The following is a 44,406-nucleotide window of genomic DNA, read 5'->3' on the forward strand; positions in this document are numbered from 1 at the left end:
TGACTCCCAACTTCCCTTGCAGTCACGGTCTCTACGCTACGAGGGGAAGGCCACCTCGGACATGAACAGTTCGTATGTCCCGCGTGCGAGGGCGACGAGCAAGGACGCCTGCGACGGGCCTCTCCGCCCTTTGTCCTCATCGGCCGGCATACCTGCGCCCCCTGACGGCACGTCTATGGGCGGCACGTCGATGCCGGAGCCTTCCCCGCCGGAGTGCTGCTCGACGACCGGCAAAGGTCCAAGTCGCCCTGCCGCAACGTCAGTCCCAGGCCAGGCAGGGGCGGTTTCATTCATGGTCAAGGTGCACCCTCCTGGCCATCCGGATCGCTGTGCGGGAGATCGACTTGCTTGCCGTCGATCAGATGGCGCCGCCAGCCGGGGCGGCCGGGTATCGCCATGGGCGGCCACCCGGGCGTTGCGACGATCTCGCGGGCCGGTACGTGCTGCGCCCTGCGGGCGGCCAGTTCCGCGACCGTGGGCTGTCGGGCAAGTGCGGGTGCGATCTTGCGGGCTTGCTCGTCGGCGTCGGCCGTGACGACCGCGAACCAGCGGCCTGGGTCCTCGCCGAGAAGCTGATCGAGCCATGCCTCGTTAGCCCGGTGGCGACGCCAGAGTTCGGCGGCTTCGATGATGGCGGCCGGACGGCGCGGGTCTTCGACGTGGAGTCGCAGCCATGCGAGGCTGCCGTACTCGGGGTTATCGGTGACCCCCAGGGCTGTGTACTGCTGCTCTGCCCACAGAGCTGTAACGTCGCCTGGGCTGACGGCTGTTGGGGTGCCACAAAGGATCCGTTCGGCGTCTGCCGTGGCGTTCACCCTTCCCTCGGCCCCTTCCCGGGGCCGTGCGATGCTACCCATCGGACGTTCGCTTTCCGGGCGGCGTCGGGGCAGCCACCCCGGCGCCGCTCTGCGCTAATGGGAACTGGCGGCGGGTGGGACGTTCTCTTCGGACGACGGCGGAGCGGCCATCTCTGGACCGTCAGTGCCGAGTGAAGTGATCCCGAGGACACGCAGCAGGTCAGAGGTCACAACGCGGTACGAGCGCCCCGCGCGGACCACCTTGCAGGGAAAGTTCCCCGAGCGAGCCAACTGGTAGGCCGTGCTGCGCCCGATACCGAAGGCACGTCCGGCGGTCTCGACGTCGATGGTGGGTGACAGGCCCCCGAGGTCAGGAGTAGCCATCTCCCGCACAACTGGCGGCAGGTTCTGTGTCATTTTTGCGCAACCCCTAGCGATGGGAGTTCGGAATGTGCGCCACGGATCCGAACGGTACGAGACGTATTGATATTGCGCAAGCCGCGCCGTAAATTGCTTCAATATGGAGCAGCACGACGACTGGGCGACAAGCATGGGGCGCACGATCGCCAACGAGCTACGGCGACACCGACGCTCACGGGGCATGAGCGCTCAACAACTCTCCGACCAGTGCTCGAGGTTGGGGATGCCTATCCCCCGCAACGTCATCTCGAACATCGAGAACGCCAGAAAGCTGAACGTCTCCGTACCCGAGGTCATCGCCCTCGCCGCCGCGTTGGATGTACCTCCGGCAGCCCTGATCTTCCCCGCCGGTTACGTCGATCAGGTCGATTACCTGCCCTGGCAGAGCAGCGACCCGCTACAGGCCATCGACTGGCTGGCCGGAGAGAAAATGCAGCCGCACCAGGAAGAGGAAAAACCCCGAACTCCTCAACCGCCGCCCGCCCCCATCTGGGCAATCAGCCGAGTCCGTGAACACCGTGACCTGATCGACCGCATCTGGTCCCTGCACGGGACCATCGTGGCCGACCTCATCACCAGGGAACCGAACCCGGAGATCGAAGCCGTCCGCGAGATGATCAGCCGACTGGAGCGGCAACTCCACCAGCTGCGCGCCGAGATGACCAGCCAAGGTCTCCGGCTTCCCTGGCTGCCCGCCTACGTCCAGCCGCTCAAGGCAGCCGAGCCCGACGACGAGGGGCACACCTCACCCTAGATCCCGCCATCCGATGATCCCTTGAGGGGAGCGCGTATGAAAGGTTCGACATTCCGGCGCTGCGCCTGCCGCAGCCCGGAGACCGGCAAGCAATACGGCCAGTCCTGCCCCAAACTCACCAACAAGCGGCACGGGCTGTGGAACATCCGGCAGGAGCTACCGACCCGCGAGGACGGCACGCGACGCGTCTTCCGGCGCAGCGGCTACGACTCCAAGACCACAGCGCAGGCCGACCTCGACAAGGTTCGCGCGCTGCTCGGCATCCCGGGCAAGGATGACGCCGAGGGGCGCGTCCGCATGGGCGATCTCCTCGAGGAGGTGGCATCCAAGAAGGAACCGATCCCCGATTTCGACGAGACGAAGCGCAAGCTGCACACGGGGCAGTCGCTCACCAGCAAGCTCACCGTCGGTGAGTGGCTGGACAGTTGGCTCGCCAATAAGCACGGCCGGCCGACCGCGATCGCCCGGAACGAGACCGACATCCGGGTGCACTTGAAGCCGCACATCGGTGCCGTGCCGCTCAACCGGCTGCGCGTTGACCACCTGGTAGCCATGTTCAACTCCATCATCGAGACCAACCTCGAGATCGAGGAGGGCAACGCGCAGCGGCATGCCGTGGTAGCCGAGTTGGCGCAGATCCCCCGGAAGGGGAGCGAGAACCGATCCCGCCGCAAGGCGCTGAAGGAGGCTCTCGCGCAGATACCCCCGTTCCGGCGAACAGCCGGGGCCTCGACTCGCCAGAGGATCCGCGCCACGCTCCGGGCCGCTCTCAACGACGCCATCGCTCAACAGCTGATCACCTTCAACCCGGCCGCACACGTCAAGCTCGACCCGGGCAAGCGACCCAAGGCTCTCGTCTGGACGGCCAAGCGGGTCGAGCAGTGGCGCCGGACCGGCGAGAAGCCTTCCCCGGTCATGGTGTGGACCCCCGAGCAGACCGGTGAGTTCCTCGACTTCGTAGCCGAGGACCGTCTCTACGCCATGTGGCACCTCATTGCCTTCCGGGGCCTGCGGCGCGGAGAAGCGTGCGGGCAGGGGTGGGGCGACGCCGACCTCGAGAACGCCTTCCTGGCCATCTCCAAGCAGCTCGTACAGAAGGGTTGGGAGGTCTACGAGGACGCCCCCAAGACCGACAGCGGTACGCGCACCGTCGCCCTCGACGCCGACACGGTCAAGGTCCTCAAGGCGCACCGCAGGCGGCAGAACGCGGAGCGGCTCGAGTGGGGAAAGGTATGGGTGGACACCGGCCGCGTCTTCACACGGGAGAACGGCGAGTGGCTGCACCCGGGCGTCGTCTCGGATCGGTTCGAGAAGCTCGTCGCCGCGTCCGGGCTCCCTCCGATCCGGCTGCACGACCTGCGACACGGCGCCGCCACCATCGCACTGGCCGCCGGAACCGACATGAAGGTCGTGCAGGAGATGCTCGGTCACTCCTCCATCACGATCACCTCGGACACATACACCAGCGTCCTGCCCCAAGTGGCGAAGGATGCCGCCGAAGCCGCCGCGCGGCTCGTTCCACGTGGCCGTCGAGAGGCGGTTCACGGCACCGCCGGGCTCACTTCGGGCGCACCCTCGGGCCAACGGTCCGTCGCCATCCCGGCGCAGCCGACCCCGATCACAAAGAAAGCCCAGGCCAGTGCGTAACTGACCCGGGCTTCTCCGGAGCCGCCTGTCGGACTCGAACCGACGACCTACGCTTTACAAGAGCGTTGCTCTACCAACTGAGCTAAGGCGGCGCGCTGAAGCAGTCTAACCGGACTCCGCCGCCGCCCCAGCCGTGATTTTCGTGACCCGCACCCTGCTGACAACCGCCCGCGCCACGGGTACCGTCACCGACAACCCGTCCGCATTGGACTGGACCACTCCCTCTACTCGGATCGTCCGGCACGTTCCTGCCGGTGAAGGGACCGCATCAGCATGGCCACGGTCACATATGACAAGGCGACCCGGATCTACCCGGGGTCCGGGAAACCCGCCGTCGACCAGCTCGACATCGCCATCGAGGACGGTGAGTTCCTCGTCCTGGTCGGGCCCTCCGGCTGCGGGAAGTCCACCTCGCTGCGGATGCTCGCGGGGCTCGAGGACGTCAACGGCGGCTCGATCCGCATCGGCGACCGCGATGTCACACATCTGCCGCCGAAGGACCGGGACATCGCCATGGTGTTCCAGAACTACGCGCTGTACCCGCACATGACCGTCGCCGACAACATGGGCTTCGCCCTGAAGATCGCGGGCGTGCCCAAGGCGGAGATCCGGCAGAAGGTCGAGGACGCGGCGCGGATCCTCGACCTCACCGAGTACCTGGGGCGCAAGCCCAAGGCGCTGTCCGGCGGTCAGCGGCAGCGCGTGGCGATGGGACGGGCGATCGTCCGCGAGCCGCAGGTGTTCCTGATGGACGAGCCGCTGTCGAACCTGGACGCGAAGCTGCGGGTACAGACCCGCACCCAGATCGCCGGGCTGCAGCGGCGGCTCGGGATCACCACGGTGTATGTCACCCATGACCAGGTCGAGGCCATGACCATGGGCGACCGGGTGGCGGTGCTCAAGGACGGCCTGCTGCAGCAGGTGGACTCGCCGCGCAATATGTACGACCGGCCGGCCAACCTCTTTGTCGCGGGCTTCATCGGCTCGCCGGCGATGAACCTGGTCGAGGTGCCGATCGCCGACGGCGGCGTGAAGTTCGGCGACAGCGTGGTGCCCGTCTCACGCGAGGCGCTGACGGCCGCCGCGGACCGGGGCGACCGCACGGTCACGGTCGGCGTGCGGCCGGAGCACTTCGACGTGGTCGAGAAGAACGCCGACGCGGGCCTGGCGGTGACGGTGAACGTGGTCGAGGAGCTCGGCGCCGACGGCTATGTCTATGGCTCGGCGGAGGTCGGCGGCGAACAGAAGGACCTGGTCGTCCGGGTCAATGGGCGGCGCGTACCGGAGAAGGGGTCGACCCTGCAGGTCGTGCCCCGCCCGGGCGAGCTGCATGTCTTCTCCACCTCGTCCGGCGAGCGGCTGAGCGACTGAGCGGCGGGCGGTGCCGCGGCCATCGGACGTCCGCGGCACCGCCCGGTCAATCCGATGTATCGATAAATACTTTGACACATCGCCCTTTTCGGTTCCCGTGCGTCAACTTCGCAGCCACATACGGGCGGTACGGGTAGCTCGACCGAGTGACTAAATGTCGCCACCTCATTACCCCTCGCTACCATCTCCCGCATGAACCAGGCCGCCCGCCGCATCGGCAGAACCCTCGCCCTAGTCCTCCCAGTCGTTCTCGTCCTCTCCGGGACGCTCGCGGTCACCCGCGTGCCCTGGGCGGCGCCGAACGCCGAGTCCCAGGTGCTCACCGCCTCGTCCGAGACCGCCTCCACCGCCAGGGCCGCGCGGGCACCGCACGAGGTGCTGCGCGACCGGCTGCTGACCGAGCTCCAGGAGAAGAACCCAGGCGTCGCCCTCACCCACCTCCAGGCGGCGACCAACGGCCGTCCGTCGCTCGCCCGCTACTGCGCGGACATCGCCCGAGTGCTGGGGCAGGCGGCGGTCGCCAAGTACCACTCCGTGCGCAAGGCCCAGGCGTACTCCCGGCCCGTCTGCGACACCTCCTTCGCCTCGGGCGTCGCCCAAGGGCACTGACCGCCAGGGACCGCCGGTCGTTCCGCACGCTGCGGCACGGCATATCGTGCGGACATGACCGGCACCCACCCCAGCCCCGCACAAGCCGTGATCCTGGCCGGCGGCCAGGGATCACGGCTGCGGCCGTACACCGACGACCGCCCCAAGCCGATGGTCGAGATTCCCGGCACCGGAGTCCCGATCATCGGCCACCAGCTCGCCTGGCTCGCCGCCGAGGGCGTCACCGACGCCGTGGTCTCGTGCGGCCATCTGGCCGAAGTTCTCCAGGCCTGGCTCGTGTCGGCCGACCTGCCGCTCCGGGTGACGACCGTGGTCGAGAAGGAACCCCTCGGCCGCGGTGGCGGCCTCAAGCACGCGGCGGCCTCCCTCCCCCACCCCGACCGGCCCTGGTACGCCACCAACGGCGACATCTGGACGCGCTTCTCACTGCGCGAGATGGCCGCCTTCCACCAGGAGCGCGATGCGACGGCCACCCTGGCACTGGCCCGGCCCCGCATCCCCTGGGGCGCCGTGGAAACGGACGAGTTCGGGCATGTCCTCGACTTCATCGAGTCGCCGCCGTCCCCGTATCTGATCAACGCGGGCGTCTATGTCTTCTCCGCGGACTTCGCCGATCTGCTGCCGGAGCGCGGCGACCACGAGCGGACCACCTTCCCACGGCTGGCCCGTGAGCGCCGGCTGGCCGGTTTCCCACTGCCGCAGGGCGCGTATTGGCGCGCCATCGACACGGCCAAGGATCTGACCGAGGCCGCCCGGGAGTTGGCGGGCTGACGACGGTGGCCTCGTACCCCTCATGGGTACGAGGCCACCGTGCGCGGTGCCGCGGGACGTCAGCCGAGCAGACCGCCAAGCGCGCCGCCGCCCGACGAGCCGCCGGACGAGCCCGATCCGCCGGACGACGAGCCACCGCTCGATCCGCCCGCGGCCGAGGCCCCGGAGGAGCTGTGCGGCGGGGCGGCCGGGGCCGCGGGCTGGTGGTGCGGGGTCTGCGGAGCGGAGTGCGAGCTGCCCGGACCGGCACCCGGGTGGCCACCGGTCGCCGCCGAGCCGGCCGGCGTCCGCGCGGTACCGGCGGCGGCCGGGGCGGTGGCACTGGGCGTGGCCGGCTTCCGGCTGCTCGCGGAGGGCTTGGGCGTCCCCGGGACGGCCGAGCCGTGCACACCGCGCGGGGTGGTGCTGGAACCCGGGCGCTGCGGGAGCGGCGAGCCGGGCAGGCTGTTCGCGGGCGGCGCGGGCGGGGTGGAGGCCGGGGCGACCTGCGCGGAACGCACGGCCCCGCCGAGCACCGAACCGGTGATCAACGAGAGCCCGATGAGGACGGTCGCCATGATGCCGCCGCGGCGCAGCACCCGGCGCCGCAGCTCCCAGAGCTCGGCCCGCGGGCCGAGCCGCCGCCATGCCTCGCCCGCCAGGCGCCCGTCGACGGAGTAGAAGGGCGCACCGGCGATGACCAGGGGGCTCCAGGCGGCGAGGTAGATGATGTCGGGCGCATCGTAGACGGGGACGGTACGCCAGCTGACGGTGACCAGGAGGGCGGCCGAGAGCACCACGCCGATGCCGGCGGCGAGGCGCTGCCAGAGGCCGAAGATGGTGAGGACGCCGACGACGACTTGGAGGAAGGCGACGGTGAGCCCGGAGCCGACGGGGTGGCCGAGGGCGAAGGCGCGCAGCGGCGCGGCGGCGCCCCAGGGGTGCAGCGAGGTCAGCCAGGTGACCATGGAGCCGCGTTTGCCGCCGTCGAAGTAGACGGGGTCGCACAGCTTGCCCATGCCGGCGCAGATGGAGATCAGGCCGAGGAAGATGCGCAGGGGCAGCAGGACCACGCCGAGATTCATCCGGCGGCCGGGGTAATAGGCGTGCCGGACCGCGTCGTTGCCCTGGCGGGGGAATCTGGGGTTGCCGTGGCGGTCGTCGAACTCGCCGTAGTCATACGGTGGTTCGTCGTAGGCGCCGGGCACCGAGCCCACTCTGGGCAGGAGTTGGGTGCCGGAGTCGATGGGGTCGACGGGATCGCGGGGTCCGATGAGGCCGCCGGGGGTGTCGTCGACGCCGATGCGCGGCAGTACCTGGGTGGCGCCCGCGTCGCGCCCGGACGCGGCGGCCCGTGCGGCGCCGGAATCCCGCATGGCTTGCAGGAGTTGGGTGGGAGCCGCGTCGCCGGACTCGGTCCGCCCGCTCCACACCACATGGGTGCGGCGCTTCGCCGGGCCCGTGGTGGTGGGCAGCTGCGCCGTGTCGGCGGCGACTCCGGTGAACTGCCGGGCGGCGCGCGGGGGGCGCGCAAGCTGCACGCGGAAGCTCAGGTGGTTGACGGAGACCTGCGCGGGATCGGACGGGACCTTCACCGTACTCAGCGCGGGCTGGTCGTCGTACCCGGAAGAGCTTCCCCCCGTAGGTGTGCGGGGTGTTCTGGTGTCCACACTCATCTAACCGAGTGACCGGAGATTAGGACACTGCTTTGACCGACTCGGGGTGTCCGAGGCCCGTCAAGGCCCTCAACTGGCGGCGCGGCCATGGAAGATCGTTTCCATGGCCGCGCCCAGGGGACACGCCCCAGGGGTGTGCCGGGTCAGGCCCGGCGGCGGGCCGCCTCGTACAGCACCACACCGGCGGCGACACCGGCGTTCAGCGATTCGGCGCCGCCGGGCATCGGGATGCGCACCCGGACGTCGCAGGTCTCGCCGACCAGCCGGGACAGCCCCTTGCCCTCGCTGCCGACGACGATCACAACCGGGCCCTCGAGTGCGTCCAGCTCGTGCAGCTCGACATCGCCGTCCGCCGCGAGGCCGACGACCATCAGGCCCTCCTTCTGGTACGCCTCCAGCATCCGCGTCATATTGGTGGCGCGGGCGACGGGCGTACGGGCGGCGGTGCCGGCCGAGGTCTTCCAGGCGCTGGCGGTCATGCCGGCCGCGCGCCGCTCGGGGACGACCACGCCATGGCCGCCGAAGGCGGAGACGGAGCGGACGACGGCGCCGAGGTTGCGCGGGTCGGTGATGCCGTCGAGGGCGACGATCAGCGGGTCCTCGCCGTCGTCGAAGGCGGCGGCGGTGAGGTCCTCGGGATGGGCGTAGTCGTACGGGGGCACCGAGAGGACCAGGCCCTGGTGGTTGAGGCCGTTGGTCATCCGGTCGAGCTCGGGGCGGGGCGCCTCCATGAGGTTGAGGCCCTTTTCCGAGGCAAGCTGGAGCGCCTCGCGGACCCGCTCGTCGTTGTCCAGGTACTGCTGGACGTAGAGGGTGTTGGCGGGGACGCCCTCGCGCAGCGCCTCGACCACCGAGTTACGGCCGACGACAAGCTCGTTGGTGCCCTTGGGGCCGCCTCGGCGCGGGGCCGGGCGGCGGGCCGCCTGCTTGGCCTGGGCGTTGGCGACACGGTTCTTCTTGTGCCCCTTGCGCATGTGCGCGGGCGGAGTGGGGCCCTTGCCCTCCAGGCCACGACGCCGCTGGCCGCCGCTGCCGACCGTCGCGCCCTTCTTGTTGGACGTGCGGCGGTTCCTGCGCTGGCTGTTGCCGGCCATGGGTCACCTGTTTCCTACTGCTATCACTGCTGAAAGACTGCTATCACTGCTGACTGCTATCACTGCTAAAAAATGTGCTCACGAAAACGTGTGCTTATGAAAAGTGTCGCTCAGCCGAGCGACCAGCGCGGACCGGACGGGGTGTCCTCGATGGCCAGGCCGGCCTGCTGAAGCTGGTCGCGGATGGCGTCGGCGGTGGCGTAGTCCTTGCGGGAGCGGGCCGCCTGGCGCTGCTCGAGCACCAACCGGACCAGCGAGTCCACCACGCCGTGCAGGTCGTCGCCGCGGCCGGCGCCGCCGGCCCACCGCTCGTCCAGCGGGTCCAGGCCCAGGACGCCGAGCATGGCGCGGACCTCGGCCAGGCGGGCGACCGCGGTCTCCTTGTCATCGGCGGTGAGCGCGGAGTTGCCCTGCCGGACGGTGGTGTGCACCACTGCGAGCGCCTGCGGGACGCCGAAGTCGTCGTCCATGGCCTCGGCGAACGCGGGCGGCACCTCGACCGCGGGCTCCACGGCCTTCCCGTGCTTCTCGGTGACTCGCTGGACGAAGCCCTCGATGCGTGCGAACGCGGACTCGGCCTCGCGCAGCGCCTCCTCGCTGTACTCGATCATGGACCGGTAGTGCGGGGAGCCGAGGTAGTAGCGCAGCACGATGGGGCGCCAGTCCTTGACCATCTCCGAGACGAGCACGGAGTTGCCGAGCGACTTGGACATCTTCTCGCCGCTCATGGTGACCCAGGCGTTGTGCACCCAGTACCGGGCGAAGTCGTCGCCGAAGGCCTTGGCCTGGGCGATCTCGTTCTCATGGTGCGGGAAGATCAGGTCGAGCCCGCCGCCGTGGATGTCAAAGGCGGAGCCGAGGTACTTGTGCGCCATGGCGGAGCACTCCAGGTGCCAGCCGGGGCGGCCGCGGCCCCAGGGGGTCTCCCAGCTGGGCTCCCCCTCCTTGGCAGCCTTCCACATGGCGAAGTCACGCGGGTCACGCTTACCGGTCTCGCCCTCGCCGGAGGGCTGGAGGAGGTTGTCCAGCTCCTGGTTGGAGAGCTCGAGGTAGCCGGGGAACGAGCGCACATCGAAGTAGACATTGCCGTCGGCGGCATAGGCATGACCGCGCTCGATCAGACCGCGCATCATCTCGATCATCTCGGGCACATGCCCGGTGGCCCGCGGCTCGACGGTCGGGCGCAGGCAACCGAGGACGTCGTACCCCGCGTTGAAGGCGCACTCGTTCTCATAGCCGATCGCCCACCAGGGACGACCCTGTTCGAAGCTCTTGTTGATGATCTTGTCGTCGATGTCCGTGACATTGCGGACAAAGGTCACGTCATAGCCGCGGTGGCTGAACCAGCGGCGCATGATGTCGAAGTTGAGCCCCGACCGGATGTGCCCGATGTGCGGTGCGGCCTGCACGGTGGCGCCACACAGGTAGATCGAGACACAGCCCGGCGTGAGCGGGGAGAAGTCACGGATCTGCCGGGCGCTGGTGTCGTACAGGCGAATGGTCACGGAACCAGGGTAGTGGGCCCGCGGCAGTGCCCAGGCCCCGGCGGCACAGCACGGCGGGGCCGTCCGGGCGGAGCCCCCAGAGCCATCACGGTGGCCTTTGCCCGCTATTTAATGTCTTGCGGCAAAAATACAATCAGGCATGGTAGCTTCCCCGGCACGTTTCACGGATCTCGTGACCCGCCGCGGAACCCAGGAGGGGTGTTGCACTCCACTCTGCCGGTACAGCAGGAGCATCCGGACCGGCCGGTGTCACCGCCGCACCGGGCGCGGAGCGACGGGCAGCACCGCAGACTGGGTGCGCTGGACGGACTGCGGCTGTGCGCCGCCCTGATGGTGGTGGCCTACCACTACATCGCCTTTGACAGCGGCGCCTGGCCGCGGCCCGCGTGGTCACTCTTCCCCACCGCCTATCTGCCCGCCTCCTACGGCTGGCTGGGTGTCCAGCTGTTCTTCCTGATCAGCGGCTTCGTCATCTGCATGAGCTGCTGGGGCAAGAGCGTCGGCGAGTTCGCCGCTTCCCGCATCACCCGGCTCTTTCCCGCCTACTGGTTCGCGGTGCTCGCCGTGGCACTGGTCCTGGCGCTCTGGCCACAGGTCAATGCCGCACCGAACGCCCGGGACGTCGCCGTCAACCTGACAATGCTGCAGGATCCCTTGGGGGTGAACCCGGTCGATGGCGTCTACTGGACGCTGTGGATCGAGATGCGTTTCTATCTGCTCTTCGCGCTCGTCGCCTGGCAGGGCCTGACCTACCGGCGGACCGTCGGCTTCTGCGTGGCCTGGGCCTTCGCCGCGGTCATCGCCCGAGCCGCCGACAGCAGCCTGCTCGACCGGATTCTGCTGCCCGACGACTGCTGGTACTTCATCGCCGGAATCGCGCTCTATCTGATGCACCGCTTCCGCCCCAACCTGGCGCTCTGGCTGATCGTCCTCGGCAGCTTCCTGGTCGCCCAGCACGATCTGCTCGGCGCCCAGACCCGGGCGGAGGGTCATATGGGACACCGGGTGCCGCACTGGCCGGCCACCCTGCTGCTGGCACTGTTCTTCCTCGCCGTGCTGGCCGCCGCGCTCGGCTGGACACGGCGCCTCGAGTGGCGTTGGCTGTCCACGGCCGGGGCGCTGACCTATCCGCTCTATCTGCTCCATGAGCGCATCGGCTGGGTGATCATCAAGCACACGGACGGCCGGATGCCGCGCTATGTGCTGCTGCCCGTCCTGATCGCGGGGATGCTGATGGCCGCCTGGCTGGTACACCTATGGGTCGAGCGCCCCTTGGCCCGCCGGGTCGGCAGCGGCCTGCGCCGCGCGGTGGCGGACATCCGGGCCGGATAGCCCGGATACCACCATCCAGGGGAGACGGTGGAGAAAAATGGGGACAGCAGAGAACTGTCACGGTGACACGGGCACCTCCTGTGTCAGCATTCCTGGCGCACCCCCTGCATACGACCATCCGACTAGGCAACGGGAGTGGACGACATGCGTTTGGCCGGCCGAGGTGGACTCGATGGCGGCCGGGCAGCCGTCCCGCACCAAGCACCCAGGCTGTATGTCCTCGACGGGCTCCGCCTGCTGGCGGCCCTCATGGTCGTGGTCTTCCACTACACCGCCCTGTACGGCGGCTGGGGCCAGAACCCCGACGAGATCTTTCCGCACCTGCGGCCGTTCACCCGGTACGGCTGGCTGGGCGTCGAGGTCTTCTTCCTGATCAGCGGCTTCGTCATCTGCATGAGCACCTGGGGCAGGACCCTGGGCGAGTTCGTGACCTCCCGGATCTCCCGGATCTATCCCGCCTACTGGTTCGCGGTCCTGCTGACCGCTGGGGTCATCACCCTGTGGCCACAGGTGCGCAGCGTAAAGAACTGGGACACCGTCCTCACCAATCTGACGATGCTCCAGCAGGGCCTGGGGGTATGGGACGTGGACGGCGTCTACTGGACGCTGTTCATCGAGCTCAAGTTCTACGTCCTCTTCGCGATCGTGGTGGCCACCGGCGTCACCTACCGCAAGTGCGTCCTCTTCTGCGGCCTGTGGACGGTCGCCGCGGTCACCGCGCACGCGGCGGACAGCAAACTGCTCGAGTTCTGGGCCATGCCGCTGTACGCACCGCACTTCATCGCGGGGATCGCCTTCTACCTGATGCACCGGTTCAAGCCCACGGCCCTGCTCTGGGGCATCGTGGCGATGTCCCTGCTGCTCGCCCTGCACCATGTGCCCAAGCGGGTCTCCGACAACACCAACTCCTCGGTCGCCACCTGGCCCGCCTCGCTGATCCTCGTCCTCGCCTATACGCTGCTGGCGCTGATCGCGCTGGGCTACTTCGACCGGCTGCAATGGCGGCGCCTGACGACCGCGGGCGCGCTCACCTACCCGCTCTACCTGATCCACCAGTACATCGGAATGACCATCATCCACGGGCTGCGCGAGCGCGTGCCCGCCCCCCTGCTCGTCCTGGGGCTCATCGTGGTGATGCTGGCCGCCGCCTGGCTCATCCACCGCTGCATCGAGCGCCCGCTGGGCAAGCGGCTGCGCCGGGCGGCCCTCAGGGGCATCGAGGAGATGCGGCGCAACTCGGCACCCCCCACGCCCGGGAAGACCGCTCGGCTCAACCGGCTGACAGCGGTGCTGCAGGAGCCCCGCGACCACCGGCACAATACCGAGCCCTATAAAAAGGCCGAGGCCGACCGGGTGGGCGCGAGCAAGTCGGACGGCCCCTGAGCCGGCTCAGAGGGAGCCGACGACTCTGCTCGGAGTGATGCGGACGACCAGCCGCGGAGCGTCCTCCTTGGCCGCCGGGTTGAAGTCGGCGTAGTCCTTGCCCGTGTACTTCCGTGACAGCTCGTCGATCAGCTCCGCCCCGCCCTCGCTGCCGAGCGTGGCCACGCCACGGATCTCGGCGTAGGTGTAAGGCGCGTTCGGCGGGTTCACCAGAACGGTCACCCGCGGATCGCGGCGCAGGTTCTTCTCCTTGCGCCGTCCGACGGTCGTGGAGATCAGCAGGTCGTCGCCGTCCCGCTTGACCCAGACGACCGACAGCTGCGGGCTGCCGTCCGGCTGGATCGTCGCGATGTTGGCGAAGACGGGGTAGTCGTCGAGGTACTTCTTCAAGTCGTCCGAGAGTTCGGCTGACACCTTCCGGTCCTTCCCTCGCGAAGTATCGGTTCACCGGTCACCGTATGCCAGCGAGCGGGCCCGAGCAGGCCTTACCCGGCAATACCCGTCCGGAAGACCAGGGCGGTGGCGACGGCCGCCAGCCCCTCGGCGCGACCGGTCAGCCCCAGACCGTCACTGGTGGTGCCGGCGACCGAGACCGGGGCGCCGACCGCGGCCGAGAGCGCCCGCTGCGCCTCGGCCCGCCGCTTGCCGATCTTGGGCCGTACGCCGATCACCTGGATCGCCACATTGCCGATCTCAAAGCCCGCCTCCCGGACAATCCGGGCGGCTTCGGCCAGCAGGGTGACACCGGCCGCGCCCGACCACTCGGGCCGGTCCGTACCGAAGTGCGCGCCGAGATCACCGACGCCCGCGGCCGAGAACAGCGCATCGCAGGCGGCATGCGCGGCCACGTCGCCGTCGGAGTGCCCGGCCAGGCCGTGCGTGGCGTCCGCCCAGAGCAGGCCCGCGCACCACAGCTCGCGGCCCTCCTCGAAGGCGTGCACATCGGTGCCGATCCCGACCAGCGGCATCGGGGGCGGGTCAGAAACCATCGTTGGCCCTCCTGCGGGCGAGTACCGCCTCGGCCAGGACCAGGTCCAGCGGCCGGGTCACCTTGAACGCCTCCTCATGGCCGCGGACCACCACGACCTGGACGCCGAGCCGTTCCACCAGCCCGGCGCAGTCCGTGGCGCCCTTGCCCGCCAGGGCGGCGTGCGCAAACCGCTCGTGCGCCGCGACCAGCGTGCTGCGGTCGAAGCCCTGCGGGGTCTGCACGGCCCGCAGCAGCGCCCGCTCGGGGGTGCCGACCACCGGCTCGGGCTCCCCCGCCGCGGCGCCCGTACGGGGCTCGACCTGCTTGACCGTGTCGGCCAGCGGAAGCGCGGGCACCACGGCGCGCGCTCCTTCCCGGACGGCCGCGATGACGGCGTCGACGGTCTCGACGGGCACCAGCGGGCGCGCGGCGTCGTGCACCAGGACGGTGGTGACGTCCTCGGGGACGGCCTGGAGGCCCAGCCGCACGGACTCCTGCCGGGTTTCACCGCCGGTGACGACCACCACCTCGGTGCGGTCACCCGCGAGCGGGAACTCGTCCAGGAGCCGGCGCACCGGTGCCTCACCGTCCGGCGGGGCGACCACGACCACGAGCGAGACCGTGCGCGCGGCCGCCATGGCCCGTACCGCGTGGACGAGCATGGGCGTCCCGCTCAGGGCGCGCAGCGCCTTGGGCGTGCCCGGGCCGAGCCGGACCCCACGGCCGGCCGCCGGGATGACCACCGCGGTGCGCAGGGGCGTGACATCGGCTCGATCAGACATTGCGTTGGCGTTCAGGTTTGCTTCCTCGGCCGAGTTGGGTATTGCCTGGGGGTGCCCCCTGCTCGTAGAGCTCGGGGGGAATGCCGGGCGCTCCGCCTGGACCAGCCCCTTCCGTGACGACTGGTCCCGGCTGCCCGGCCCCGGCACACCGCAATACCGCGTGGAACCCATACTGCGTGGAACGGAGATGCCGCAGCGCCCGCCGGATGATCTCGTCATCATGCGGGCACCGCGGCACTTCTGCGTCCGCAACCGCCGACGTCCGGAAGAGCTCCGGAGAGCTTCGCCCCGGAGGACGTCACGGCATCCGGCACCTGTGCGTCAGGACGCGAGGACCTCGTCGAGCAGGGCTTCGGCCTTGTCTTCATTGGTGTTCTCCGCGAGGGCGAGCTCGCTCACCAGGATCTGCCGCGCCTTCGCGAGCATGCGCTTCTCACCGGCGGAGAGACCGCGCTCACGCTCGCGACGCCACAGATCGCGCACGACCTCGGCGACCTTGATCACATCGCCGGAGGCGAGCTTCTCGAGGTTTGCCTTGTAGCGACGGGACCAGTTCGTCGGCTCTTCCGCGTATGGCGCGCGGAGCACCTCGAAGACCCGGTCGAGCCCGTCCTGGCCGACCACATCGCGAACGCCGACGAACTCCGCATTGTCCGCCGGCACCCGAACCGTCAGGTCACCCTGGGCGACCTTCAGCACCAAGTAGGTCTTGTCCACGCCTTTGATCTGGCGAGTTTCGATGGCCTCGATCAGCGCGGCCCCATGATGGGGATAGACCACGGTGTCGCCAACCTTGAACGTCATGTGACAGGTACCCCTTCCGTGGCTATCCAGTCTAACACGGGAAGTGCCCGTTCTGAATGGCGTTTCCGCAGGTCAGGGCGTATCTCGGGGCTTGACAACAGCGCCTGGAACGTGCTGCGGCAACCTTCCGGAAGCAGGTATTCGCAGGTCGGAGCGGTTGTCCGGGGGAAGTGAAACGCGCACGTTACACGCACCCGAGTGGGGTCGCGAGCGGCCGAACGTCCCGTTTTGCCGGGGTCCGGTCGGCTCACTTCCGGTACTCCGTTCGGGGCGCGGGGAGCGTTCTCCGGGTGGATTCTCGAATTGATCAAGCCGAACTTGATCAATTCTCGGAACGTTTCCGGTTGGCCTGTGCATTCCTTACCGATAATCCGGCCGGACGGCCTCCTTCGGGTTCATGTCCGCTTCATCGGGTTCACCGGGTTTCCGCCACGGGGCGACAGGTGAATTCCGGCCGCACATCGGCCGTATGGACGACGGGAGCCGAGCGGGGCCGGGAGAGGCGGGTCGGGTGCGGTGGCCTGATCGCGGCTCGGTAACCTAAGCGCGCTGACACACCCCTTACTTCGACTTCGTCCAAGGAGATGCCGCCGCCGTGAGCAGCAGCCTTCGACGCGGCACTCTCGCCGCCACCGCCCTCGTGCTCTCGATCGCACCGCTCTCCGCCTGCGCAGCGGGCACCAACGCGCAGACGCTGGAGGTCAAGCCGGACAACGCCGCCACCTCGGTCGGCGACATCAAGCTGCAGAACGTCAACGTGATCACCCAGCCGGAGGCGACCGCCACCGGCCCGGCCGTCATCACCGGCAAGGTGTTCAACAACGGTGACACCGCGCAGGAGCTGAAGTCGGTCAAGCTGATCGGCAAGAACACGACGGTGAAGCTCACGCCCGCCAAGGGCTCCGGCCCCCTCGTGGTGCCGGCCCGCGGCTCGGTGATCCTGGGCGGCAAGGGCAACGCGTCCGCCGTACTGCCGAGCGGCCGGGAGGGGCTGAAGGACGGCGAGCAGCTGCAGCTCGCCTTCACCTTCGGCAGCACGGGCGATGTGCGCATCGGGGCGTTCGTCGTCCCGGCGAAGAGCTACTTCAAGGAGTGGGGTCCCAGCGAGGGCGCCACCGCCACGCAGTCGGGCAAGCCGGGTGCCCCGGGCACCAAGCCGAGCGGCTCGGCCTCCGCCAAGCCGTCCGGTGCGGCGGGGGGCAAGGAGGGCAAGCACGGCAAGGCCTCGCCGGAGCCGGGCGAGTCCGCGCACGCCGGTCACTGACGGACGCGCGGGAGGGCCCGGAAGCGGATGGCTTCCGGGCCCTCCCGCTGTTTCTCCTACGGTTCGAACTTGTAGCCGAGGCCGCGCACCGTGACCAGGTAGCGCGGAGCCCCCGGGTCGGGCTCGATCTTGGCGCGCAACCGCTTGACGTGCACATCGAGCGTCTTGGTGTCGCCGACGTAGTCGGCGCCCCAGACGCGGTCGATGAGCTGCATCCGGGTGAGCACCCGGCCCGCGTTGCGCAGCAGCATCTCCAGCAGGTCGAACTCCTTGAGCGGCAGATCGACCTTGCCGCCGGAGACCGTGACGACATGGCGGTCCACGTCCATCCGGACCGGGCCGGCCTCCAGTGCAGCGGGGGTGACCTCCTCCGGCTCGCCCCGGCGGCGCAGCACGGCGCGGATGCGGGCGACCAGTTCGCGTGAGGAGAAGGGCTTGGTGACATAGTCGTCGGCTCCTATCTCCAGACCCACGACCTTGTCGATCTCGCTGTCCTTGGCGGTGACCATGATGACGGGCACATTGGAGCGTCCGCGCAGCTGCCGGCAGACCTCGGTGCCGGGGAGCCCCGGCAGCATCAGGTCGAGCAGGACCAGGTCGGCGCCGTTGCGTTCGAACTCGTCCAGCCCTTCGGGCCCGGTGGTCGCGATGGCGACCTCAAAGCCCTCCTTGCGGAGCATGTAGGACAATGCGTCGCTGAAGGATTCCTCGTCCTCGACGACGAGCACTCGGGTCACGGGGCGACCTCCGGTCGGGTCTGGGGGTGGCACATGGGGGGTCGGGGGGCGGTGCCCCCGGGTGGTGCGGTCTGGTGGCTGACGAGGGGGATCACGGGAGGGTCTCCCTGGCGGGAAGGCCGTCGTCGGCGAAGGCGGCGTCGCCGTGGCCGTTGACGGCGGAGGAGCGGCGGGCACGGACCGCGCCCGCCTCGGGGAGGCGCAGGGTGAAGGTGGAGCCCTGGCCCTCGGCGCTCCAGACGGTGACCTCGCCGCCGTGCGAGGCGGCCACATGCTTGACGATGGACAGGCCGAGGCCGGTGCCGCCGGTGGCGCGGGAGCGTGCCGGGTCGACGCGGTAGAAGCGCTCGAAGACCCGCTCGCGGTCCTTCTCCGAGATGCCGATGCCCTGGTCGGTGACGGCGATCTCGATCAGATCGCCACCCGGTGCGGCGACCCGGCGGGCGGCGATGCCCACCCGGGTGTGGGCGGGGCTGTAGTTGACGGCGTTCTCGACGAGGTTGCCGAGGGCGGCGGCGAGCTGGCCGCGGTTGCCCCAGACGTGCAGGCCCGCGGTACCGCCCTCCCGTCGCCCGCCGGCACCCTGATCGAGCCCTTCGGGCGCCCAGACATTCGAAGCCATAGAGATCTGTTTGGTGCCGGCCTGGTGCCGGCAGCGGTCGATGGCCTCGGCGACCAGCTCGTCCACCCGCACCGGCTCGGCGTCCTCCAGGGGGTCGTCGTTCTGCACCCGGGAGAGGTCAATGAGCTCCTGGACCAGGTTGGTCAGCCGGGTGGCCTCGATCTGCATCCGCCCGGCGAAGCGGCTGACCGCCTCCGGGTCGTCGGAGGCGTCCATCACGGCCTCGGAGAGCAGCGACAGGGCGCCGACCGGCGTCTTGAGCTCATGGCTGACATTGGCGACGAAGTCACGGCGCACGGCCTCGATGCGACGGGCCTCGGTGAGGTCCTCGACGAGCAGCAGGACGAGCCGGGAGCCCAGCGGGGCGACCCGGGCGGACACCGCCAGTGCCTCGCCGCGGCCGGTGCCGCGCCGCGGGAGGTCCAGCTCGACCTGGCGTATTTCGCCGTCCCGGCGAGTGTCGCGGGCCATCTGGAGCATGGGCTCCACGGCGAGTTTGCCGCCCCGCACCAGCCCCAGGGCATACGCCGCCGAGCTGGCCTTGACCACGGCGTCGCCCTCGTCGAGGACGACGGCGGAGGACCGCAGCACGGACAGCACGGTGTCCACCCCGGGTGGCAGCACCGCGTCGGTGTGCAGTGAGCTGCGGGTCGGGCGGGCCTGGTCGCGCTCGCTCCAGCGGAACGCCAGCATGGCGATCACGCCGGTGCACAGCCCGGCGAGTGCTGCCGCTGCGGCGACGGCCGCGTCCACGTTCATGGCTCCAGGTTATGCGGGCGCACGGACACCTCCACAGCCAAATGGGTGGCGTCTCGAACATACGTTGCCGAGAGTTCACCTTGACGTCGGTGGTGGTTCACTCCGGAGGCCGGTGGCCGTCGCGTTTCGGCCGGAACGTGGAAGCGTGGGCGGGCACCGAGCCCAATGAGCACCCCCGCCCCATCGTCATCAGAACGAGAGAAGGTCAGGCCATGCGGGACGCGTACCACGAGGAACTGGATTCGATCGGCGACGGCCTGGTCGAAATGGCGCGGCTCGTCGGCTCCGCGATCGGGCGGGCCACCACGGCGATCCTCGACGCGGACCTCAAGCTCGCGGAGGCCGTCATCGCGGGGGACGCCAGAGTCGACGACCTGCAGCGCGATCTGGAGGCCCGGGCGATCGCCCTGCTCGCCCGGCAGCAGCCGGTCGCCACCGACCTGCGCATCGTCGTCACCTCACTGCGCATGAGCGCCGACCTGGAGCGCTCCGGCGATCTCGCCCAGCATGTCGCCAAGCTCGCCCGGCTGCGCTTCCCGGAGCCCGCGGTGCCGCGTGATCTGCACTCGACGGTGCTGGAGATGGGCCAGCTGGCACAGCGGCTGATGGCGAAGGCCGGTGAGGTCATCATCACCAAGGACGTCGACCTTGCGCTCCAACTGGAGCAGGACGACGACGCGATGGACCTGCTGCACCGAGCGCTCTTCCAGCATCTGATGGACGACCGCTGGCAGCACGGCATCGAGACGGCCGTCGATGTGACCCTGCTCGGCCGCTACTACGAGCGCTTCGCGGACCACGCGGTGTCCGTCGCCAAGCGCGTGGTCTACCTGGTCACCGGCGAACACGTGGACGAGCGACAGCAGCCGACGGGTCAGCCGGGCGCGGGAGAGGCGCCTTAGGCGCTTCGGCAGCCCCCCACGCGCTTCCATGCGCCCCAGATGCACCCGCACATTCGTCCAGCATGCGCATTGACGGCCGACCCGGGCAGGCGTTGAGTGGGGGCAGGCAGACCACCCAGCGAGGAGGTACCCACATGAGCGGATGCCAGTGCGGCCCCGGTTGCAGCTGCGGTTGCCAGAACGGCGGCCCTTGCCAGTGTGGCGGCGGCTGCGGCTGACGCACTGCCCACGTCACTCACGGGAAGAGCCCCCGACCGGTGTCATCCGGCCGGGGGCTCTTCTCGCGTCCGAAGTGCGGGCGCGTACCGGCTACTTCTTCTTGCCCTGGTTCTTCACGGCCTCGATGGCGGCCTTGGCGGCCTCCGGGTCGAGGTAGGTGCCGCCGGGGACGACCGGGCGGAAGCCGGCGTCGAGCTCATAGGAGAGCGGGATGCCGGTGGGGATGTTCAGGCCCGCGATGTCGGCGTCGGAGATGCCGTCCAGGTGCTTGACCAGGGCGCGCAGCGAGTTGCCGTGCGCGGCGACCAGGACCGTGCGGCCGGCCAGCAGGTCCGGGACGATGCCGTCGTACCAGTAGGGCAGCATGCGGACGACGACGTCCTTGAGGCACTCGGTGCGCGGGCGCAGCTCCGGCGGGATGGAGGCGTAGCGCGGGTCGTCGCTCTGGGAGAACTCGGAGCCGTCCTCGAGGGCGGGCGGCGGGGTGTCGTACGAACGGCGCCAGAGCATGAACTGCTCCTCGCCGTACTGACTCAGGGTCTGGGCCTTGTCCTTGCCCTGCAGGGCGCCGTAGTGGCGCTCGTTCAGCCGCCAGGAGCGGTGCACGGGGATCCAGTGGCGGTCGGCGGCCTCCAGGGCCAGCTGCGCGGTGCGGATGGCGCGCTTCTGGAGGGAGGTGTGGACCACGTCCGGGAGCAGGCCGGCATCCTTGAGCAGTTCTCCGCCGCGGACGGCCTCCTTCTCGCCCTTCTCGTTGAGGTTGACGTCCACCCAGCCGGTGAACAGGTTCTTCGCGTTCCACTCGCTCTCGCCGTGGCGGAGGAGGATCAGCTTGTACGGTGCGTCGGCCATGCCTTTGAGCGTAGACGACGGTGCGGGCGGTGCCGTCCACAGCGCCGCCCTCTCCGGGGCTCCGGACGATTGACGCATTACCGCAATTGAATGGCGTGTGCACGCCACCAGACCGTAAGGTGCCCGGCGAGGCAAAGCCACTTACGTTCGGGGGCATTGGTGAGAGCGCGCGTCAGTCAGGCCGTGAGAACGAGCGTTGCGGGGCTGCCCCGGGAGTTCTGGTGGCTGTGGACCTCCACCCTGATCAACCGTCTGGGCTCGTTCGTCTCGGTGTTCCTGGCGCTGTATCTGACCCATGAGCGCGGCTTCTCGGCCTCCTACGCCGGACTGGTCGTGGCCCTGGTGGGGCTCGGCGGCGTGGTGGCCTCGATCGTGGCCGGGGTGATGGCGGACCGGCTCGGCCGGCGGCCCACCCTGCTGATCGCCCAGCTCTCCACCGCCGGCTCGGTGGCCCTGCTGGGCTTTGTGCACCATCCCGTGGCCATCGCGGCCGTCGCCTTCCTGGTGGGCCTGTCGAGCAACTCCTCACGGCCCGCGGTGCAGGCGATAATGGCGGACATCGTGCGCCCCGAGGACCGGATACGGGCCTACGCCCTCAACTACTGGGCGCTCAACCTGGGGTTCGCCATCGCCGCGACCGGGGCGGGCTTCATCGCCGAGTACAGCTATCTCATCGGCTTCCTCGGCGAGTCCATCATGCTGCTGGTCTGCGCCGTCCTCTGCTTCTTCAAGATCCCCGAATCCCGTCCGGAACAGCCGGCCGGACCGGCCGGGGACGAACCCGCCGTCAGCCTGGGCACCGTGCTGCGGGACCGGCGCTTCATGGGCGTCACCGGACTGGCCTTCCTGATCGCCCTGATACTCACCCAGTCGTCCATCGCCCTCCCGGTGACCATGGGGCGGGAAGGCTTCTCCAGCGGCGACTACGGCATGGTCGAGGCGGTCAACGGCTTCCTGATCGTGATCGTCCAGATCCCGGTGACCCGGCTGATCGAACACCGCGACCCCCAACGGCTGCTGATCGTCTCCGCCCTGCTCGCCGGGTACGGCTTCGGGCTCACCGCGCTCGCCGGCTCGATCCCCTTCTATATGCTGACCGTCTGCGTCTGGACCCTCGGCGAGATCATCAACTCCCCCACCCAGATGGGGCTGGTGGCCCGGCTCTCGCCCGTCCACGGCCGCGGCCGCTACCAGGGCGTCTTCTCCCTCTCCTGGACCCTGGCCACCCTGATCTCGCCGCTCGCCAGCGGCTCGGTGATCGACCACTTCGGGTCCGGCGTCCTATGGGCCGGGTGTGCGGTGCTCGGCACCGTCGCCGCCGCCGGGTACTGGCTGTTGATGCGCAACCTCCCGCCGACGCCCACCGTCACGGCCACGGCGGCCGAGCCCGCCGCCCGGCACGATGCGACGCCGGCCTGAGGCCGCCTCAGTCGGCGTCCTTGGTCAGCCGCTCAAAGGCCTCCAGGTTGCGGGTGGACTCGCCACGGGCGGTGCGCCAGGCGTACTCCTTGCGGATCGCGCTCGCGAACCCCATCTCCAGCAGGGTGTTGAAGCTGCCGTCGGCGTTCTCCAGCACCACGCCCAGGATCCGGTCGATCTCCTCGGCCGTCACGGCGGCCAGCGGCAGCCGCCCCACGAGGTAGATGTCACCGAGCCGGTCGACCGCGTAAGCCACCCCGTACAGCCGGGTGTTGCGCTCCAGCAGCCAGCGGTGCACCGCCTCGTGGTTCTCGTCGGGGCGGCGCACCACAAAGGCGTTGACGGAGAGGGAGTGCCTGCCGACGATCAGCGACACGGTCGTCGACAGCTTGCGGGTGCCCGGCAGCTTCACGACATACGAACCGTCGGCCGGGCTCTCCCACTCCAGGGCGGCCTCGTTGAGCGTCCGCTCGATGATGGTCTTGGCGTCAGACATGTGCCGAGCGTAGGCGACGGCGCCGCTCGCCCATCGCCGCGGAGTAGACCTCGGCCGTGGCGGCGGCCGCCGCCGACCAGCCGAACGACCGGGCGTGCCGGGCCGCCGCCGCGCCCATGGTGTCCGCCAGCGCCGGCTCCGCCACGAAGCGGGCCAGCGCCCCGGCGTAGTCCACGGGATCGTGCCCGGCCACCAGAAAGCCGCTCACCCCGTCCCGTACGGCCACCGGCAGACCGCCGACCGCCGCCGCGACGACCGGGGTGCCGCACGCCTGGGCCTCCACCGCGACCAGCCCGAACGATTCGCTGTGGGACGGCATCACCAGCACGGACGCCGCCCGGTACCAGTCCGCCAGCTGCTCCTGCCCGACCGGCGGGCGGAAGCGGACCACATCCGCGATGCCCAGCCGGGCGGCCAGCTTCTGCAGGCCCTCCGGCTTGGCGAGCCCGCTGCCGCTCGGCCCGCCGACCACCGGCACCACGATCCGCGAGCGCAGCCGCGGGTACCGCTCCAGCAGCACGGCCACCGCGCGCAGCAGCACATCCGGGGCCTTGAGCGGCTGGATACGGCCCGCGAACAGCGGAACGAGCGCATCCGCGGGCAGGCCCAGCCGGGCCCGGGCCGCCGGCCTGCCGTCGGCGGGCCGGAAGCGGTCGAGGTTGACGCCCGGATGCACCACGGCCACCTTGGCGGGGTCCGCGGCATAGTGCCGTACCAGCTCCGCGGCCTCCTCGTCGGTGTTGGCGATCAGCCGGTCCGCCGCCCGGACGATCTGCGTCTCACCGATGACCCGGGCCGCCGGCTCCGGCCGGTCGCCGGCCGCCAGGGCGGCGTTCTTGACCTTGGCCATGGTGTGCATGGCGTGCACCAGCGGCACCCCCCAGCGGTCGGCGGCCAGCCAGCCGACATGGCCGGACAGCCAGTAGTGGGAGTGCACCAGGTCGTAATAGCCGGGCCGACTGCCCGCCCAGGCCTGCATCAGACCGTGGGTGAACGCGCACAGCTGCGCGGGCAGTTCCTCCTTGGACAGCCCCTCGTAGGGCCCGGCGTCGATGTGCCGGACGAGCACCCCCGGCACCAGCTCCACGCTGGGCGGCAAGACGCCGGTGGTGGCCCGGGTGAAGATCTCGACCTCGATGCCGATCGCAGCGAGCCGCTTGGCGAGCTCGACGATATAGACGTTCATGCCGCCCGCATCGCCCATGCCGGGCTGGTGCAGCGGTGATGTATGGACACTGAGCATCGCTATCCGGCGCGGCCTCCTCGGTCCGGCGCGGCGCAGGAGCTGCGGCTTGGCGAAGGGGCCGGGCGTACGTGCGCGGAACCGTGCTGCGTACTGGCTCACCGTTCCAGTCCTCCGTGGCCTGTGTATGTGGGGGCGTAGACCAACTGTCAACCGATAAACACGGGGAAGCGGGCGCCCATTTCCGCGTTACCAAAGAGTGATGGACCCCTCACCGTCCGGGACCGGGACGCAGCCGCATAGGCTCTGGACCATGGCCGCCCGTACCACCCCGCCCCACCGCCCCGTCGGTTCGGCGACCCGGGGCACCACCAACCCCAACCGGCTGCGCCGCATGGACCGCTGGATCGCCGCCGCCCAGGAGCACGCGCTGCGGCGCAGCGCCGACCCCGTCGCGGTCGACCTCGGCTATGGCGCCGCGCCCTGGACGGCCGTGGAACTGCTGGGACGGCTGCGCCGGGTACGGGCCGACGCCGAGGTCGTCGGCGTGGAGATCGACCCCGCGCGGGTCGCGGCCGCCAAGCCCTACGAGCGGGACGGCCTGTCTTTCGCCCACGGGGGCTTCGAGGTGCCGCTGGCCGCCGGGCGGCGGCCGGTGCTGATCCGGGCGGCGAATGTGCTGCGCCAGTACGACGAGGACGAGGTCGCCGCGGTCTGGTCCCGGCTGTGCGCCCGGCTCGCCCCCGACGGGCTGCTGGTCGAGGGCACCTGTGATGAGATCGGCCGCCGCCACGCCTGGGTGGCGCTGGGCCCGGAAGGCCCCCGCACGGTGACCTTCGCGGCCCGGCTCGGCTCCCTGGGCACCCCTTCCGACCTGGCCGAACGGCTGCCCAAGGCGCTGATCCACCGCAATGTGCCGGGCGAGCCGGTGCATGCCTTTCTGCGCGACTTCGACCGGGCCTGGGCGGCCGCCGCGCCCTATGCGGCGCTGGGCGCCCGGCAGCGCTGGGTGCGGGCGGTGTCCGCGCTGGCGGGCGACTGGCCGCTGACCGACGGTCCGCGCCGGTGGCGGCAGGGCGAGGTCACCGTGCGCTGGGAGGCCGTGCGTCCGCGAAGCGCTCCCGGAGCCCGCTGAGCGGGACGGCGAACAGGACCCGTTCGCCGACCGGGTTCCTGGTGGGCCAGCGACCCCGGGCGTTCCTGGCCCACCGGGTCTGCGCCCACACCCGGTCCGGGTCCACCGCCAGGCCACCGGGGTGCCGGGCCCAGGGCGCCCGGGCGGGCCGGGTGCCGTCGGGGACCATCCGCCGGATGACGGGCCTCCCGGCACCGGGCGTGTGCTCGGCACCGGGCGTGTGCTCGGTGCCGGGTGCGTCCTCGGTGCCGGGAGCGTAGAGGACGCCGTCCAGGGAGAACGCGCCGCGCAGGCCGGCCGGGTCGGTCCGCCACACCTCGGTGGGGCGGGCGGAGCCGTCGCCCTTGAGGAGCAGCGGCATGGGCTGCCGCCGGGTTTCGTCCAACTGGTAGCGCATGACGTGGGATTGGGCGTCCGTGCCCGGTGCGGTGGACTCGGTGGCGACCAGGGTGGCCGGGTGGGTGGTGCGGTCCAGAGCCAGGCCGTCGAAGCAGGGGACGCGGTCGGCGTGGGTGGTGCGGGCGCACTTCCCGGGCAGTTGGTAGGAGCCGATCGCGGGCATCAGGTAGCGGTAGCCGTGGACGGCCGAGCCCCGGCCGGTGCGGCCGACGTCCTTGGTGGTGGTGTCATCCGCCCGGTAGATGCGCTGTGTCGAGAACACATACAGGGCGTTGTGGCTCTCGTCGTCCTCGGAGGCGGTGACGATCAGCTTGTCGCCCCACCACGCCATGCCGCCCATCCGAGCGCCGAACCGGGAGAACCCCTCGCCCTTCACGGCCGGGATGACCGGCACCACCCACTGATAGCGGTAGTCGGCGCCGTCCCGGGCGTCGATGAACGCGATGCGCGCCATGTTCCGGTCGCCGTCGGCCTGGTCCTCGCAGACGTCCTCCGGGTCCTCCTGTGCGTTGCAGGCGTAGTCGTGGTGGAACCACCCCGACAGGATGACCTTGCCCGAGGAAGCCAGGCCCTCCGGGGACCAGTTCTGCGCGGTCGCGTCCGCCTTGTCCCAGCAGTGGACGGAGTCCCCGGCCACCCCCGGCGGAAGTGCGGCGATCTCCTCGCGGAGGCAGTCCTTGGCGGTGCGCATGCGCCTGCCGGCGCTCCCGAGCACCTCGTCGACGCCGGCCCTCCGCCCCTTCAGCAGGCCGTCGAGCGTGTCCAGCGAGGAGGCCGCCACGGTGTTGGGCGACAACCCCAGCCGCTTCCGCGTCTCCTGCCCGGCCTGGTGGACCGCCCCCCGCTCCGCGGGGCCGCCCCGGAGCAGCCCCGGCCACAGTCCCAGGGTCACCGCGATCACGGCCAGGCATCCGACGAACAGCGGGACCAGCCTCCGGCGGCGGCCCCTGGCCTCGGCTGCTCCGGCCGGGACCGCGCCACCGGGCGCCCGCGAGATCACCACCCGGCCCTCGAACTGCCCGTACTTCTGCGGGGACTGGCGGACCCCGGTGCTCAGCAGCGCGTCATACACATAGCCGTAGAGTTCGTCCACGGTGACCAGGCCGTCGCCGTCGAGGTCGGCCGCCCCGGTGCGCAGCCCCTCGATCACGGCACCCGTGAAGCGTGAGGGCTGTGGGTCGCTGGAGGCGAGGGAGTCACCCTCCCAGGCGTATTCCCTGCGGTTGGTGGCGGTGAGCACCATCACGCCCCGCCCGCCGCCCAGTTCGCCCTTCACATCGACCAGGTCGTCGCCCTTGGCGCCCGGCAGATAGGCGCCGCTGTAGCAGCAGTCCAGCAGGAGGACGATGCGGCGGGCCCGGCAGTGTGCTATCTGGTCGCGCAGGAACTCGGCGGACACGGTGGTGGACTTGGGGGCCTCCCGCTCGGTGTTGCGGGCGGCTAAGTAGAGCCTGCCGTCGTCGTCCCTGATGCCATGGCAGGAGATGTGCACCAGCAGCAGGTCGTCACGGTGGCGGTGGCCGAAGAAGCGCTCCAGGGCGAGGGACATCTCGGCGGCCGGGGGGTCGAGCAGGGTGTCGACCCGGAAGTTCCCGAGGGCCGGGTCGGCCAGTACGGCCCGCAGCCCGGCCGAGTCCTGGGCGGGCGAGCGCAGTTGGGCGAACTCGGGTCTGTCGTACCGGCCGGTGGCGATGAGCAGCGCTCTTCGGTCACCCGGCATCTTCGGGGTCCTCGGCGGCGGCTCTGACGAAGCCCTCGACCAGCAGGCGCCGGTCCTCGCGGGAGGAGTGGTCCAGCTCTATCCTCCGGTCGCCCATGGTGACGGTGACCTTGCGCAGGGGGCGGTTCTTCAGCCAGGTCTCGATGGTCTGCAGGACGCCGCGCAGCAGGACGGGGGCAAGGACGACGGCCAGGGCGCCGACGGTGACGGCCTCGCCGGACTTGGTGCCTTCGGGGACGGCGCCCGAGGTGACCGACCGGACGTCGTCCACGTCGAGTTCGAGGAGGTGGATGCGGAGATTGGCGCAGAGGTCGTGGAGTTCGTCCGGGTCGGTGTCGGGCGTACCGAGCAGGTTCAACTCAAGGATGGCCACCGGTTGTTTCGCCTCCGTGTGCGACAAACGGACGGCCAGTCTACGGCGTCACCGCCCCCAACGCCGCGTCCACCAGCGGCCGGTCCCGTTCGTGCGTCAGGCACCGGCGGGCGGCCGACGGCGACAGCCACACCAGCCGGTCGACCTCCCGGTTGGGCTCGAACTCGCCGCCCGCGCACTCGGCCGCCCAGTAACGGACCTCCTTGGGGCGCCCGTTCGCCAGGTAGTAGGCGGTGGGCAGGGCGGCGCCCAGCACGCACTCCATGCCGGTCTCCTCACGGACCTCGCGCACCGCACCGACCGATGCGTCCTCGCCGCGCTTGAGCTTGCCCTTGGGATGGGACCAATCACCGTATTTTGGACGGTGGATGAGGGCGATCTCAATATCCCCGCCCCCCGGGGCCCGGCGCCACAGGACACAGCCGGCGGCGCGGACGGTCTGTTCCCTCACCGGGCCACCGCCAGCCGCTGCCAGACCCGCCCGAATGCAAAACGAGCCGCTTCCACCTCATGACGCTGATCCGCGTGCAGCACACCGAGAGCGTACGCCGTCGCCGGGGCGATCCGCGGGGTGCGGGCCGCCGACGCGGCCGAGGCGGCCGCCTCGGCCGCGTCGCGGTGCCGGTCCAGGGCCTGCCCGGCGTTCAACAGGCCTACCGAGAGCGAGGGTTCCGCCTCGATGTGCCGCTGCTCGTCCAGCACCTCCTGGGCGTAGCGGCGCAGCCGGACCAGCCGCCGTGCCTGGTGCCAGGGCGCGTCCTGGCGGGTCTCGGCGGGCGGGGAGTCGGCGGCGGGGGTGGCGGCCAGGCCGTGCACCAGGGCCTCCGCGTTGTACGGCAGCCCGGCCACCGACAGCGGCAGTTGCTCCACGGCCTCCACCAGCAGCCGGTGCGCCTGCTCGACGAGCAGCGGCAGTGCCTCCCGGGCGCGCAGGTCGTAGGCGGCGGAGTCCAGCGGGGGCTCGGAGGAGAGCACCGCGACGGCGTCCGCGACCGCATGGAAGCGGGCGGAGCCCAGCGCCTGCAGCGCGGCGGAGTGCGCCCGGGTCCTGGCCAGGGTCAACTGCCGTTCCAGCAGCGCCCCGGCGCGGGCCGCGCCCACGGTGAGGGTGGCGGCCGCGGGGGTGTCGCCGGGCGGGCCGGACAGCCGGTGCAGCGCGCCCCGCAGCCGGGCCAGCCGGGCCGCACAGGCGTACTCGCGGCCCAGGGTCTCGCCCAGCCACCGCAGTTCGGCGCGGAGTTGGTCGCTCCAGGCCACGTCCGTCATCGGCCGGCAGATCTGCAGCACGCCCGCGATCCGGCGGGCCGAACCGCGCAGCAGCCGCACCGCCTCGGCCGCGCACTCGGCGTCGTTCCCGCTGTCGCCGTGCAGCCGCAGGCTGCACAGGAACTCGGTGGCCTGGGCGTGCAGATAGCGGGCGAGGGCCTCACCCGCGGTTCCGGCATCGGTCGGGGGCAGCGGAAGTCGCCGGGTGGTGACCGGCGAGTCATGGGGTTGCTGAGCCACGCCGGCGCCTCCGGGCGTCTATGAGCATCTCCTGCACGTTCCGCAGCGGCTGTCCGTCGGCATCGGTGGCGTGCCGGGTCCAGCAGCCGTCCGGGCCCAGGTGCCAGGAGGCCGTACGGTCGGACATTCCGAGCTCCAGCAGCCGGCTCAGGGAAGCGCGGTGCGTGGGGTCGGTGACCCGGACCAGCGTCTCGATCCGCCGGTCCAGGTTTCGGTGCATCATATCGGCGCTGCCGAGCCATACTTCGGGCTCTCCACCGTGCCCGAACGCGAACACTCTGGAGTGTTCCAGGAACCTGCCCAGGACGCTGCGCACCCGGATGTTCTCCGAGAGCCCGACCACGCCCGGCCGCAGGGCGCAGATGCCGCGCACCCAGACGTCCACCGGCACCCCGGCCATCGAGGCGCGGTAGAGGGCGTCGACCACGACCTCGTCGACCATCGAGTTGACCTTGATGCGGACATAGCCGGGCCGCCCCTCCCGGTGGTGGGCGATCTCCTTGGTGATCCTGGCGACCAGCCCGTCGCGCAGCGACCGGGGGGCCACCAGCAGCCGCCGGTAGGTCTCCCGGCGGGAGTAGCCGGACAGCCGGTTGAAGAGGTCGGAGAGGTCGGCGCCGACCTGCGGGTCGGCGGTGAGCAGGCCGAGGTCCTCATACAGCCGCGCGGTCTTGGGGTGGTAGTTACCGGTGCCCACATGGGAGTAGCGGCGCAGGGTGTCGCCCTCCTGCCGCACCACCAGCGACAGCTTGCAGTGCGTCTTCAGCCCCACCAGCCCGTAGACCACATGGCAGCCGGCCTCCTCCAGCTTGCGCGCCCACTTGATGTTGGCCTGCTCGTCGAAGCGGGCCTTGATCTCGACCAGGACGAGCACCTGTTTGCCGGACTCGGCCGCGTCTATCAGGGCATCGACTATCGGCGAGTCGCCCGAAGTCCGGTACAGCGTCTGCTTGATGGCGAGCACATCGGGGTCGGCGGCCGCCTGTTCCAGGAACGACTGCACAGAGGTGGAGAAGGAGTCGTACGGGTGGTGCAGCAGCACGTCCCGCTCACGCAGCGCGGCGAAGATGTCGGGGGCGGAGGCGGATTCGACCTCGGCCAGGTCGCGGTGGGTGCCCGCCACGAACTTGGGGTACTTCAGCTCGGGCCGGTCCAGGGCGGCGATGCCGAACAGCGCGGTGAGGTCGAGCGGGCCGGGCAGCGGGTAGACCTCGGCGTCGGAGACCTTCAACTCCCGTACCAGCAGGTCGAGTACATAGGGGTCGATGGTCTCCTCGACCTCCAGCCGCACCGGCGGGCCGAAGCGGCGCCGCATGAGCTCCTTCTCCAGCGCCTGGAGCAGGTTCTCGGCGTCGTCCTCCTCGACCTCGAGGTCCTCGTTGCGGGTCACCCGGAACATATGGTGCGCGAGCACCTCCATGCCGGGGAACAGCTCCTCGAGGTGGGCGGCGATCACGTCCTCCAGCGGGACATACCGCTGCGGGGACGCCTCCAGGAACCGCGACAGCAGCGGCGGGACCTTCACCCGCGCGAAGTGCTCATGCCCGCTGACCGGGTTGCGGACCACCACCGCCAGATTGAGCGAGAGGCCGGAGATATACGGGAAGGGGTGCGCGGGGTCGACGGCCAGCGGGGTGAGCACCGGGAAGATCTGCTGCCGGAAGAGGGTGAACAGCCGTCCCTGTTCCTTCTCGGTCAGCTCGGGCCAGCGGATCAGGTGGATGCCCTGTTCGGCCAGCTCGGGGGCGACGTCCTGCTGGTAGCAGGCGGCGTGCCGGGCCATGAGCTCGCGCGAGCGGGTCCAGATCAGCTCCAGCACCTCGCGCGGCTGCAGCCCGGAGGCCGAGCGGGTCGCCACACCGGTGGCAATGCGCCGCTTGAGTCCGGCGACGCGCACCATGAAGAACTCGTCCAGATTGCCGGCGAAGATCGCCAGGAAGTTGGCCCGCTCCAGCAGCGGGGTGGCCGGGTCCTCGGCCAGTTCCAGCACCCGCTCGTTGAAGGCCAGCCAGCTGCGCTCCCGGTCCAGGAACCGCCCCTCGGGCAGCGGCTCGGTGTCCCGGGCCGCGGCGTCCTCGGGCCGCTCGTACCCGTCCACATAGTCGATCTCGCCGCTGTCACCGACATGGGCCGGCGCCCCCTCGCTGGCATAGGCGTCCAGGTCGACGTCCAGGTCGGGCTCCAGCTCCGGCACGACCGGGGAGAAGGCGACCGGGGGGCGGTGCGCGGCCATGAACCCGACCGTGGGCTGCGGGTGCCCGTACCGGTCGCCGGGCGGCTGGTCGTGGTCCCGGGCGCTCGGGAGATCCGAGGACTCTGCGGACTGGGTCATACCCTCATTGTTCCGCTCCGCGGACGATCCGGTCTCGTCGAAGGGCGGCCCGGGAGCTGCGCGAAGCCTTCGGGCGCGGGGGTGGGGGGCAACGGGCTGCATTCGGCAAGGCTCGCAACCCAGGTTGAATCACGGGTAACGCCCACATGGCGTGTGGGAAACCGGCCCCCGGCCCGTGCCGGCTCGCGGGTACGGGATCAGGGCTGGGTGCGCCGCAGCACCCGGACAGCGGCCACCGCGGCCAGCACGGCCACGGCCACCAGGATTCCGCTCTCCGCCCAGGCCAGCGGCCAGTGGTGGGAGGTGGGCTGGTAGTCGATGTACCAGGTGTGTCCGGGATACTGCCGTTCGCACGCGGCAAAGTGGAGATCGCACTGGGCGCCGGAGAGACGCTCACCCGTGCGGGTGATGATCCCGCGCGTCAGCGACCAGCCCCGGCCGTCCTCGGGCCAGTCGAAGCCCGGCAGCTTGGCGTAGGTCTCCGTCTTGGGGGTCATCAGGTGCGGACGCAGTTGCCCGAGCGCCCAGCGCAGCGCGCCATAGGCCACCAGGGCCACGGTCATGGCCGGTACCGTACGCCTGGCCAGCAGGCCCACCAGCGCTCCGAGCGCGATGCCGAGCAGGGCTCCGGCCACGGGCACCGGCCCGAGCGCGCCGAAGAACGCGTACCAGCGATCGGCGTCCGGCGCGTTGGCCGGCTCGGACGACCAGGCCCAGGTGTAGACGGCGGAGAGCAGCGAGACCCCGGCCAGCACGGCCACGGTCGACAGCGCGAGCTTGGCCGCGAACCAGCGCAGCGGTTTCACCGACTGCGTCCACACCATGGAGAAGGTGCCGCTTTCCAGCTCGCGCGCGACCAGGGGGCCGGCCACGAACGCGGCAACCGCGAACGGCAGGTACTGCACCACCAGACCGATGTAGTGCGTCAGGGACGCGTCACGATGCCACCGATCGTAAGTATCGGAAATCTGCTGGTAAGCCTCGTCGTGCGGCAGGGAGCAGGATGATCGCACGCAGGTGTCACGAAGCTCCGTCCAGCGGCCGCCGTAGTGGGCCATGTCCATCCGAAGCCACACCAGCAACCCGATGAGGACGGCAAGCAGCCCCAGCGCGATCCACCCGGTGGTGCGGTGCTGCCGTATCACCAGCCAGGTGAGCCCGCGCGGGCCGAATCTGCGCGGGACCGTACGAGCCCCGCTGACGGTCGTCATGCCGCCGCCTTTCCTGAGCGCGGCTCGGCATCCGGGGTGAGGAGCGCCGGGACGTCCGGCGCGCGGAGGTGGCCGAGCAGCAGCTCCTCCAGCGAGGGCTGCGCGGCGTCCCACTGCCCGGCCAGCGGACCGTCGGTCCGCAGCAAGGCGGTGACCTGCCGTCCCGTCGTCCGGGTCTCGACGACCGTATGCGCGGCGAACGCCCCCGGCTGCCCGGCGCCCTCGTGCTTCCCCATCACCAGGGTGTGCGCGGAGAGGAGGTCCTCCACCTCGCCCGCGAGCCGCACCTGGCCGCCGGATATCAGCAGCAGGTAGTCGCAGACCCCGTCGAGCTCGGCCACGATGTGCGAGGCCAGCACGATGGTGGTGGAGCGCTCGGCCGCCTCGGCCATCACGGCGGCCATCATCTCGTGCCGCACCAGCGGGTCGAGATCGCTCATCGGCTCGTCCAGCAGCAGCAGTTGGGGCCGCTTGCCGAAGGCGAGGGCGAGCGCGACCCGGGTCCGCTGGCCGCTGGAGAGCTGGCCGACGCGGGCGTCGAACGGCAGGTTGCCCTGCCGGACGAGCCGCTCGGCGGCGGACTGGTCCCAGCCGCCCGGGTTCAGCTCCAGACCCATGCGCAGCGTGTCCGCGACGGTGAAGTGCGAGTACAGGGGCTTGTTCTGGGCCAGGTAGGCGATCTTTGGGCGGACCTGTTCCGAGCCCGGACGGCCGCCCAGCACCTCCAGTGAGCCCGCGTCCGCGCGCCGCAGCCCGGCGACGGTCGACAACAGGGTGGATTTTCCCGCCCCATTGGTCCCGACGAGCGCACACACCCGCCCGGCGGGCACCCGGAACGAGCAGTCGCGCAGCGCCCAGCCGCGCCGGTACCTGACACCCAGGCCGACCGCCTCCAGGGCGGTGTCGCCGGGTGGAAAGGCCAGGTCAGTCATCCGATCTCCTTGTCCACACTCTGTGATCCGGACTCTGTGATCCGGGCCGCACGCCGTCGAAGCTCTCCGCAAGGACGGACGCCACCAGCGCCGACACGTCCTCCCGGTCGAGCCCGGCGTCATGGGCGCGCGCCATCCACTCGGCCAGCTCGGCCCGCAGGGGCGAGTCGGCGGCTGCCCCCGGCCGGGCGAGCGAACGCCGTACGAAGGTCCCCAGCCCGGGGCGTGCCTCGACCAGGCCCTCGCGGTCGAGCTCGCGGTATGCCTTCAGGACGGTGTTGGGGTTGATGGCCGTGGCGGCGACGACCTCCTTGGCCGTCGGCAGCTTGTCGCCCGGGGCGAGCAGGCCCAGCCGCAGGGCCTGCTTCACCTGCTGGACGATCTGCAGGTAGGTGGCGATTCCGCTGCGCCGCTCGATGCGGAATTCGATCACGCCGCCATCACCCTTCCACTACTTGACTAGTGAAAGGGTGCAGGGTGTGCCCATGCGCTGTCAAATGCGCTGTCACATGCATGGACCGGATGGCGTGCACTCAGCTCTCGCTCCGGTACATCAGGTCCGTCTCATGGGTCACAAACCCCAGCCGCTCATAGACCGCGACCGCGGCCGCGTTGTCCGCGTCCACATAGAGCATCGCCGTCGGCAGCCCCTGCTCCGCCAGGTGCCGCAGCCCCACCACCGTCAGCGCCTTCCCCAGCCCCCCGCCCTGGGCACCGGGCCGCACACCCAGCACATACACCTCGCCGAGCCCCTCCTGGGCATGGACCTTCGTCCAGTGGAAGCCGACGATCTCCCCGCCCTGCTCCGCCAGGAAGAACCCCTCGGGGTCGAACCAGCCCGCCGCCTTGCGGTCGTCCAGATCCCGCTGGGTGAGCGACCCCTGCTCGGGGTGGTGGGCAAAGGCGGCAGCGTTCACCGCCAGCCATGCCGCGTCGTCCGCGCCGGGCCGGAAGGTCCGTACCGACACCCCCTCCGGGAACACCGGCTCGGCGAGCCGCAGATTCTCCAGCGGCCGCCGCATCTGCCGCAGTTCACGGAACAGGCTCAGCCCCAGCACCTGCGCCAGATGCCGGGCCGCCGGGTGCCCACCATGCGCCCACACCCGCAGCCGCTTGCCCGACTGGTGCAACAGCGCGTTCCCCAGCGCCCGTCCATGACCGCGCCCCCGGTACGCCGGGCGCACCACCAGCTCCGCCGCCGGGGCCTCTACCGGATCGCTCTCCTCCAGCTGCCCATAGGCCACAAACCGCCCGCCGGCATCGTGCAGCAGCACATGCCGCACCCCCGCCCGGCGCCCCCTCAGCTGCAACCGGCCCTGCTCGGAGACGGCCGACTGGCCGTCCTCCGCGGCTGCCTCGGCCAGCAGCCGCGACACCTCCTCCGCCCGCTCCGGCGTCAGCTCCGCCAGAACCTCGATCCGCCGCTGCCCGCTCGCGTCATTCAGCACGTCATTCATGGGGCGAGCCTACGGCTCACCCGGGCGGAGAACCGGCTGACGCGGGCCACCACCCACCCCCACCCGTCACCCTTCCGTAACCTCAACCCTCCTGCCGCGCTACGCGCGTTGACCTTAGGCTGCGCCCGACCCGCACACCGACGAAGGGGAACCCATGCCCGCGACGCCTCCCCATGAGCGCCGCCTCGCCAGACGGCTGACCGCCACCGCGGCCGTACTCGCCGCCACCGCCGGTGCCCTCACCGCCACCGCACCGACCGCCGGCGCGGACGGCGCGCACCACCGCCCGCACCGCACGGTCGATGTGCAGCTGCTGTCCTTCAATGACTTCCACGGCAACCTGGAGCCCCCGCAGGGGTCATCCGGCACGGTCACCGAGACCGAGCCCGACGGGACGAAGAAGGTCATACCGGCAGGCGGCATGGAATACCTCGCCAACGCCCTGCGCACGGCCCGCAAGGGCCACTCCTACTCGGTGACCGCGGCGGCCGGCGACATGGTCGGCGCCAGCCCGCTGACGTCCGGCCTCTTCCATGACGAGCCCACCATCGAGGCCCTCAACAAGCTCGGCCTCGACGTCACTTCGGTGGGCAACCACGAGTTCGACCGGGGCCGCGCCGAGCTGATCCGCAAGCAGCGCGGCGGCTGCCACCCCAAGGACGGCTGCTATGAGAAGGGCAAGAAGTTCAAGGGCGCGAACTTCCCCTATCTAGCCGCCAATGTCACCGACGCCAGGACCGGCAGGCCGATCCTCAAGCCGTACACGGTCTGGCGGCACAACGGCGTCAAGATCGGCTTCATTGGCGTCACCCTGAAAGGCACCCCGGACGTCACCACCGCGGAGGGCGTCAAGGGCCTGAAGTTCGCCGACGAGGCCGCCACCATCAACAAGTACGCCAAGGAACTCAACCGCAAGGGCGTCAAGGCGATCGTCGCCCTCATCCACGAGGGAGGCATGCCGGCCTCCGGCTCGTACAACTACGACTGCGACGGCAAGGGCCCGGGCAGCGGCCTCTCCGGCCCCATCGTCGGCATCGCCAAGCGGGTGACCCCCGCGGTGGACGCCCTGGTCACCGGCCACACCCACCAGGCGTACGCCTGCACCGTCCCGGACCCGGCGGGCAACCCGCGCACGGTCACCTCGGCGGCCTCGTTCGGCCGTCTCTACACGGAGACCACCCTCACCTACGACCGCCGGACCGACCGGATCGTGCGCACCGCCGTCAAGGCACCACATGCCGTCAACCACGTCGTGGATCGCAACCAGCCCAAGGCCGCGGACATGACATCACTCCTCGCCCGCTGGAACAAGCTGGCGGCCCCGGTGGCCAACCGTCCCGTCGGCTATATCTCCGCCGACATCAACGGCCGCGGCTCCGAGGAGTACGAGAAGCCGCTGGGCGATGTCATCGCCGACGCCCAGCTCGAAGGGCTCGCCCCCGCCGACCGGGGCGGCGCCCAGATCTCCCTGATGAACCCCGGCGGCATCCGCGCCGACCTCCCCTACAAGGCCGCCGGCAACGAGGGCGACGGGGTGGTCACCTATGGCAAGGCGTTCACCGTCCAGCCCTTCACCAACCTGATGCAGACCGCCGACCTCACCGGCGCCCAGCTGATCTCCCTGCTCCGGCAGCAGGTCAGCGGCCCGGTCAATGGCTCCCAGCCGAAGATCCTGCAGATCGGCAAGGGCCTGACCTACACCCTCGACCTCACCAGGTCGGGCGCGGACCGGGTGGTCGCCTCCTCGGTGAAGCTCAATGGCACACCGATCGACCCGGCGAAGACCTACCGCGTCGCGGCCAATGAGTTCCTGATGGGCGGCGGCGATGGCTTCACCGTCTTCAAGGACGCGAAGAACAAGCGCGCGGGTGTCTCGGACCTGGACCTCTTCGTGGCCTATCTGAAGGCCCACTCCTCGAAGGCGTCCCCGCTGGCCCCGCCGAAGGCGGAGCGGATCACGGTGGTGAAGTGAAGTGAGCTAGCGCGAACAGGCGTGGCGCCCCGTCGAGTTGGCTACCAGCCGACGGGGCAACGCATCAGGCCACGCCTTCGAAGAGGTCCTCGGCACGGGAGGCTGTGAAGGCTAGATCTCCCCACCGGTCGAGGACCTCCAGGTCGGAGCAGCCCTCGATACGCTCCTGGATCTCCGGCAGCACGGGGATCTCGCGATGCGCCAGCACACGCAGGACCTGTCGAGCCCGCTCCTTGGCTTTACCCTCCTGCAAGGCCGTGTCGATCACCGTGAAGAGTTCTTCCGCCTTGGCGACACTGAACGCCTGGTGGAACATTGCGCCCATGACGAACGGATCGGTGCAATCCAAAATCCGCCTTCGAACCTCCGGCGACACGGACACGCCCCGGATCGCAAGGAGGTCCAGCACGCTCTTCGCCCGCCCCTTGGCCTCGCCTGCGTGCAAGGTCTCTTCGATGAGAGTGCCCCGGCCAGGGAAGTAACTACGGACGGCCATGACCTTCCTCTTCGAAGAGCTCCTCCGCCTTGGCCACGCTGAACGCCCGATGGAACCACCCATCCAGGACGCCCAGGTCGGCGCAGCCCATGATCCGCTCCTGAACCTCCGGGGACGCGGGAACCTCCCGCGCCTCAAGAACGCCCAGCACACTCTTCGCCCGCCCCTTGGCCTCGCCCTCGGCCTGGCCCGCCAGGATCGACTCCTCCACGAGGGTGCGGCGGCCAGGGAAGTACGTCTGCATCTTCATCAAATTCCTCCAGGTCTCCTGCGCCGGGTTCTTGTCCCCCAGGCCGATCTCCAGCAGGTCCGAGTAGAACCCGATGACGTTCCGGTCACGCGTGCCCAGCGCACGCGCCAGCGCGTCCAGTATGTCGTTGATCCCCGGATCCCGCCCGTGCGTCATGGCGGAGAACGTCGCCAGGGCCAGATCGCGCCCAGCCTCTTCCGGGTCGGCGATCACTGGGACGTTCGAAGGCCCCAGGACCAGCGGATACACCGACAGTGCGGTCCACCCTTCCGGACCGAGGTGGAAGGGACCCGCTGCCCAATGCGCGGTCGCCTTGTCCTGGCAGACCACGAGGAGCAGCGCCGGGCAGGCGTACTTCGCCTTGAGATACGCCAAGTAGTACGCCCAACTGACTTCCTTCTCCTGGTTGCGGCCCCCCTGTGCCTCGATGGCCAGGACGAACCCGGACCTCCCGTCCGGCGGGTGGACCCGCACCACAGTGTCCACGCGCCGCTCCACCGGCCTGGTCTCGGTGGTGTCCGGGGAGAGCACTTTGACAACGGCGCCTTCCGGAAAGGGCACGCCCAGAATCCGGAACGCAGGCTCAAGCAGTTCTGGACATTTCTGGAAGATTCGGTGTGATGTCTCATGTTGCGAAGTGACCATGAGCCGACGTTATGACCGTGAACTGAGGCTCGTCCGGCTGTAGATCGATGTCCACTCGTTCGAGTGCCCCAATCGCTCACGCGTTAGAAACGGGGCACGTCGAGCGTGAACCACACCCGCCGCACGGCGGACCGGAGTTCGCCGTCCCAAGCGGTCCCTGCCCCGCGAGCACACGCGAGCCCGCGTACAAGCTCAAGCCCGTACGCATGCTCGCCGACGCAGCGCAACCACGGGTGGCTACCACCCCCGACAGACAGGGCCATCCGTGCGACGCGCGCAGCTGCGTAACCGGCCGTCCGGCACCGGGAGTTCCATCGCCTTGATCACGCGATCACCGCATCGGCACGCAGCTCGGCCCAGACGCACTTACTGACAACCCGGCGACGCGCATCCCAGGCCCATGCCACGCCAGAGGACGACGAGAGGTGGCGGACGAGCACCAAGCCTTTGGCCTGGGCCCGCAGTTCACCGTACGAGCCTCCTCCGGTGCGGTCGTCGCTCCGGACGGCGATGAGGATACGGAACAGACGCACGGATACGTCGACGTGCAGATACGGGCCGGTCATGCGGGTCAGGACGTGAGCCACCGCGTCGGACACACAGACGCGGGCGTCCTCGATCAGCGCGGGGTAGTGGTCGGCCAGTATGGCCCGGACGAAATCACGGGCGACCTTCGCGGTTGAAGCGGCGGCGGGTGCGGTGAGGCGGTAGGACGAGGCCGACAGGCGGTCCTGGCTGGTGGTGCGGGGACTGCCGAGCATGGCTGTACTCATGAGGTCATCTCCCTCGCGGTCTGGTCCCGCGTTCGCCGCCGTCCGTGGCCTGGCCACCTCCCGGGATGCCGTCAACTGGCATGCAGGTGGCTGCACTTCGGGTCTTCCCGGCGGGCGCTGCGCGGTGCTGGAAGGACCATAAGGCGATCCGGGGAACCAGTGCAACACGTTCGGTAAATTTATGCACCGGCTAGACCTGCCGGAAGAACACACGCAACACTGTGCGCACGAGATCAGGGAGGGAGCGGGCATGCCACCAAGAGCGGCACCGACCGCACGGCAGCAGCGACTTGGCGCCGAGCTGCGAAAGATGCGCGACCAGTCGGGCCTATCGCCTGTGGAAGCCGGCAGGGAACTGGGGGCCGATCGCACCCGTATCAGCAATACCGAGGCCGGGCGGCTGGGCCTGAGCGGGGAACGAATCAGGACCTTTGCCAGTATTTATGCATGCCCGGACGCCGAATACGTGAATGGGCTAGTTGCCATAGCCGAAGAGCGGGGTAAGGGTTGGTGGGAGGAGTATCGGGGAACCCTGTCCGCCAGTGCGCTGGATCTCGCAGAGCTGGAGTATCACGCATCCAGCTTGACCGTCTTGCAATTCGTGTACATCCCAGGTCTCCTCCAGACCGAGGAGTACGCACGCAGCTTGTTCGGAAACACGGTGCCACCGCTCGCCCCAATAGAAGTAGAACGCCGCGTATCACACCGAATGCAACGGAAGTGCGTCATGCAGCGACGCCCGGCCACGCCTTGTACTTTCGTGATTCACGAAGCAGCACTACGAATGCTTCACGCCGGCACCGACGGACAGCGCCGTCAGCTTGAACGGCTGAACGAGGTCAGTACTCATGAGGGTGTCACTATCCGCGTAATTCCCTTCGCCGCTGGCTCGTTCCCCGGGGCGAACACATCTGCCACATACGCCGCGGGCGCGGTACCGAAGCTGGATACCGTGCAGATCGACACCGCTCACGGCTCACTATTCCTCGACGCCGAGTCACATCTAGAAAATTACCGCAGCATTCTGGGGTATGCCAAAAAGACGTCCCTCTCCCCAAAGGATTCGAGGGATTTCGTCCGCAACATCGCAAATCAACTGTGAAGGCATGGAGATGTCGGAAGTCAAGTGGAAGAAGTCCTCTTTCTCTGGGGATAGAGACGAGTGCGTGGAAGCGGGGGAGCGTGACGACAACATTGCGATTCGGGAGAGCGATGCTCCCAACGCGATCGTGACCACCACGCGCGCCAAGTGGCGGGCATTCGTCCTCGGCGTCAAAGCGGGGGAGTTCGACCACCTGATCTAGTGCTCCTCCGTAATCGAAAGCCCCTCATCTTCGCAGGTGAGGGGCTTTTGGCATATGCCGGTGCACTTATTTTCCGGTGCACTCTTGCAACCACCTCTGAAGGGCGCTAACTTCCCCTGCATCGCCCCCTCCGAACCTCTCACCAGGCATGGCCGCCACGCCGGTGGTGGGGCACAACTCCCCCTGCGCCTGGGCCAGCTTGCTGGAAGACACAGAGAAACACCCCCTTGCCCAGCCCCAGCAAGGAGGGGCACCTCCAACTCACGCAAGGAAGCGCGCACCCAATGCAAACCCACGCCGCACAAACCACACACCCCGGCCACCGCCTCACCGCGCTCGCGCACATCACCGACAAGGCCGGTCGGCTGCTCATGCTGAAGGTCAGCCACCAACAGGAGTGGACGCTCCCCGGCGGAACCGCCCTGGCAGGCGAATCGCCGGTCGACGCACTGACCTACCATGTGCGCCGTACACTCCAGTTGCAGGTAACTCCGCGCCGAGTCCTGCTCGTTGACCACTCCATCGTCAACTCGGCAGAGGCCCCGGACGGAGACACGACCTTCATCTTCGAGTGCGGCACGCTCCGCACGGAGCAGATCAAGGCGATCAAGCTGCCGCCCACCCCAACCCCCCACACAGGACCGGAAGTTCTGGCATTCGCCTTCCTAGGCCCCACGGAACTCAAGGAACGCATCCGTCCCCATCAGCACCGGCGGATCCTCACCGCTGCTGAGGTGATCACATCAGGTGGCGGCGTCCCCTACTTGTCACACGGCAGGGAGATCACCCGTCGCACCGCGTATGCGGTCGCCTCATCCTGACCGAACAGACCCGGCTACAGCCGCAGTAGGAGCCACCCCATGCACTGGGCACCCCATGCCGCAGCGCTCGCCGAGCGGGGGGAGTTGCGAGGGTGAGCGGCCTTGGTCAGGTGCGTCAAGTGCGTCAGGTGCGCGGCCGGAGCAGCTTGCCGAGGAGCTCGGAGAGCTGCCCGCGCTCGGCGGGCGTGAGGGCTGCGAACGTGTCGTCGAGGAACCCGGGGACCAAACGCTCGGCACGGGCGAGTCGCTGCCGGCCGGAGTCGGTGAGGGTGACCGCGTAGGCCCGGCGGTCCCCGGCGTCCCGCTCGCGGCGTACCTGGCCGGCCTGCTCCAGGCTGTCGCAGATGCCGACCATCACCGTGCGGTCGATGCGCAGCTCATCGCTGAGGACGCGCTGTGAGCACGGGCCGACCTCCGCGAGCATCTTCAGCACCAGGTGCTGCCCGACACCCAGCCCGGCCTCCTGCGCCCGGGCATCCGCGGCGCGGGCGACCGCGGCAGAGGCCCGGCACAGGGCGATGTCCAGGCGTTCCGCGGCGAGCTGGGGGAAATAGGCGGCTTTCACTTGCGCGGCCTTGGGTGGCATAGGGCTTCCCTCCTCTGTGCCGTCACCCTACCAGGAATGATCTGCATCCCGATTGTTTGACCTTCGATCGTCGATACTCATATGCTCGCCAATCATCTGCAGAGCAACTATCTATGATCGGATGGAGTTGTCCTGTCATGAACCAGCCCGATGGGCGCCAACGCGTGGCGTTGGCACTGCTATGTGCCGCGGTGTTCCTGGACTCGATGGACCTGTCCCTGATGGGGGTCGCGCTGCCCGCCATCGGACGAGACCTGGCACTGTCGGAGGGCACCCTTCAGTGGCTCGTAGCGGGGTACGCCGTCGCCTACGGCGGTTTCCTCCTGTTGGGAGGCCGGCTGGCGGACCTCTTCGGCCGCCGGCGCATGTTCCTCCTCGCGCTGGCGGTGTTCGCCGCCGCCAGCCTGGTCGGCGGTCTGCTCTCGCAGGGCTGGCCGCTGGTCGTCACCCGGGTGGTCAAGGGACTGGCCGCGGCACTCACAGCGCCGGCTGCCCTGTCGCTCATCACCACCACGTTCACCGAAGGCGCCCAACGCAACCGTGCGCTCGGCCGGTACGCACTCGCCGGTGCCACCGGATACAGCGGCGGCCTCATCGCCTCCGGGCTGCTGACCGAGGTCAACTGGCGGCTGGTGTTCTTCCTCCCCGTCCCGATCTCCCTGCTCGTCCTGATCCTCGCCCCGATGGTGCTGGCCCGGGACGACCGGTCCGGTGACCGGCCCCGGGGCTTCGACGGAGCGGGCGCGGTCACCGTCACCGGCGGAGTGCTCCTTCTGGTGTACGCCCTGACCGAGGCCAACTGGCCGGCAGGCGCCGCCGCCTTCCTCCTCCTGGTCGCCTTCACCGTCATCGAACGACGGCAGCACTCGCCGCTCGTCCCGCTGCCCATCCTCCGGACCCGTACCCTGGCCGCTGCCAACCTCGCCGCGCTGGCCTGGGCTTGCGCCACCATCGGCTGGCAGTTCGCCGCCGTTCTCTACCTCCAGAAGGTCCGCGGCTATGGCGCGCTGACCACCGGGCTGGGCATCCTCCCCATGGGCCTGGCCATCGTGGTCACCGCCAACCTGTCCGGACGGCTGATCGCCGGCTGGGGGCTGGGCCGGACGGCCTCGCTGGGCATGCTGGTCCAGGCCACCGGCATCCTGTTGTTCCTCCGGGCCGACAGCACCGCGGGCTACGCCGGTGTGCTGCTTCCGGCGCTGCTGGTCCACGGCGTGGGCAACGGCCTGTCCTTTCCCAGCCTCAACATCGCGGCCGTCAGCGGCCTGCCCGACGAACAGCAGGGCCTGGCCTCCGGACTGATCACCTCGTCCATCCAGATCGGCGCCGGGCTCGGGGTGGCCCTCCTGGCCTCGGTCATGACGCTCGGCACCTCCGAACTCGCCGGCTACCGGCTCGCCTTCCTCACCGCCGGCGGCTTCTCCCTCCTCGGCGCCACCCTCGCCCACATAGGTCTTCGCCCAAGGAATCCCCAGTGACCCTGAACCTGACCCCCGACCAACTCCTGTCCACCACCCGCGCGGTGCGCAAACGCCTCGATCTCAATCGCCCGGTCCCACGCTCTCTGCTCGAGGAATGCGTCGACCTGGCCACCCAGGCGCCCACCGGACGCAACCGCCAGCGCTGGCACTTCATCCTCGTCACCGACCCCGACCGCCGTCACACGGTCGCGGACATCTTCCGCCGATCCCTGACGATCGGCAGCGGGCAGCAGCCAACCGAGCGCGACCTAAAACGCATGTTCGCCCACCCCGGCTCCATGGAACGCATCTCCGAGGGCCTGCGGCACCTCTACGACAACATCCACCGGGTACCCGCCTACGTCATCCCCGCCATCGAAGGCCGAACGGACCGCGCCTCCGTCCTGGACCAGTCCATGACCTGGGGATCCATCCTCCCAGCGGTCTGGAGCTTCATGCTCGCCGCCCGGGCCCGGGGACTCGGCACCGTATGGACGACGGCCCAGGGACCGCTGGAACGCGAACTCGCCGACGCGCTCGGTGTGCCCTACGAGGAGGTCATGCTCGCCGCGTTCATCAGATGTCTCCGAGGAGACCCCCGCCTTCAGGCGGGGGAGGAATCGGATGCCTGTGGAGCAGGGCAAGGGGCTGCGATTCGCCGCCAGGGCGGATCACAGTGCTCTGACT

Annotated in this window: 43 protein-coding genes and 1 tRNA gene; 17 read left to right on the top strand and 27 right to left on the bottom strand. The window is 69.8% G+C overall.

Going from position 1 to position 44,406, the window contains the following annotated elements; genetic code table 11:
- Positions 1-296 precede the first annotated feature (296 nt).
- Positions 297-815, bottom strand: coding sequence for a DUF2742 domain-containing protein (locus ABCR83_RS26425; protein WP_462697700.1), 519 nt, complete (start codon positions 813-815; stop codon positions 297-299).
- Positions 816-1,317: 502 nt separating this feature from the next.
- Here ABCR83_RS26425 and ABCR83_RS26430 point away from each other — a divergent pair.
- On the top strand, positions 1,318-1,971 hold the full coding sequence (locus tag ABCR83_RS26430; RefSeq protein ID WP_462697701.1) for a helix-turn-helix domain-containing protein: 654 nt from the start codon (positions 1,318-1,320) through the stop codon (positions 1,969-1,971).
- A gap of 36 nt (positions 1,972-2,007) precedes the next feature.
- The gene (locus ABCR83_RS26435) at positions 2,008-3,618 is read left to right on the top strand and encodes a site-specific integrase (RefSeq protein ID WP_462697702.1); all 1,611 of its coding nucleotides are present in this window, start codon (positions 2,008-2,010) and stop codon (positions 3,616-3,618) included.
- Between the two features lie 19 nt (positions 3,619-3,637).
- Here the strand turns inward: ABCR83_RS26435 and ABCR83_RS26440 are convergent.
- Positions 3,638-3,710 (bottom strand) — tRNA-Thr (locus ABCR83_RS26440).
- Positions 3,711-3,891: 181 nt separating this feature from the next.
- Between ABCR83_RS26440 and ABCR83_RS26445 the strand changes: the two genes are divergently transcribed.
- The 3 genes from ABCR83_RS26445 to ABCR83_RS26455 all read left to right on the top strand — a co-directional run bounded on the left by ABCR83_RS26445 (position 3,892) and on the right by ABCR83_RS26455 (position 6,369).
- On the top strand, positions 3,892-4,989 hold the full coding sequence (locus ABCR83_RS26445) for an ABC transporter ATP-binding protein (RefSeq protein ID WP_462697703.1): 1,098 nt from the start codon (positions 3,892-3,894) through the stop codon (positions 4,987-4,989).
- Between the two features lie 192 nt (positions 4,990-5,181).
- Positions 5,182-5,598, top strand: coding sequence for a hypothetical protein (locus tag ABCR83_RS26450; protein ID WP_462697704.1), 417 nt, complete (start codon positions 5,182-5,184; stop codon positions 5,596-5,598).
- Between the two features lie 54 nt (positions 5,599-5,652).
- Complete coding sequence (locus ABCR83_RS26455; RefSeq protein ID WP_462697705.1) at positions 5,653-6,369, top strand: nucleotidyltransferase family protein; 717 nt, start codon at positions 5,653-5,655, stop codon at positions 6,367-6,369.
- Between the two features lie 59 nt (positions 6,370-6,428).
- Here ABCR83_RS26455 and ABCR83_RS26460 read toward each other — a convergent pair whose 3' ends face one another.
- From ABCR83_RS26460 to cysS, 3 genes are all read right to left on the bottom strand, one after another.
- Positions 6,429-8,024 carry a DoxX family protein gene (locus ABCR83_RS26460; protein ID WP_462697706.1) on the bottom strand — a complete coding sequence of 532 codons (1,596 nt, stop codon included), beginning with the start codon at positions 8,022-8,024 and terminating at the stop codon, positions 6,429-6,431.
- A 143-nt stretch (positions 8,025-8,167) separates the two neighbouring features.
- A complete protein-coding gene (rlmB, locus tag ABCR83_RS26465) occupies positions 8,168-9,118 on the bottom strand; it encodes a 23S rRNA (guanosine(2251)-2'-O)-methyltransferase RlmB (protein ID WP_462697707.1) in 951 nt (316 codons plus the stop codon).
- Between the two features lie 110 nt (positions 9,119-9,228).
- Entirely contained in the window at positions 9,229-10,623 is a 1,395-nt protein-coding gene (gene cysS, locus ABCR83_RS26470) for a cysteine--tRNA ligase (RefSeq protein WP_462697708.1), read from the bottom strand.
- Positions 10,624-10,824: 201 nt separating this feature from the next.
- Here cysS and ABCR83_RS26475 point away from each other — a divergent pair, with 201 nt between their 5' ends.
- Both ABCR83_RS26475 and ABCR83_RS26480 read left to right on the top strand, forming a co-directional pair.
- On the top strand, positions 10,825-11,955 hold the full coding sequence (locus tag ABCR83_RS26475; RefSeq protein ID WP_462697709.1) for an acyltransferase family protein: 1,131 nt from the start codon (positions 10,825-10,827) through the stop codon (positions 11,953-11,955).
- 144 nt (positions 11,956-12,099) lie between these two features.
- Positions 12,100-13,338 (top strand): acyltransferase family protein, encoded by a 1,239-nt coding sequence (locus ABCR83_RS26480; protein ID WP_462697739.1) that lies wholly within the window; start codon positions 12,100-12,102, stop codon positions 13,336-13,338.
- A 6-nt stretch (positions 13,339-13,344) separates the two neighbouring features.
- Here the strand turns inward: ABCR83_RS26480 and ABCR83_RS26485 are convergent, their stop codons facing one another.
- From ABCR83_RS26485 to ABCR83_RS26500, 4 genes are all read right to left on the bottom strand, one after another.
- On the bottom strand, positions 13,345-13,752 hold the full coding sequence (locus tag ABCR83_RS26485; protein ID WP_462697710.1) for a PPOX class F420-dependent oxidoreductase: 408 nt from the start codon (positions 13,750-13,752) through the stop codon (positions 13,345-13,347).
- Positions 13,753-13,823: 71 nt separating this feature from the next.
- Complete coding sequence (gene ispF / locus ABCR83_RS26490; protein WP_462697711.1) at positions 13,824-14,327, bottom strand: 2-C-methyl-D-erythritol 2,4-cyclodiphosphate synthase; 504 nt, start codon at positions 14,325-14,327, stop codon at positions 13,824-13,826.
- The gene (gene ispD / locus ABCR83_RS26495) at positions 14,317-15,090 is read right to left on the bottom strand and encodes a 2-C-methyl-D-erythritol 4-phosphate cytidylyltransferase (protein ID WP_462697712.1); all 774 of its coding nucleotides are present in this window, start codon (positions 15,088-15,090) and stop codon (positions 14,317-14,319) included. The genes ispF and ispD overlap by 11 nt, the downstream gene beginning before the upstream one ends.
- A 321-nt stretch (positions 15,091-15,411) precedes the next feature.
- Positions 15,412-15,894, bottom strand: a complete 483-nt coding sequence (locus ABCR83_RS26500; protein WP_003953493.1) for a CarD family transcriptional regulator — start codon at positions 15,892-15,894, stop codon at positions 15,412-15,414.
- Positions 15,895-16,489: 595 nt separating this feature from the next.
- Between ABCR83_RS26500 and ABCR83_RS26505 the strand changes: the two genes are divergently transcribed.
- Entirely contained in the window at positions 16,490-17,158 is a 669-nt protein-coding gene (locus ABCR83_RS26505; protein WP_462697713.1) for a DUF461 domain-containing protein, read from the top strand.
- A gap of 56 nt (positions 17,159-17,214) precedes the next feature.
- Here ABCR83_RS26505 and ABCR83_RS26510 read toward each other — a convergent pair whose 3' ends face one another.
- Positions 17,215-17,895 carry a response regulator transcription factor gene (locus ABCR83_RS26510; protein ID WP_142217884.1) on the bottom strand — a complete coding sequence of 227 codons (681 nt, stop codon included), beginning with the start codon at positions 17,893-17,895 and terminating at the stop codon, positions 17,215-17,217.
- 91 nt (positions 17,896-17,986) lie between these two features.
- Positions 17,987-19,276: a sensor histidine kinase gene (locus tag ABCR83_RS26515; RefSeq protein WP_462697714.1), complete on the bottom strand. Its 1,290-nt coding sequence runs from the start codon at positions 19,274-19,276 to the stop codon at positions 17,987-17,989.
- A gap of 212 nt (positions 19,277-19,488) precedes the next feature.
- Between ABCR83_RS26515 and phoU the strand changes: the two genes are divergently transcribed.
- Positions 19,489-20,178, top strand: a complete 690-nt coding sequence (gene phoU / locus ABCR83_RS26520) for a phosphate signaling complex protein PhoU (protein WP_462697715.1) — start codon at positions 19,489-19,491, stop codon at positions 20,176-20,178.
- 309 nt (positions 20,179-20,487) lie between these two features.
- Here the strand turns inward: phoU and ABCR83_RS26525 are convergent, their stop codons facing one another.
- Positions 20,488-21,249: a phosphoglyceromutase gene (locus tag ABCR83_RS26525; protein ID WP_462697716.1), complete on the bottom strand. Its 762-nt coding sequence runs from the start codon at positions 21,247-21,249 to the stop codon at positions 20,488-20,490.
- Positions 21,250-21,432: 183 nt separating this feature from the next.
- On the opposite strand from ABCR83_RS26525, the gene ABCR83_RS26530 reads away from it, so the two are divergent.
- Positions 21,433-22,668, top strand: a complete 1,236-nt coding sequence (locus tag ABCR83_RS26530; protein WP_462697717.1) for an MDR family MFS transporter — start codon at positions 21,433-21,435, stop codon at positions 22,666-22,668.
- A gap of 7 nt (positions 22,669-22,675) precedes the next feature.
- Here the strand turns inward: ABCR83_RS26530 and ABCR83_RS26535 are convergent, their stop codons facing one another.
- Together ABCR83_RS26535 and mshA are read right to left on the bottom strand one after the other, a co-directional pair.
- Positions 22,676-23,164: a type III secretion system chaperone family protein gene (locus ABCR83_RS26535; RefSeq protein ID WP_462697718.1), complete on the bottom strand. Its 489-nt coding sequence runs from the start codon at positions 23,162-23,164 to the stop codon at positions 22,676-22,678.
- The gene (gene mshA, locus ABCR83_RS26540; RefSeq protein WP_462697719.1) at positions 23,157-24,509 is read right to left on the bottom strand and encodes a D-inositol-3-phosphate glycosyltransferase; all 1,353 of its coding nucleotides are present in this window, start codon (positions 24,507-24,509) and stop codon (positions 23,157-23,159) included. The genes ABCR83_RS26535 and mshA overlap by 8 nt, the downstream gene beginning before the upstream one ends.
- A 151-nt stretch (positions 24,510-24,660) precedes the next feature.
- Here mshA and ABCR83_RS26545 point away from each other — a divergent pair, with 151 nt between their 5' ends.
- Entirely contained in the window at positions 24,661-25,482 is an 822-nt protein-coding gene (locus ABCR83_RS26545) for a methyltransferase domain-containing protein (RefSeq protein WP_462697720.1), read from the top strand.
- On the opposite strand, the gene ABCR83_RS26550 is transcribed toward ABCR83_RS26545, so the two are convergent.
- From ABCR83_RS26550 to mshD, 9 genes are all read right to left on the bottom strand, one after another.
- A complete protein-coding gene (locus tag ABCR83_RS26550) occupies positions 25,430-27,601 on the bottom strand; it encodes a caspase family protein (RefSeq protein ID WP_462697721.1) in 2,172 nt (723 codons plus the stop codon). The two genes, ABCR83_RS26545 and ABCR83_RS26550, sit on opposite strands and share 53 nt — an antisense overlap.
- Positions 27,591-27,974: a hypothetical protein gene (locus ABCR83_RS26555; RefSeq protein WP_462697722.1), complete on the bottom strand. Its 384-nt coding sequence runs from the start codon at positions 27,972-27,974 to the stop codon at positions 27,591-27,593. The genes ABCR83_RS26550 and ABCR83_RS26555 overlap by 11 nt, the downstream gene beginning before the upstream one ends.
- Before the next feature lie 40 nt (positions 27,975-28,014).
- Entirely contained in the window at positions 28,015-28,425 is a 411-nt protein-coding gene (locus ABCR83_RS26560) for an NUDIX hydrolase (protein ID WP_462697723.1), read from the bottom strand.
- The gene (locus ABCR83_RS26565) at positions 28,422-29,480 is read right to left on the bottom strand and encodes a CHAD domain-containing protein (protein ID WP_462697724.1); all 1,059 of its coding nucleotides are present in this window, start codon (positions 29,478-29,480) and stop codon (positions 28,422-28,424) included. Before ABCR83_RS26565 ends, ABCR83_RS26560 begins: the two co-directional genes overlap by 4 nt.
- Positions 29,461-31,812: an RNA degradosome polyphosphate kinase gene (locus tag ABCR83_RS26570; protein WP_462697725.1), complete on the bottom strand. Its 2,352-nt coding sequence runs from the start codon at positions 31,810-31,812 to the stop codon at positions 29,461-29,463. Before ABCR83_RS26570 ends, ABCR83_RS26565 begins: the two co-directional genes overlap by 20 nt.
- Positions 31,813-32,009: 197 nt before the next feature.
- Entirely contained in the window at positions 32,010-33,023 is a 1,014-nt protein-coding gene (locus ABCR83_RS26575) for an ABC transporter permease (protein ID WP_462697726.1), read from the bottom strand.
- Positions 33,020-33,955 carry an ABC transporter ATP-binding protein gene (locus ABCR83_RS26580; RefSeq protein WP_462697727.1) on the bottom strand — a complete coding sequence of 312 codons (936 nt, stop codon included), beginning with the start codon at positions 33,953-33,955 and terminating at the stop codon, positions 33,020-33,022. Before ABCR83_RS26580 ends, ABCR83_RS26575 begins: the two co-directional genes overlap by 4 nt.
- Positions 33,948-34,385 (bottom strand): GntR family transcriptional regulator, encoded by a 438-nt coding sequence (locus ABCR83_RS26585; protein ID WP_462697740.1) that lies wholly within the window; start codon positions 34,383-34,385, stop codon positions 33,948-33,950. Before ABCR83_RS26585 ends, ABCR83_RS26580 begins: the two co-directional genes overlap by 8 nt.
- 103 nt (positions 34,386-34,488) lie before the next feature.
- The gene (gene mshD / locus ABCR83_RS26590; RefSeq protein ID WP_462697728.1) at positions 34,489-35,412 is read right to left on the bottom strand and encodes a mycothiol synthase; all 924 of its coding nucleotides are present in this window, start codon (positions 35,410-35,412) and stop codon (positions 34,489-34,491) included.
- 154 nt (positions 35,413-35,566) lie between these two features.
- On the opposite strand from mshD, the gene ABCR83_RS26595 reads away from it, so the two are divergent.
- Entirely contained in the window at positions 35,567-37,384 is a 1,818-nt protein-coding gene (locus ABCR83_RS26595; protein ID WP_462697729.1) for a bifunctional metallophosphatase/5'-nucleotidase, read from the top strand.
- A gap of 64 nt (positions 37,385-37,448) precedes the next feature.
- Here ABCR83_RS26595 and ABCR83_RS26600 read toward each other — a convergent pair whose 3' ends face one another.
- The 3 genes from ABCR83_RS26600 to ABCR83_RS26610 all read right to left on the bottom strand — a co-directional run bounded on the left by ABCR83_RS26600 (position 37,449) and on the right by ABCR83_RS26610 (position 39,548).
- Complete coding sequence (locus tag ABCR83_RS26600) at positions 37,449-37,880, bottom strand: hypothetical protein (RefSeq protein WP_462697730.1); 432 nt, start codon at positions 37,878-37,880, stop codon at positions 37,449-37,451.
- Entirely contained in the window at positions 37,867-38,691 is an 825-nt protein-coding gene (locus ABCR83_RS26605; RefSeq protein ID WP_462697731.1) for a hypothetical protein, read from the bottom strand. The genes ABCR83_RS26600 and ABCR83_RS26605 overlap by 14 nt, the downstream gene beginning before the upstream one ends.
- A gap of 407 nt (positions 38,692-39,098) precedes the next feature.
- On the bottom strand, positions 39,099-39,548 hold the full coding sequence (locus ABCR83_RS26610; RefSeq protein ID WP_462697732.1) for a hypothetical protein: 450 nt from the start codon (positions 39,546-39,548) through the stop codon (positions 39,099-39,101).
- Between the two features lie 250 nt (positions 39,549-39,798).
- Between ABCR83_RS26610 and ABCR83_RS26615 the strand changes: the two genes are divergently transcribed.
- The 3 genes from ABCR83_RS26615 (at position 39,799) to ABCR83_RS26625 (ending at position 41,673) form a co-directional block, all read left to right on the top strand.
- On the top strand, positions 39,799-40,650 hold the full coding sequence (locus ABCR83_RS26615) for a helix-turn-helix domain-containing protein (protein ID WP_462697733.1): 852 nt from the start codon (positions 39,799-39,801) through the stop codon (positions 40,648-40,650).
- Between the two features lie 4 nt (positions 40,651-40,654).
- Positions 40,655-40,852, top strand: coding sequence for a DUF397 domain-containing protein (locus ABCR83_RS26620; protein WP_462697734.1), 198 nt, complete (start codon positions 40,655-40,657; stop codon positions 40,850-40,852).
- Positions 40,853-41,079: 227 nt separating this feature from the next.
- Positions 41,080-41,673 carry an NUDIX domain-containing protein gene (locus ABCR83_RS26625; RefSeq protein WP_462697735.1) on the top strand — a complete coding sequence of 198 codons (594 nt, stop codon included), beginning with the start codon at positions 41,080-41,082 and terminating at the stop codon, positions 41,671-41,673.
- Positions 41,674-41,797: 124 nt separating this feature from the next.
- Here ABCR83_RS26625 and ABCR83_RS26630 read toward each other — a convergent pair whose 3' ends face one another.
- Positions 41,798-42,259, bottom strand: coding sequence for a MarR family winged helix-turn-helix transcriptional regulator (locus ABCR83_RS26630; protein WP_462697736.1), 462 nt, complete (start codon positions 42,257-42,259; stop codon positions 41,798-41,800).
- A gap of 137 nt (positions 42,260-42,396) precedes the next feature.
- Here ABCR83_RS26630 and ABCR83_RS26635 point away from each other — a divergent pair, with 137 nt between their 5' ends.
- Together ABCR83_RS26635 and ABCR83_RS26640 are read left to right on the top strand one after the other, a co-directional pair.
- Positions 42,397-43,737, top strand: a complete 1,341-nt coding sequence (locus ABCR83_RS26635; RefSeq protein ID WP_462697737.1) for an MFS transporter — start codon at positions 42,397-42,399, stop codon at positions 43,735-43,737.
- Positions 43,734-44,406: nitroreductase family protein (locus ABCR83_RS26640; RefSeq protein WP_462697738.1), on the top strand; the 673-nt coding region annotated here is incomplete at its 3' end. The genes ABCR83_RS26635 and ABCR83_RS26640, both read left to right, overlap by 4 nt.

This window comes from Streptomyces xingningensis, from assembly GCF_054957865.1.

Coding starts and splice junctions, on each gene's coding strand:
- ABCR83_RS26430 (WP_462697701.1), top strand. CDS start 1,318: ATGGAGCAGCACGACGACTGGGCGACAAGCATGGGGCGCACGATCGCC.
- ABCR83_RS26435 (WP_462697702.1), top strand. CDS start 2,008: ATGAAAGGTTCGACATTCCGGCGCTGCGCCTGCCGCAGCCCGGAGACC.
- ABCR83_RS26445 (WP_462697703.1), top strand. CDS start 3,892: ATGGCCACGGTCACATATGACAAGGCGACCCGGATCTACCCGGGGTCC.
- ABCR83_RS26450 (WP_462697704.1), top strand. CDS start 5,182: ATGAACCAGGCCGCCCGCCGCATCGGCAGAACCCTCGCCCTAGTCCTC.
- ABCR83_RS26455 (WP_462697705.1), top strand. CDS start 5,653: ATGACCGGCACCCACCCCAGCCCCGCACAAGCCGTGATCCTGGCCGGC.
- ABCR83_RS26460 (WP_462697706.1), bottom strand. CDS start 8,024: ATGAGTGTGGACACCAGAACACCCCGCACACCTACGGGGGGAAGCTCT.
- rlmB (WP_462697707.1), bottom strand. CDS start 9,118: ATGGCCGGCAACAGCCAGCGCAGGAACCGCCGCACGTCCAACAAGAAG.
- ABCR83_RS26480 (WP_462697739.1), top strand. CDS start 12,100: ATGCGTTTGGCCGGCCGAGGTGGACTCGATGGCGGCCGGGCAGCCGTC.
- ispF (WP_462697711.1), bottom strand. CDS start 14,327: ATGGTTTCTGACCCGCCCCCGATGCCGCTGGTCGGGATCGGCACCGAT.
- ispD (WP_462697712.1), bottom strand. CDS start 15,090: ATGTCTGATCGAGCCGATGTCACGCCCCTGCGCACCGCGGTGGTCATC.
- ABCR83_RS26500 (WP_003953493.1), bottom strand. CDS start 15,894: ATGACGTTCAAGGTTGGCGACACCGTGGTCTATCCCCATCATGGGGCC.
- ABCR83_RS26515 (WP_462697714.1), bottom strand. CDS start 19,276: ATGAACGTGGACGCGGCCGTCGCCGCAGCGGCAGCACTCGCCGGGCTG.
- phoU (WP_462697715.1), top strand. CDS start 19,489: ATGCGGGACGCGTACCACGAGGAACTGGATTCGATCGGCGACGGCCTG.
- ABCR83_RS26525 (WP_462697716.1), bottom strand. CDS start 21,249: ATGGCCGACGCACCGTACAAGCTGATCCTCCTCCGCCACGGCGAGAGC.
- ABCR83_RS26535 (WP_462697718.1), bottom strand. CDS start 23,164: ATGTCTGACGCCAAGACCATCATCGAGCGGACGCTCAACGAGGCCGCC.
- ABCR83_RS26545 (WP_462697720.1), top strand. CDS start 24,661: ATGGCCGCCCGTACCACCCCGCCCCACCGCCCCGTCGGTTCGGCGACC.
- ABCR83_RS26550 (WP_462697721.1), bottom strand. CDS start 27,601: ATGCCGGGTGACCGAAGAGCGCTGCTCATCGCCACCGGCCGGTACGAC.
- ABCR83_RS26570 (WP_462697725.1), bottom strand. CDS start 31,812: ATGACCCAGTCCGCAGAGTCCTCGGATCTCCCGAGCGCCCGGGACCAC.
- ABCR83_RS26575 (WP_462697726.1), bottom strand. CDS start 33,023: ATGACGACCGTCAGCGGGGCTCGTACGGTCCCGCGCAGATTCGGCCCG.
- ABCR83_RS26580 (WP_462697727.1), bottom strand. CDS start 33,955: ATGACTGACCTGGCCTTTCCACCCGGCGACACCGCCCTGGAGGCGGTC.
- mshD (WP_462697728.1), bottom strand. CDS start 35,412: ATGAATGACGTGCTGAATGACGCGAGCGGGCAGCGGCGGATCGAGGTT.
- ABCR83_RS26595 (WP_462697729.1), top strand. CDS start 35,567: ATGCCCGCGACGCCTCCCCATGAGCGCCGCCTCGCCAGACGGCTGACC.
- ABCR83_RS26600 (WP_462697730.1), bottom strand. CDS start 37,880: ATGGCCGTCCGTAGTTACTTCCCTGGCCGGGGCACTCTCATCGAAGAG.
- ABCR83_RS26610 (WP_462697732.1), bottom strand. CDS start 39,548: ATGAGTACAGCCATGCTCGGCAGTCCCCGCACCACCAGCCAGGACCGC.
- ABCR83_RS26615 (WP_462697733.1), top strand. CDS start 39,799: ATGCCACCAAGAGCGGCACCGACCGCACGGCAGCAGCGACTTGGCGCC.
- ABCR83_RS26620 (WP_462697734.1), top strand. CDS start 40,655: ATGGAGATGTCGGAAGTCAAGTGGAAGAAGTCCTCTTTCTCTGGGGAT.
- ABCR83_RS26630 (WP_462697736.1), bottom strand. CDS start 42,259: ATGCCACCCAAGGCCGCGCAAGTGAAAGCCGCCTATTTCCCCCAGCTC.
- ABCR83_RS26635 (WP_462697737.1), top strand. CDS start 42,397: ATGAACCAGCCCGATGGGCGCCAACGCGTGGCGTTGGCACTGCTATGT.